We start from the raw sequence: 43,961 nt of genomic DNA, 5'->3' as shown, positions 1-43,961 counted from the left end.
ACCACCGGGCCCACCTGGCCGACGCCTGGGGGCCGCAGTTCGGCACGGCGAGCGAGACGGCCTGCGCCAACTGCCACCCGGCCTACGGCACGGGCGCCGCGACCCACGTGAGCCTCATCGTGGACTTTGCCAACGTGGACACCACGCCGAACCCGGTCTCGGCGCTCGGGACCACGGCCCCCGTCGCCGACCCGACCACGGCGAGCACCGACCGCTGCACCCACTGCCACTCCACGACCAACATCTCGGGGGTCGGTGTGGGGACGATCCTCGCGAAGGAGTACTGGGGCACCGGCGCCTACAAGCTCGACTGCCTCACCTGCCACAACCAGGGGTACGCGGCCTGGTCCAACGGCAACGCCACCGGCGTGCGCGCCCCGGCCAAGGACGCCAACTGGGCCACCCGGGGCCACGGGCTCGCCACGGCCTCCACCTACCCCTGGACCCCGAACCGCACCGGCGCCGGAGCGGCCTGCTCCGCGTGCCACAGCACCACGGCTGCCCACCTGTCGGGCGCCCTGTCCGATTCCGACCGCCTGGTCACGGCCGGCAACGCCCTGTGCCACTCGTGCCACGACGGAAGCGGCACGGGGGGCCGGGCGCAGACGCGCGTCTCGACCCACGGCAACCGCTCCACGACCATGTCCTACAGCGCCAAGCGCAGCGCCTTCGAGCTCAACTGCGTGGAGTGCCACGACGTGCACGGGTCCGCCAACGTCTACATGGTCAACGCGGTGAACTCCGACGGGCCCCTCGTTCCCGTGCGGTACTACGGTGGGGTGGAGAACCTGACCACCTTCCTTTTCGGGGGCACGGTGGTGCTCACGAACAACAACCCCGACGGCCCCGACTACGCCCTGGCGGGCGCGGGAGACACCTCGAAGATCTGCCAGACCTGCCACACCCAGACCGCCTTCTACCGGCGCACCCTGGGGGCCGGGACTCACCCCAACACCGACTGCATCACGTGCCACAAGCACGACTTCGACGACACCTACACGACCGCCAGCCAGGACGGCTTCATGCCCTCGGGCTGCAACGGCTGCCACGGGTACCCGCCGGTGCGGCCGGGCGAGGAGGGCGGCAATCCCGACTACCTGGCCGAGAACTACTCGGGCGGCGGCGGGTTCCACAAGGCCCATGTGGAGGCCTTGAAGGGCAAGCTCGCCAACTCCACCGACGCCCGGGAGATCTGCGGGCCCTGCCACGGGCAGGGGGCGGGGAGCACGAACCACGCGGAGTCCGGGCAGTCCACGGGCGCATGGCCCAGCTCGGCCCGAGACGTGGTCAACATCCGGGCCAAGGCGGCAGGGCAGAGCTCCTGGGGCTCCGGCACCTACGGCGGAGCGCTCGTGGACGCCACGGGCACGACCCCCGGAAACGTCGCCATGGACGCCACCAACAGCCGGTGCGTGGCGCTCGACTGCCACGGTCAGCCCGCGGCGGGGGAGAGCCTGAACTGGTTTTCGCCCATCACCGACGGCGCCGGGGACTCGGACGGCCTGGCGAAGAGCCAGGCCTGCAAGGGGTGCCACGACCAGACCCCGGCCCAGTGGCGAGTCTACAACGCGGCCGGCACCCTCCAGTACACCGGCAACGCCCGCAATGCCGCCGTGGCCTACTACGGCACCCTGAGCGGCTACTCCCGGGGCGGGCACGGGGACGCGAATATCCGGTCGGGCAGCACCGATCCGAGCTTCGTGGACTCGGCGCCGAGCCACGCCACGCCCATCGACTGCACCGCCTGCCACATCAACGCAGCGGCCCACTTCCCAGCGGCGGCGGGCGACCTGAACCGCCTCGGAGGGGTGGCCATCCAGACCAACACGGGGGGGCTGTGCAACGACTGTCACCCGTTTGCGGACTACCCCACCAACCACCACCCGAGCTTCTACGGCTCGACCCTGGGCAACCCGGCGAACCACAACATCGTCGCGGCCGCCGGCCAGGAGATCTACGCCGATCCCAGCACCTGGACCGACCAGGGCGGCGGGCACTACGAGCAGGACGGCTACCGGGCGCTGGACTGGACGACCAACGTGGACGGCTTCATCAATTGGTGGGGCGGCAACTACGGAAACGCGAACCAGGATCCGCCGCCCCGGCCGGTCTTCTACGGGGAGGCGACCAGCGCCCCGCCTAAGGCGAGCCTGCCGCTGGCGAGGTACGTCGGAAACCAGGTGAGCACCGACCAGGTGATGTGCACCACCTGCCACAACCCCCACGGGACCGACCTCTACACCCACGATCCCCTGGGGGGCCACCAGCAGGTGCCCGACAACAACATGCTGCGCCTGAGGGACGCCGACAACACGCTGTGCAACGCGTGCCATTGATGGGGAGTGCTTTACAACCCAATAGCCATGCGGCCGTAGCGTGCAACGGCCCCGAAGGAGATCTCACGTGAAGACGACGGTCCTGGTGGCTGCGATCCTGGCCTTGGGCGTCCCGGCGCTGGCTGCTCATCCGGGCAGCGGGGCCAAGTGCGAGACCTGCCACACGGTGGGCAAGGGCGACGCCAAGGCGCCCAAGGTGATGCCTCAACCTCCCGGGTTCTTCGCCCGGCTGACGGGGAAGAAGGCCATGGGGGGGCATCCGTCGGTGTCTTGTGCGGGAGAGGTGAGGCCCGACGGCTCCCTCTCGGGCTGTCATCGGCCCGAGGACGGCCGGAAGAGCCTTCTGGTGGTGGACATCGCGGACAAGCCGGTCAACGTGTTCTGCGCCCGCTGCCACGCCGACCAGACCCAGCCGGGGAATCACCACCCCTCGTACAAGGCCGACCGGGACGGCGACGGGGTGCCCGAGTCGATCATCCGGCCCGCCGCCGGGCAGGAGGTCTACACCGATTTCTCCCCCGCCGTCCGGGGAGAGCCCTGGGCGACCTACCCCGACTCCCTGGTGCTGACCGCGTTGCCCGATGGCGCAAAGAGGCTCGAGGTGGTGCTGCCGTTGACCACGGTGACCGAGCTCGATGCCGCGGGCCAACCCGTGGTCCACGAGCACGTCGTCACCTGCTCCACCTGCCACAACCCCCACTACGGGTACCTCGTGGAGGTGGGAAGCGAAGAGCAGCTCAACCAGGAGCAGGTCGCCCGCCCCACGGGCGACGCCCTGCTGCGCCTGCGCGACCACACCAATGCCCTGTGCGAGGCGTGCCACTGAGTTGCCCATGACCTTCGGTCACCTCGAGGGATGAAACGGTAGGGCGGGCGGTTCCCGCGTAGCGGGGTTCGCCCGCCGGTTTGGCGGGGCAAGCCCCGCCCTACGCCTCTCCCGGAGCTGTCAAGGTCAGCCGAGTTTCTTTATGGCGCGGTGGAGCTCGCCTCACGCAAAGGCGCAAAGCTCGCAAAGAAGGAACGTACGGGAAGAACGTAAGAGTAGGCAGAGCAAAGAGGGGCCGCCTCGTACTTGGCAGCGTCAGAAGAGAGGCGGGAGTCCCGCCTGTTTTCAGAGCTCGTTTGCTGTGATGCGGTCGAGGGTGTTGTGCCGTTTGACCGGCAGGGTTCGGATTCCGTCGGTGTAGACGGAGTGCTTGCCGCCTTCGCGGAGCAGACGGAACCCGTTGGCTTCCAGGTAGCGAACCAGCTCACGCCGTTTGACGGACATCGTCCACTTCAGTGGGGATTTGCTCGAGCAAGGCGCCCGCCGGGGGCAGTTCCTTGTCGAGTTGGCGGTAGGCAAGGACCATCTGCCGAAGCGCGTCCCTCAAGAGCTCGCGGCATTCCTCAAGGTTCCTGCCTTCCGTAATGACCTCCGGCCACTCGACCACCTGTCCGAGGTAGCCGGAGGGGATTTTCGTGTATCTGCCCGTGTAGGTGTGGAGCATGGCTGGTGTCTCCGGCGTCTCTCCCCGGGGAAGTGAAGGGGCTGTCGGGCACTATAGCATCTCGCCTCCCACCCGTCATTTCCCTTGGCGACCCTTGTCGGCGACCCAATCCAGAAGGCCCTTCTGTGTTGAACCGAGAGGGGGCACCGCCGTATCATGGGCGCCCTTCCTGGAAGAGTTCTTCGGGGGCCGAGCGATACCGGAGACCGCCTCATGACCGTGGCGCCCTCGTTGGGTACCCGAAGACGCTGGTTCCGGACGTGGCTCGTTCTCGTGTCCTGCGCTGTTTTCGGCTCCCTCTCCCTAGGCTCCGCCACCCTCGCTTCCACCGAGCGCTGGGAGCCCTACCCGCCGGGGGTAGGGGGGCCCTGGGGCGGGTGGGCGCGGGCACTGGTTTCCCCCGCAGATCCCGCCGAGCTTTCGGACCCCCTGTGGAGCACACTCTACGCGGCCACCGGGGGCGGCGTGTACGCCAGCGCCGACGGCGGGCTCACCTGGGAGCGCCGCAACGAAGGGCTCCAGTCCCTCGACGTGACCGACATCTGCGCCAGCCCGGCAGTTCCCGGGCGGCTGATCGCCTCCACCGCCACCCGGGGTGTCCACCTCTCGAACGACGGCGGCGCAACCTGGAGCCGGGTACCCGCGAGCGCCACCCTCTCGCAGGAGAGGTTTGGGCGGGTAGCGGTGAGCCCCGACGATCCCCAGCACCTCTTCGCGGCGACCTTCAACACGAGCACCGACATCCTCCTCGAATCGCGCGACGGCGGCGCCACCTGGACCCGGGTTGGGGGGGCCGACGCGTCCTATGCCGTGTCGCGCCTGCGTTTTACGCGGGATGGGGCCTTTCTCTACTTTTCGAATCGGAGCGGACGGATCTTTCGGTACAACTTCGTGGGCAATCCCGCGGCACTCCCCGCTTTTCCCGGCAGCCCCAGCGCCGAGATCGTCGACTTCGCTCTGCCGGGAGGGGACGGCTCGGTAATCGCTGCAGCCCAGGGCGGAGTGGGGCTGTGGGTGAGCCAGGACGGAGGCTCCACCTGGACGGAGCGCCACTTCGCTGGAACCGGAAACCCCGAGTTCTACGAGGTGGACGCGGTGGGCTGGGATCCCCTGGACCCCTCGCGTCTGCTCTACCGCCTGAACGACCCTCTGGCAGGTGCCGCTACTGCGCTCTACGAGCTTCCCCTTGCGGGCACGCGCACCGCGCTGCCTCTGCCGGAGCTCGGCATGGAGCTTCAGGGGATCTTCGTCTCGCCCGCCGCCGAGTGGCTCCTGGAGGCCAAGGCCGGGCTCTTCCGGCGCACGGGCCGCGCCGGCGGCTTCGCCCACTCCTCCAGAGGGCTCGCGGCGTACACGGCCCGCGACGTGGCCTTCGCTCCGGGCTCGGCGGGGCTTGCCGTCGCGGGCGGGGCGTTCGGTTCGGGTAACGGCGGCGCCTACCGCTGGGAGCCCCAGACAGCCCAGTGGCTGCGGTTTGCGGCCAGGCCAGGGGACCCCCCAGGCAGTATGTTCCCCGCCGCGTCGACGCTCCTGGTGCGCTACCAAGGGGCGGACCTCTGGCTCGGCGTGGACGGGTGGGGCCTCTACCGCACCCGCGACGGGGGACTGAGCTGGGAAGACCGCAACTTCGGCCTGGGCACCCAGGCCAAGCGGGGCATCACGGGCCTGGAGTTCTCGCCCGAGAACCCGCAGCGGGCCATCGCCGGCACCCAAGCCGGCGTCTACGCCACCTCCGATGCCGGAGCCACCTGGACGGCGGCCCCGGAGGTCCCGCCGACCATCGGCTGGGCCGTGGCGCGGGACGACGGCAGCCCCCCGGGGGTCGTCGTGGCGGGCAAACAGGGGAATGATGGCCTGGTGCTGCGGAGCTTCGACCAAGGCCAGACGTGGAATTTCGCCGTGGATCCGGCGCAGGGGGGTGGCTGGCTTGCCCCGCTGCCGATCCCCTGTCCCGACGCGTTGCCCGTCGATACGGCGCGTTTTGCACAGTGGGTGAAGCCTCCCGGCCAATGGTTTTCGGCGGACGAGGCTCTGGCTCGCATCGAGCTGGAGGTTCCTCTCTCGCTGGCGGCTCCGGCAAGCGGGACCGTCGGTGCGTGGCGGAAGGCGCCCGGTGACATCTTCTTGGCGGGCGAGACGCTCGTGGAAATGCAGACGGTGGACGGCCTCGTTCCAGTTCCTTCCCCGAACCCCGGTATCCTCTTGGAAATATATCTTCCTGCCGGCAGTTTCGGGATTGCGGGAGAGATGCTGGGATCGTTCAAGGAATTGTTTGAAATTCAACTTCATGGTTCTCAATCAGCCACCGTCCGCCAGTGGTTCGTTTCTGTTGGGTCTGTTTTTGGCGTGGGAGATCTGTTGGCAAGGCTTGAGTTGAACTCGTCTGCGGGTACGTTCATCGATATCGTCGCGGATCAAGTCGGCAGATTGCGCTATCGTGCCCCCGTTGGCACTTCGGTGAGTCCAGGGAGTGCTGTCGGGCTCTTCGCTGAGCTCGTGGATGTCGCCGCACCTGAGGCCGGCCGAATGCTGGTCACGCACAGGGATGTTGGCAGCGTCGTCAACACGGGTGATCTGCTGGGCCGGTACACCACGTTCAACGCCTTCCAAGGGGTGCAACTGCGACAGCTGGCGGCGTCTTCGGCCGTGGGGGGCCGCCTCCTGGCGGGTGCCCAGCAGTGGTTTGGGCTCTTCGAGACCTGGGACGGTGGAGGCTCCTGGACGCCGCTAGGTGGCGATGAAAGCGGACTGCCCGGTTTAGGCTCGGTCGACGCCGCGGCCATCGGCGACCAGGCCGGGGATCCGTGGATGGCTGCTGTGGTGAACCGCAGTGTGTACCTGAGCCTGGACGGGGGGGCTTCCTGGGCACAGCGGGACCAGGGGCTTGCCGTCCCGGGCAACGGCATGAGCCTCATCTACGCCCTGCGTTTCCAGCCGGGAGCGCCCCGGCTGGTGGCGGCGGTGGACGGGCGCGGCCTGTGGTACCTGGACCTGTTTCCCCGGGCCGAGCTGAGCGGGGTGCCCGCGAGCTTCACACCGAGCCGCACCGCGACCGTGTGGGTCGGCGGAGACGAGATCGAGGCCTACCGGTGGTCGCTCGACGGAAGCGCCTATTCCTCCGACGAGGCGCCCGTTTCGGAAGCGGTGACCCTGTCGGGCCTTGCGGACGGCGTCCACCGCCTCGCCGTGGTGGGCCGGAACGGGGCGGGGGCGTGGCAGCCCTTCGAGACGGCAACCCTGGCGGAGTGGCGGGTGGACACCGTCCCCCCCACGGGAAGCGTCACGATCGAGGCCGGGGCCGCCGTCACGGGGAGCGTTCTCGTCACGCTGAGCCTTGTCGCCGCCGACGGAACAGGAAGCGGCGTGACCCATCTCCGGGTCGCCAACGGGGCGACGCCCACGGGGGTCTGGGAGGTCTATCAGGCGACGCGGAGCTGGGTCCTCCCGCCGGGAGATGGGCCGAAGACTGTGTTTGCTCAGTTCCAGGACGCGGCGGGCAATGTTTCGGCGGTGGCGAGCGAGGACATCCTCCTGGACACGGTGCCGCCTACCGGGGCGGTGCAGATCAACGCGGGAGCGGTACTCACCTCGGCTACCGCCGTCACCCTCGGGCTCCTCGCCTCCGACGGCAGCGGGGGCAGCGGGGTGGTGCAGATGCGGGTGGCGAACGGCGCCTCTCCGGCGTCGGCGGCCTGGTCTCCCTACGCGTCCGGCCTCCCGTGGACCCTTCCGGCGGGCGACGGCGTGAAGGCCGTGTCTGCCCAGTTCCGCGACGCGGCCGGCAACGAGTCGGCCGTGGTGAGCGCGTCCATCGTCCTCGACGGCACCCCGCCTTCCGTGACGGCGTCTCCTGCCGGAGGTGCCTACACCGGGCCCCAGGCGGTGGTGCTCACGGCGAACGAGCCGGCCACGATCCACTACACCCTGGACGGGAGCGTGCCCACGACCTCTTCCCCCTCCGGGGCTTCGCCGGTGACGGTGACGGTGAGCCAGTCGGCCACGCTGCGCTACTTCGGCGTGGACGCGGCGGGCAACGCGGGGCTTGTGGCCAGCCAGGCCTACGAGATTCAAGCCGCACCGGGCGACACCACGCCCCCCGTGGTGACGGCGTCTCCGGCGGCGGGCACCTACACCGCGCCCCAGTCGGTGGTCCTGACCGCCGACGAGCCGGCCACCATCTACTACACTCTGGACGGCACTGCGCCGAGCCTCTCGTCCCCCTCGGGGCCCTCGCCGGTCACGGTGACGGTGAGCCAGTCGGCCACGCTGCGCTACTTCGGCGTGGACGCGGCGGGCAACGCGGGGGACGTGGCCAGCCAGGCCTACGTGATCCAAACGCTTCCGCCACCGGATGCGACCCCTCCCCAGGTGACCGTGGCGAACCCCGGCGGTCAGTACGCGGGCCAGGTTACCGTGACGCTCTCGGTGAACGAGGCGGCTTCGATCTACTACACCCTCGACGGCACCGAGCCGACTCCGCAGTCGACCCGCTACGTCGGACCGATCGTCATCGCGGAGAGCGCGGTCCTCAAGTATCTTGCGGTGGACACCGCGGGGAACGCGAGCCCCGTAACCACCCAGACCTATACGATCACTCCGGCCGGCGGGGGCGGCGGTGGCGGTGGCGGGGGCGGGGGCGGAGGGTGCTTTCTGAGCGCCCTGGGGAAGTGACGATGGGTCGTCTTTTCGGATTCGCGCTCCTGACGGTTTTCTCTGTGACGCAAGGTGCGCTGGCCGCCGGTCCCTACGGGGGGTCGGTGACGGCCCTGGTGCTGGCCGAGGATGGCTCGGCTCCCCGGTGGGCCGCCACCGAGCGGGGGCTCTTTCGCTTCGGGGACGGCCGCTGGCAGCGCGTTTCCGCCCTGGCCCAGCGCGAGCTTCGGGCGGCTGCCGAGACGGGGGGCGTGCTGCTCGTGGCCGAGCAGGGGCGAGGTCTCCTGCGCAGCGCCGACGAAGGCGCCTCCTGGCAGGACGTGGGGGGAGGGCTGCGGGGCCGGTACGGGCACCGGGGCGACGACGTGCGTGCCCTGGTCGCGCACCCCGGCGAGCCCGGGCGGGTCTACGCCGGGGCCGCGGGGCAGGGAGTGTTCGAGAGCCGCGACGGGGGGCAGACCTGGAGGCTTCTGCTGGCGGGTCTGGAGGAGGAGCTGCCCCCGGCGTTCCATCCCCTCTGTGTGCTCCCTCCTGCTCCCGGCCGGCCCCTCCTCATGGGGACCGACGGCCGGGGGCTCTTTGCGTGGGAGGGGGAACGGTGGCGGCCCCACGGCGAGAAGCTTCCGGAGGGGCTGCGGGTCCCGTCGCTGGCCGCCGCCCCCGGGGACCCGGGCCACGTGGTCATGGGGACGCGCGGCGCAGGGCTTCTGGAGAGCCGAGACGGCGGAGCCACGTGGGCGCCGCTGCGGCAGGGCGCCTACGGGGTGGCGGGGGCCGTCTCCATCGCAGGGGGAGGTACGGTGCTCGCCCACTTTCCCGAAGAAGGGCTGGTGACGGCCCGGGAAGGAAAGGCAGGCAGGCCCGAGGGTCTGGGGCAGGCGAGGGTGCTTGCCCTGGAGGCGCTTTCCGGGGGCGGCTGGCTCGCCGGGCTCGCCCACGACGGTGTGGTGGAGATCGGCCCCCAGGGTGAGGTGGGCGCGTCTCGCAGCCAGGGCCTCGACGCCACACGGGTACTGGCGCTGGCGCCCGGCGCGCCGCCCGGGGCCCCGGGGGAAGCCTCCGGGTCGGACGGTGCCCTCTGGGCGGGAGACACCAACGGCGTCTCCTTCACACCCGGGGACGGGGCGCCCTGGGAGGCGCGGGACGCGGGCCTCCTGGGCGCGCCGGTCAACGCGCTGGTCTGGCACGGGGGCCAGCTCTACCTGGGCTCGGGGGGACAGGGCGTGTTTCGCTGGCAGCCCCAGGCGGGGGCCTGGGAGCCGCGCTCGGGGGGGCTGGGCACGAGCAATACCATCTTCTCGCTGGAGCAGGACGCCGACGCCCCCCGGCTCTACGTGGGTACCGAGGGGGGGGTCTACGCCTCGGAGGACGGGGGGCAGACCTGGACGAAGCGAAACCGGGGACTGCCCAGCGCCAGCGTGTGGATGGTGGCCGCAAGTCCCGAGCGCGGGGGCGTGCTTTGGGCCGGGGGCGGGGGGCGTCTGTTTCGGTCGGAGGACGGCGGGGAATCCTGGAACCCCGCCGGTTCGGCCCGGTCGAACGCTCTCGCGGCGGGGCGGTATGGCCGGGAGGAAGGGCTCTGGGTCTTGGAGGACGACCGCATCGCGTTTCTCTCGGACGCCCAGGCGAGGACCGTGTTCACGGCCCCCTCCGGGGAGCGGATGGTGTGTCTGATGGACTCGGGGGGGGAGGGCACCGGAACCATATGGGCCGGCGGTTCCGGCGGGCTTTGGGCGCTGGGAGAGCCCGGCGGGGACGCCCGCAGGGTGTGGTCGGGTGCCGGCGTGCTCTCGCTCCTGCCGACGGCCGACGGCCGCCTGGCCGCAGGGACCGACGGCCGCGGGGTCGTGCGGTTTCGGGCTCGCTGAGGGTCGTTTCGGCGGTTTCGGCCCGGTCGTTAGAGAATCAGCAGCTCGAAACCCTCGCCCGAAGCGGTGCCGGCGAGGGTTTCCGGGAAGGTCTCCTCGGCGGGCTGGGGCTTTCCGATGGCGTAGCCCTGGGCGAAGTCGATGCCGTAGCTCCCCAGGAGCTCCAGGATGGTCTCGTTCTCCACATACTCCGCGACGATCTTCTTGCCGAAGCCCCGGGCCACCTCGCCCATGGCCCGCACCAGGATCTGGTCGTCGCGGTTCTCGTGGAGCCGCCGGATGAAGGAACCGTCGATCTTCACGTAGTCCACCGGCAGCTCCTTCAGGTACCCGAGGGAGGAGAAGCCCACCCCGAAGTCGTCCAGCGCCAGGCTGCATCCGAGTTTGCGGATCTCCTCCATCAGCGCCCTGGCGGCGGCGAAGTCCGCCACCGTGGCGGTCTCCGTCACCTCCAGCACGACCCGGTCGGGGGCGACTGCATGGTCTTCCAGGGTCTGGCGCAGGTTGTGGACGAACTCCGGGTTCCCGAAGGCGTAGGCCGACACGTTGATGTGCATGCGGGTTTCGGGGAGCGAAGGCGTGAGGCGGCCCAACTGGGCCACCACCTTCTCGATCACCGCGTTGTCCACCGCGTGGATGAGCCCCGTGCGCTCACACGCCGGGATGAACTTCCCGGGGGGGATGGGCGTGCCGTCGGCTTCCAGCATTCGCAGGAGCGCCTCGTAGTGCGTGACCTCTCCGCTCTCCACGTGCAGGATGGGCTGGTAGTACATCACCAGCCGGTCCTGGGCCAGGGCCTGCTCGACGCGGTTCTTCCAGTACACGTTGTCGTGCATCAGGCGGCGGGCCTGGGTCTTGGACGAGTATAGGTGCCAGCGGCCGCGCCCGGCCTCCTTGGCCTGGTTCATGGCCAGGTCGGCGGCCGCCAGGACCTCGGCGGCCTCTGCGCCTTCCTGGGGAAAGAGGGTGATCCCGATACTTGCCCCGATGCGGTGCCGGCCCCCGTCGACGGGAAAGGCGATGCCCTCGATCTCGGCCGAGATCTTCTTCGCGAGCTCGACCGCCCCTGCTTCGCTGGTCTCGGGGACGAGGATGGCAAACTCGTCGCTGCTCAGCCGCGCCAGGGTGTCGACGCTGCGCACCACCCGCGCCAGGGCATGCCCCACCACGTTGAGGAGCAGATCGCCCGCCTGGTGCCCGGCGGTGTCGTTGACGTACTTGAACTGGTCCAGGTCTACCACCAGCACGGCGCCGGTGCGGCGGTAGCGTTGGGAGACGGCCAGGGCCCGAGCCACCTCCTCGGCGAATCGTTTCCGGTTGCACAGGCCCGTGAGGGGGTCGTGGTCGGCGAGCCACGCCAAGCGCGTCTCGGCGCTCTTTCGGGCCGTCACGTCGACCCCCACCGAGAGAATCTGGGGCTCTTGCCCGCCGTGCCGCAGCAGCCGCGAGTGGATCCAGGTGATGTGCCGGACCGAGCCGTCGCGGCATCGGAGCTCGGTTTCGTGCTGGAACTTGGGGGGCCTGCCGTCTGCCACCGCCGCGATCCGGCCCTTGAGGTCCGGAAGGTCGTCGGTTAGGTCCGCGACGGCGTCGAAGGAAACGCTCTCGCCCCGGGCCGGGTCCCCGAGCAGCGCCCGGCCGAAGGGATTGACCATGGTGATGCGGCCCTCGCGGGTTTGGGTGAGAACCAGCACCTGGGCCGTTTCCAGGAGGCTCGTGACGAAGTCCCGCTCCGCGGAGAGCGCCTGCATCTGGCTTTGCAGGGCCACTCCGTGGGTGCGGAGCTCCTCTTCGAGGGTTTCCAGGCGGCCCGCCAGGGTCACGGTGGTGTCGTCGAGCACCTCGATCTCGTCGCGCACCCGGGCGGGGCGGCGGCCGCTCCCCAGGATCTCCCTCAGTTGGGAGAAGCGGCGCTCCGCGAGCAGGGGAAGGTTCTCGGCGGTGCGCCGCAGCCGGGCCATGGGAGGGCCCAGCAGCGCGAGCAGCAGCCCCTCTCCCAGCACCAGCACCGCCAGGCCCACGTGGAACTGGGTGCGGGCCGCGGCGAGAATCTCCGCCAAGGGACGGGAGACGTTGGTGATGACGGCCAGGTGGGCCTTCTCCCCGGTGGGGAAGCCCTCCAGGGGGAGGAGCAGGACCTCGTAGGTCTGGGATTCGTGCTCGACGCGCACCCCCGCGGCCAGCGCCTCGAGGGAGGGGTGGCGCTCGCTCGCGCGGCGCAAGACCTCCCAAGTCTTGGGCTCCCCGCTGAGAGCCGCCACCCGGACCCGCCAGGGTTCCAGGATGCGGCCCCTTCGGTCCCCAACCCCGCCCCACGAAGCCCCCGCCAAGACTCCCACGTCGGCATCGGAGACCTTGCGAAAGCTCAAGACCATGTCGGCCAGGGACGCACCCAGCACCACGACCCCGCGATTGCGCCCCTGGTCGAGCAAGGGCACCGCGGCGTACTGCATGCAGTCGTCCCGGCACTCCACCCCGGACCGGGGCTGCTCTCGGGAGTTGGCGTCGAGCACCCAGGCCGGCACCGGTGCGGGAAGGGAGTCCGGCAGGCCCGACCTTCCCCATGCCCCCAGGAGCCGCGCCCCCGAGTCGTAGATGCGGGCGACCTCCAACCCCATGTTGATCTGCAAGAGGGGCCAGTGCTCGTCGAAGGCCGTGCGCACCAGCGCCGGATCCTCGGAGCGCAGCGAGAGCCCCATCCCCGCCAGGGTAGGAACCAGGGCGCCCACCTGCCGCAGCCGCTGGAGCGATTCGGCGAGCAGCCCCGCCACCTCCGTCTGGTACCGGGCGTGGGCCAGGCGCCGCTCGCGCTCGAACTGGGCCAACTGGTCCCGGTACCCCCTGACCGTGAACCACGAGGCGAGCCCCCCCAGGATGAGACTGGTGAGGACGATGGCCTTCCACTTGAGGCTCAGGAAGGGGCGGCGACTCGGGAGGCGCAAAGGGGGCCGGGGCCTTTCTCTCAGAAGTGGAACGACACGAGGGCCGAGAAGAGATTCCAGTAGCGCTCCAGGTCCGCCGTGTCCCGGTTGTCGAGCCGCGGCAGCCACGCGGTGCCGTCCACCAGGTGGTACTCGACCCGGGCCATCCAGTGGGGCGTGATGTCCCAGCGCAGCCCCACCGTAAGGTCCTTCGCAAAGCGGGTGTGGGCCGGCACCGTCCCCCGGGTCTGGGCTTCGAAGTCCTTCCCATCCCGGTCCGACCGGTCGCTGTACAACACGTCATACCGCGCCATCGCCTCCCAGCCCTGTGCGAAGCGGTACGCCGCCTGGAGGTAGTAGCTTTCGCCGGTGACCCGGGTGGTGCTTTGGCCGAAACCACTGCTTTGGAACTGGCGAAGCGCGTATTCGCCGGTCAGGCTCAATCGCTCGGCGTTGTACTGGGCCGATAGGATATATGGGCGAAATCGGATGGATCCGTCAGGAATTAAATCCTGTGCGCCCCGTTCATAGTCGACGTTTGCTTCAGCCAGTGAAAAGGCCAGACGCAGCCGACCTCCTTCCTTCTCGTACATGAGCCTGCCCAAATAGGAGATGTCGCTTTCCAGGTGCCCTGGGGCTGCCATCCCAAGGAGCGCGATCTCGTTCTCGTCGCCACGCAAGCGCAGCCAACCTGCCCCTGCCTGGACGAAGAAGTCACCGAAATCAGTCCGGCGTTCGCCGTAGACGTGGGCACTGTCGGCCGATAGCAGGACGTCCCTGACCCTGTCGAAATAGATCGACTGTGGTAGCAGGATGCTGGGGCGAGTGATGGGAACATCCCTCGTCTCGTTGTAGAGACCGAAGGGAGTGGGGACCCGACCCACCCGAATGCCCCACAGATCGGACTTGGTTGTGACAGGGCTCAGGTCCAGGAAGCCGTGGTCCAGCCTCGGCTGGCCGTTGTCCCCGTCTCCCGCCCAACGGGACAGCCCTTGGGCGGAAACCTGAAACCACGGACTCGTCCTCCATGATGCGTTTATACCGATCTCGCGAAAATCGAAGCTTCCACCGTCGCGCGTCTCGCTCTGACCAAAGAAGTCGTTTCCCGTCGTAAGAACGTATGCCTGAGACAGGAATCCGTGAATTTGAAAGGTGCCCGGGATTCCCTGCAATTCGATGGCACGCGATGTGGCTGGACCGAACAGCAGGGCCAACCCAATCATGGGTGAGAGGAAGGCAGAAACTCTCCCTCGCCGCCTATTGGACATCGAGTACGCGTACCGTTTCATCGATCCACTCATTCGAGAGGTAGCCGATCCCTCCCGGAGTTGCTGCAACCCTGGCTCTCATTTCCAGCTCGGATTGCAGAGAAATTGGCGCCTGCCCTGTTCCTGAATAGACGAGTCGATCCCAGGCCTGCCGAAGTTGATGGGGAAATATGTTGAGTTTCATCTTGCTGAACGAGTCATGAACCTTTGACCGGTCATCCAATACAAAGACCACAATTGGCGTGCCGTCCCCCCAAGTTCTCAGTCGCATCCCGAAAATCGCCCGCAATACGTTGCGCGAAATCGTGGTTTCCGCCACCGTGGGATGGACTACAACCTCTTGCGCGAAACTGGCGGACGCTAGGCAGAGGATTCCCGCTACCGCCATTGCCAGCAAGGTACTTCGGTTCCACCGAGGGGAGCGGCGCGCGGCGTCCGGCCTCCGAAGCTGGAGGATTGCTTCCGGGACGATGCGGGTCCAACCAGCTTTCGGCACGGTACCGCAGACTGCCTTCATGCCATGTTCTCGCCGACGGGAAGCGACGCTGCCGGGAATCCGGTGCTACGGCTCGCGTGGGGTCGGGCAAGCCTGCCAGGAAGCCTCAGCAGTCCATGGAGTTGGGGGGCAACCCTACTCTTCGCCCGCAACGCCCCATGACTTTAGAGCCATTGTGGCTCGGGGGCACGGCCGCGCAAGGGATGTGGGAGGTCATGGGAGGGGGGAGGGGATAGGGCGGGTGTCCGGATATGCCGGCCCGTTCCGGTGCGGGAACGGATTGGGCGTAACCGGTCGAGCGCGGATCCGTTCCGGTTCCTCTGTAGGAGCCAGCTCCTGCTGGCGATTTCGGCCGAAGGCCGACCGTTCCCCCTGCCGTTAGCGCGGCAAGTCGCCTGCGGGAGCAGGCTCCTACACTCGCTTCTCGTTGTCCTTCGGATAGAGAGCGGCCGGCCGGTTACGTCCGAACGGATCTTGGCGCACCCCGCTACCTTTGTCCGGCCGCGACCGCGACTCGGGGTTCGTCGGGCGTCGACCAGTGGTTTCCTTCCGGGGCGCAGCGGCCGGCGTCCGTCAGAAGGTTCCAAACCTCGCGCCGCTCCCGGTAGGCGCGGCTCATCACGTCTGCCACCACCCCGAGGTGAGCCTGTCGGACTCCATGATACTCGATGGGTGGGGCGATGGGTTCGAAGTGCAGAGAGAACCGCCGAAGTAAGCGGTTGAGCAAGGGTTCCATGATGGCATAGAGGTGGGTCACGCCGTGAGCGGAGGACAGACGCATTACCGCAGCGAGCAGTCCCAGCACAGGGAACGGGAAAGCTGGACTCCGGTGGGGAGATACCTTCCCGTCGGCGTTCTTGAGGAGCCTTGGTACGATCAGGCGGGAAATCTCTGCCGTGTCGCCGCGTGGGAGCAGGGCGGGATTCACTTTGGCGGGGTCGAAGCGTCCTCCCGAAACCGATTCGATGGGGAACGGTTGAGACGGATCATCGATGGGTGCCAGGATCAGGCGGACACACCCTGCCGCCTGTCCCGTGCTCCGGTGACGAATGAGGCAGTGGGCGGAACGTGCGTCGTATGTATCGACCTCCCTCCCATCGGGATAGCGCCAGGGTTCGTACCCCGGCACCTGCATGTCCTCGCAAATGGTTCGGTACCGAAGTCGAAACACCTCGTCCAGCAGTTCGGGCGTGTTGGCGAAGACGAGCTCGAAGTGGTCGTTGAAGGCGTTCAGGAGATCGCTCAACCCCTTCGCTCCCACTGCAACCGCCGGGTCCCCTCCGCATCCCGGGTCTGTGTTTTTTTTGGCCCATGGCATGAAACTACAGGTTCCCGGGAAAAGGCAAGGAGCAATTGTGCGGGGGCAGGGGAACCCCCCATTTCCCCCTTGAGATGAATCGTTCTTTGGCCGATTCTTACCCCATGTCTGTGAAACAGGGCTCAAGCTGCGGGCGCGAGCCTCCCGGGCTTGGGTGAGGGGTCGGACGGAGGAGACCGATGGGGATGGTCCGTTGGCCGGGTGGGGCCGTGCTCCTGTGCGCGCTGTTGGGCGCAGCCGCATGCCGGCAGGGGGGAGGCGATCTGCCGGTAATCCGGCTGGGCCACGCCCTTCACGACCACCACGCCCCCCTGTATGTGGCCGCCCGCAATGCCGCCTACTTTCGCGAGCACGGCGGCGTGTACCTGCGGGAGGTGGTCGACCGCGCCGAGTACGAGCTGGTGGCCCAGGGGCGCGCGGTGGCGCGCGTTCGGGTCGGTTCGAGCACCGGAGGTCAGGAGCTCGTCCGGCGCCTGGCGGAGGACCAGTTCGACGTGGCCTTCGGCGGTTTCCCCGCTCTGGTGGAGGCCATCGACCGCGGCGCCCCCCTGCGGATCATCGCGCCGGTGATGGCCGGTGGGGCGGCCCTGGTGGTGCACCCGGGGCTCGCCGTGGAGAGCTGGGGGGAGTTCGTCGCGCTGGCTCGCGGCCGCGGCTCGCCGGTGCGGATCGGCTACACGGCGGCGGTGTCGGTGCAGGGCCTCGTGTTCGGGGAGGGGCTTCAGGCGGAAGGCCTTCGGTACGCGGACCAGCTCGATGACACCGATGCCCAGGTCGTCCTGCTCAACCTCCACGGGCCCGGCAATCTCATTCCGGCGCTGGAAAACGGTCTGGTGGACGGCTTCGTGGCCATGCAGCCCTACGTGGCCATGGCCGAGGAGCAGGGCAAAGGCAGGCTCGTGACCTTCCTCGAGGGAACACCCTTCGAGCAGGCGGGGCCCTATCCCTGCTGTGCCGTTGCGGCGCGCTCCGGGGTGCTCCAGGCCCAGGGGCCCGCGGTGGAGCATCTCTTGGCACTGCTGCTGCGCGCTACCCGGTACCTGGCCGAAGAGCCCGAGGAAGCAGCCCCCGTGGTGGCGCAGTGGCTCGACGGATCGGCCGCCGTGGAGCAGCGCTCGCTGTCCACGATCCACTTCACCACGGAGCTGGACGCCGCCTGGGACCAGGGCGCCCAGGCCTGGGTGCGGGCCATGACGGCCCGGGGGCTCCTGGGGGGGCGGGTGGGCCAAGCCTATCGGCGCGGGGAGCTCGAAGCCACCCTGTACGACCTGCACGTGTTTCGCCGCGCCCGGAGCCGACTCTAGCCCATGCGCCTTCCGCTCTCCCGAAAGGTCTTCATCGTCTTCTCCAGTCTAATGGCGGTCACGGCCGTGCTGGGGCTGGTGGTGTACGAAGGGCTTCGGGACCTGCGCCGGGCGGCGGAGGAGGTGCAGTGGCTCCAGGATTTCCAGCTCCAGGTGGAGAAGCTCGGAGCCTTCAACCGCGGCCTGGGCCCGCACGGTTCGGAGGAGAGCGGGAGCCGGTTCCGCGAGGAGTTCGCACAGGCCCTGCACCTGGCGGAGCGTGTGGGGCGCCTCAGCCGAGATCTGCCCGAGGAGCTGCGGGCGGGGCTCGAGAGCGTGCCCACCTACCTGGGCTACTATCGGGCAGCCTATGAAGAGCTCTTCGTCCGATACGCGGAGGACGGGAGGAGAGAGGCCGAGAGCCGAGCCTTGGTGGCGAAGCTCCACGCGGATCTGGATGCCCGGGTAGACGACGACACGCTGCGGGCGCTGGGGCTGCTCCTGCGGGCACAGATTCTAGCGGACAAGGTGTATCACGGCCGCGATCTCGCTGCGATCGGAGAGCTTCGCCGGCTGGCGCAGGGCTTGGACGGCCAGGGGCTCGCCCCCGATTTCGGCGCCGGTCTGCGATCCCTGGTGCAGGGCGCCGAGGCGGCCCACCTGAACTACCTGGGTATCCTGGATCGGGAAGGGTTTCTCCGGGATACCGGGGCGCGCTTCACGCAGGTGGCGGCGGCCACCATCCAGGCGATCTCCCGGGAGAGCCAGGCGCACCAGGCGCGACTGCGAGGCACCATCCTGGGGTTGGTGCTCCTGGCCGTGATCCTCACCTTCGGCCTGTGGCACCGGGTCACCCGATACCTGGGGCGCTTTCTGGCGGACATCCGCTACGCCATCGGCTCGATTCGGGCGGGCCAGTACGACTACGGGCTGGAACGGGTGCCCGAGGACGAGTTCGGGGACCTGGCCGTCTTCCTGCGGGATCTCTCCGGCAATCTCCGAGAGACCCTCACCCGGCTCATCGCGTCCGAGGAAAAATACAAGCGGCTGGTGGAGAGCCTGGCCGAGTGGGTCTGGGAGACCGATCCCGACGGGCGGTTCACCTATTCGAGCCCCGTGGTGGAAACGATGCTCGGCTGGAGGCCCGCCGAGATCCTGGGACAGGGCTTCCTGGAGCTCTTGCCCCCCCACGAGGCGGCCCGTGTGGCGCGCCCCTACGCCGAGGCGCTGGGTGCGAGGCGCCCGGCGAACAGCGTCGAAGCGGTGCTTGCCCACCGGGACGGCCGGCCGGTGGCGATCGAGTCGGGATGGCAGCCGGTCTACGGAGCACAGGGCGAGTTTCTCGGTCTGCGGGGGGTGAGCCGGGACGTGACGGAGCGGCGCCACGCCGAGGAGGAGAAGGGGAGGCTGCGGGAGCAGCTCATCCAGGCCCAGAAGATGGAAGCCATCGGCACCCTCTCGGGAGGGGTGGCCCACGACTTCAACAACCTGCTCCAGTCCATCTCGGGCTACACGGAGATGCTCCTCCTGGGCAAGGCCGAGGAACACCCGGACTACGCAAGGCTCAAGAAGATCGAGCTCGCGGCAGACCGGGCGGCCGACCTGACCCGGCAGCTCCTGGCGTTCAGCCGGCGTCTGGAGAGCCGCCCGCGGCACGTGGACCTCAACCAGGAGGTGCGGCACTCGGTGGAGCTCCTGGAGCGTGCGCTGCCCAGGATGATCGAGATCCGCACCTCCCTCGAGCCGGAGCTGCGGCCGGTGTGGGCCGACCCCGGCCAGATGGAGCAGGTGCTCGTCAATCTGGGGGTGAACGCAAGGGACGCCATGCCGGCGGGCGGCAGCATCCGCATCGAGACGCGCAACCTGGTGCTGGCGCCTGACGCGGCTTCCGCCGCGGGCCTGGCGCCCGGCGCTTACGTGGAGCTGTGCTTCGCCGACAACGGCTGCGGGATGGACGCCGCCACCCTGGAGCACATCTACGAGCCCTTCTTCACGACGAAGGAGGTGGGAAAGGGCACCGGGCTCGGCCTGGCCATGGTGTACGGCATCGTGAAGGCCCACGGGGGGGCACTGGCCTGCGAGAGTGCGCCGGGGCAGGGCTCGAAGTTTCGCATCTGCCTGCCCGCCCACGACGGGGCCGGACCGGTGCCCGAACCGCCCGCGCCCCCGCCCCCGGTGCGACGCGGTTCGGAGACCCTGCTTCTGGTCGACGACGAGGAGCTGCTGCGCAGCCTGGGCCACGACCTGCTGGCGGGAGCCGGCTACACCGTGCTCACCGCGGACAGCGGAGAAGCCGCCTTGGAGGAGTTGCGCGCCCGGGGGGCGAGTATCGACCTGGTGATCCTCGACCTCAACATGCCCGGAATGGGGGGTACCGAGTGCCTGCGCCAGCTGCGGGCTCTGGGGTTTGGCGGGCCGGTGCTCATCGCGAGCGGGGTCTCTCCCATGGGGGCGGAGCGGACGGCGCTTCAGGAAGCCGTCCAGGGCTTTCTGCGCAAGCCCTTCCGGCTGAGCAGCCTCCTGGAAGCCGTGCAGGGGGCGCTGCACCGGGCGTGAGGGCCTCGGACCGTCCGTTCGGCCGGAGGCCAAGTCGTGGGAGCCCGGCTCCGATGTGCACGCAGGGTCGCGCTCCTGCGCAGCGGCATTTGGTGGCGGGGTGCGTAGGGGCGCACGGCGTGCGCCCGCGCGGGGGTGGCGCTCGTCCCTCGAGGCGCACAGCGGTGCGCCGCTCCGGGTGACACAGCCGTGTTGCGGACTCTCCGCCGTGACACGAACCCACACGGGTCAAACAGAACCGGTGCGCGGTTGGGTCGGAGAGGTGCGACGAGAGGCGGTCCAGGGCTCTCGGATCCTGCCCCAGGACGGGGGGCGTGCTGGCTCCTGGCCGAGGGGGATCAGTCCTCCCCCGGTCCCCCTCCTTCGCCGCCCCGCCCCGGGCGGTCGCCGGGGCGACTGCCCAGATGGGCTGCCACCCAGACGAGCACGGCGAACGCGAGGAGCATCACGACGTCCCTGGACATGGCCGGGCCTCCCTGCCTGTGGATCAGGACACGGGATTACACATCGGCACCAGAGCGGGAATTCCTGAGTTGCCCAAGACCTGCGGTTGCCCGGAGGGAAGAAGCGCCCACCGGTCGCGTCGGGCCGACCCAGGGGGCTTACCCCGGGAGCCAGGTTGCCCGGGCCCCTTGCCGAGGGTACGTTGTCGGGGACTGGGCGGCCGGGGGGAGTGAGCTGAGGCGCAAGGAGGGGCAGATGGCGTGGAGTGAGTACCGCAAGATCCTCGTTGCGGTGGACGGTTCCCGGGGCGCGCGGGAAGCCGCCCGGCGCGGCGCCTCCCTGGCGAAGCTCTGCGGGGCGCAGGTGCTCTTGGTCCACTGCCGCAAGGGCGTGCCCGAGTACCTGGGGGAGCCCTACTACCAGAGGATGCTCGACCGCCTGCTCGCCCAGGTGGAGGAGCTGATGGAGCCCTACCGGGTCATCTTTCGGGAAGCGGGGGTCTCCTTCGAAGAGCGGGTGCTGGAGGGAGACCCCGCCAGGGCGGTGTGCGAGGCCGCGCGGGTGGAGGAGTGCGACCTCATCGCCATGGGGACCCGGGGCCTCTCGGACTTCGAAGGGCTCTTCCTGGGGAGCGTCGTCCACAAGGTGCTCGTGTGCGCACCGTGCCCCGTGCTGGCGGTGCGCTGATGGGCCCCGGAGCGATGGCGAGGGTTCGGGCAGCGGTGCTGGCGGCGGCCTGCGCGGTCTTCGGCGGCTGCCACGCCCGGCACCCCGGGCCGGACCTGCCGGTGGTTCCCCGGGTGGACCTGGAGCGGTACATCGGCGTCTGGCACGAGATCGCCCGCTACCCCCACCGCTTCCAGGAGGGCTGTTCCGCGAGCACCGCCACCTACGCGCTGCGGGACGACGGCCGGATCGACGTGCTCAACGCCTGCCGGGAGGGCGGACCGGAGGGCGCGCTCCGCACCGCCACCGGCGTCGCCAAGGTCGTGGACCCGGCCACCAACGCCAAGCTCAAGGTGAGCTTCTTCCGGCCCTTCTGGGGGGACTACTGGATCATCGGCCTGGGCTCGGACTACGAGTACGCCGTGGTCGGACACCCCTCCAGGCGGTATCTCTGGATCCTCAGCCGCACTCCCCAGATGGACGAGGCGACCTACCGGGAGATTCTGGCCCGCCTGGAGACGCTCGGGTATGACACGACCCGCCTGATTCGGGAGCACGGACCTCCTCGGTAACCCCGCCGCGTTCGGAAACCCCGAAGAAGGCTAGGACTCCTCGCTCAGCAGCGCCTGAATCGCCTTCTCCATTTCCTGGGCGATGCGCCGGTCGTAGCCGAGGAACTTCTGGCGGATGCGGCCCTGGCGGTCCACCAGGAAGGCGGTGGGGATGGTGGAGATGCCGCCGTAGGCTCGGCGCACGTCGTCCTCCACCGGGAGGATCGGGTAGTTGACGGTGTTTCGTTCCAGAAACGAGGCGACTTCCTGGGGGTCCTTGTCCATGTTCATCCCCAGGATCAAGAAGCCGTCTGCGCGGTAGGCGTTCTGCATCTCCACCAGGTGGGGGAGGGCGGCCCGGCAGGGGGGGCACCAGGTGGCCCAGAAGTCCAGGAGCACCACCTGGCCGAGGTGCTCCGACAGGCGCACGACCCGGCCGTCGATGGAGGTGGCGGCGAAGTCCGGAGCTGCCTGGGGGGGCGCCGTGTTCTTCTCCTCCGAGCAGCCGCAGACTGCAAGGAACAGGAAGGCCAGGAGGGGCGCGAGGGTGCCGCGCAGGCTCGGTTTCATCGGACGGACCTCGCTGGGGGCGAGAAACGCAAGCGCTTCTCAGGAGCCGTAAGGTACGGCGGATCCTTCTCCGAGGAGCTGGATGATCGTCTTCTCCAGACTCCCGGCCAAGTCGTGGCTGAAACCCAGTTGCCTCTTCCGGATGCGTCCCGTGCGGTCGATGAGCACCGCGTACGGAACGGTGGCGATGCCCCCGTATGCTTGACGGGTGACGTCGTCCAGGAACACCACGGGAAAGTTGATCGTCTCGCGCCTGAGGTAGTCGGCCACGTCGTCGGGGTTCTTGTCCAGACTCAGCCCGAGTACGGCAAGGCCCTTCGACCTGTACGTGTCTTGCAGCTTCACGTTGTGGGCCATGCTGACGCGGCACGGCGGGCACCAGGTGGCCCAGAAGTCCAGGAGCACCACCTGCCCGCGATAGTCCGAGAGCCGGATCCGGGTGCCTTCGACCGTGGCCAGGGCGAAATCGGGCGCTTCCCGGGGATCGGGCTTCCGGGTGCTGCCCTCGTCGGCGCAGCCGATGGCGAAAGCGGTCAGGAGGAGGGCAACGGCCCCCAGGCCGACCGCCCGTAGGAAGACCTTCATGGCGTGTTTCTGAGCTCCATCTCTCGCCCCGATGAGCACTGCGGCTGCGCCGCAGCGCTCGATGCAAACGCGGCAAGGGCCGCAAAATAGATCAGCGGGTGCGCTGCCGGAAAGCTCCGGGCGCGCCGCTCATTCCTCCGCGAAGCCGACCGGCCCCGGGGTTCACCGTCAGGAGAAAGCTCCCCGGGGCGCCCCGCAGCCGGCCGCCCCGCTCTTGGTGCGGGCGGCCACGGTCGCAAAGAGCTTCTCCATCGAGGCTCCGCACACGGGGCACCCCGGGGGCTGGGCTGCTTCGGAAGAGCGGGCGAGCACCTCGCGGCGCTCGCCGCAGGCGGAGCACCTGTACTCGTACAGAGGCATCACGCCACCTTCTTGAGCAGTTCCTCGAGCTTCTGCCGGGGAACGGCGCCGACCACCTCATCGACCACCTGGCCGCCCCGGAAAAGCTTGATGTTGGGAATCCCCCGCACGCCGTACTTGGCGGGCGTCTGGGGATTCTCGTCCACGTTCATCTTGGCCACCACCACCTTGCCGTCGTAGGCGCCGGCCAACTCTTCCACCACGGGGGTCATCATGCGGCAGGGGCCGCACCACGCCGCCCAGAAGTCCACCAGCACGGGCTGGGAAGCCTTGAGCACCTTCTCATCGAAGTCCGCATCGGTGATCGTGAGGACCTTTTCGGACGCCATGGGATTCTCCTCTCGTGGGGGAAAAGGGGGCCGGATTCCGGGACCCGGGTGCCGCCGACCGGCGGCTCAGCAACTGCCTCACCCGCCGCCCCGGGCGAAGAAAACTACCGCGGCGACGAGAACGGCGATCCAGAGCAATGCCTCCATGCTACTCCTCCGAGGAAGCGCGGCAACGCTCGCGCAGGAACCGGTGCAGATCGATGTGTACCTCCCGGGGCAGGTCGTCCTGCTCGGCGCACCCGCGGTAGAGCACCACCGTCTTCTCCAGGGTGTTGAGGAATGCCACGCAGGGGTCGCACCCCGCCATGTGCCGGCGGATCTCCTCGCACAGGCTCGGATCGAGCTCTGCGTCGATGTACGCAGAGAGGTTGTCCAGGATCTCTTTGCAGCTCAGCGAACCGGTCATGCGGCTGTCGTCCCCCCCCCCGGCACGTCCTCTTCGAAGTAGGGCCCGAGAAGTTCTCGCAAGAAGATCCGTGCCCGGTGCAGCCGGGTCTTCACCGCGCCTTCCGAGATTCCGAGAATCTCTGCGGTCTCGCGCGTGTCCAGGTCCTGGATGTCGCGCAGGACCACCACGGCGCGGTACGTGGGCGGAAGCGCCTGGATGGCCCGATCCAGCACGCGTCGAACCTCCTTGCGCAGTACGGCTTCCCGGGGGTTGATGGCCCAGTCCGAGATGGTGCGCCCCTTGAGCTCTTCGTGGCTGGGCACGGCAATCTCGTCGAGCCCCACGCTCTCCGGCTGCTTCTTGCGCAGCCGCATCAGGGCGTGATTGGTGGCGATGCGGTACACCCAGGTGGTGAACGCTGAATCTCCCTTGAAGGAACCGAGGTGGCGGTAGGCGCTCAGATACGTCTCCTGCAACAGGTCCCGGGCGTCGTCCGGGTTGCCCATGAGGCGCAGAAGGTGCCCGTACACCTTCCCCTCCGATACGTTCACCAGTGCCTCGAACGCGCGGAAGTCCCCCTCGCGGGCCTGCCCCACCAATTGCGCTTCGTTCATCCGACGGCTCTGATGCTCTCCGGGGGAGAGACGTAACAGGCTTTCCGTTATGCTGCGGGAGTCGCAGCATAATGAAGGGGCCACAGGCGTGCAAGGAAAAGCGCCGGCGACTCCGGGTTGGGAGGATTTCTGGGGTTCCCGGGCACTATATGTTGTGGTATCCTCCCGGCCATCCTACCAAATCTAGTTGTTCCCACCGTCTAAGGGCTCGATATCTCTTGCGAAAAGGAGACCGGCATGGGTGAGGTCATGGATTTCGGTCGGCGGGCGGCCACCCCGGCGAGCGACGCCACGGACAAGGTGCTCTTCGTCCGCACCTCCGACATGGATATCCTGGGCTGGGATCGCCAGCGGATCGTCGATGCGCTCATGCGCGAGACGCTGCTCGACGAGGGCACGGCCCAGGAGGTCGCCCTGGCCGTCGAGGGCGTGATCCAGCGCTCGAAGATCGAGGTCCTCACCGCTCCCCTCATCCGCGAGCTGGTGGACGCCAAGCTCATCGAGTTCGGGCTGGAGAGCGCCCGCCGCATGCACACCCGGCTCGGCATGCCGCTCTTCGACGTGGAGGAGCTCCTCGTCCAGCCCAACAAGGAAAACGCCAACGTCCCCCACGGGCCCGAGGCGACGAACCTCACCCTGGCGGAGAACATCAAGAAAGAGTACGCGCTCTTGGCGGTCTTCAGCCAGGACGTGGCCGACGCCCACATGCGCGGCGACGTGCACCTGCACGACCTGGGCTTCATCGACCGGCCCTACTGCTCGGGGCAGAGCCTGGAGTTTCTGAAGAAGTTCGGGTTGAACCTCCCCAACAGCCTGGCCAACGCCCGCCCGGCGAAGCACGCCGAGGTGCTCCTGGCCCACATGGTGAAGTTCTCCGCCGCCCTCCAGTCGAACTTCGCGGGGGCCATCGGGTGGGACGCGGTGAATCTCTTCTTCGCGCCCTACCTGGTGGAGATGAGCGACCGCGACGTGAAGCAGCTCGCCCAGATGCTCATCTACGAGTATTCCCAGCAGGCGGTGGCCCGGGGCGGCCAGGCCATCTTCAGCGACATCAACCTGTACTGGGAGGTGCCCAAGCACTTCGAGGACGTGCCCGCCATCGGCCCCGGAGGCGAGTTCACCGGCAAGACCTACGGAGAGTATGAGAAGGAGGCCCAGCGCTTCGTCAAGTTCCTCTTCGAGGTCTACCTGGAGGGCGACGCCTCCGGGCGGCCCTTCTTCTTCCCCAAGCCCCTCGTGCACATCACCGAGAAGTTCTTCAAGACGGAGGGGCATCGGGAGTTTTTGCGCCAGATTTGTGAGGTCTCGGCCGAGAAGGGCAACACCTACTTCGTCTTCGACCGGGGGGAGACCGCGAAGATCTCCGAGTGCTGCCGGCTCTCCTTCAAGCTCGAAAAGTCCGATCTCGACGACGCCAAGCAGCCCTGGAAGATGCGCTACTCGGCCCTCCAGAACGTGACCCTGAACCTGCCCCGCCTGGGCTACCGGGCGGGGGGCGAAGACGCCCGCCTCTTCGGCCACATCACCGAGGCCATCGAGCTCGCGTGCCGGGCGCACCTGCAGAAGAAGGCCTTCATCGAGAAGCTCCTGAGCCAGGGCGACCGCGGCCCCCTGGGACTCCTGTGCATGAACCGCGACGGCCAGCCCTACCTGCGCATGCACCGGGTGAGCTACCTGGTGGGCATGGTGGGATTGAACGAGCTCGTGAAGATCCACTGCGGCCAGGAGCTCCACGAGAGCGACGCGGCCTTCAAGCTCGGCCTCAAGGTGATCGCCCACATGAAGCTCGTGACCGAGAAGCTGAGCAAGCACCACGGCATGCACTTCGTGCTGGAGCAGACCCCGGCCGAATCCACCGCGTACCGCTTTGCCAAGCTCGACCTCAAGTACTACTCCCCCCAGGCGGGCCGCACCGTGCGCGGCGACGTCTCCCGGGGCGAGGTCTACTACACCAACTCCACCCAGCTCCACGTGGGCAGCCCACAGAACGCCGTGGAGCGGGTCAACGCCGAGGGACTCTTCCACCCCCTCATCGAGGCCGGGGCCATCACCCACGTCTGGCTCGGCGAGGAGAAGCCCTCCCCCGAGAGCCTGGCGAACTTCGTGGAGAAGGTCTTCCGCCACACCCACAACGACCAGATCGCCTTCAGCCCCGAGTTCACCACCTGCCAGGCCTGCGGCCGCACCTCCCGCGGCCTCGATGCGGAGTGCCCCCGGTGCGGCAGCGACGAGGTCGAGGGCATCACCCGCATCACCGGCTACTTCACCAAGATCAGCTCCTGGAACAAGGGCAAGCTCGGCGAGCTCCACGACCGCATGCGCAACCGGGGCTTCTTCACCGCCTCGCCCGAGGCAAGAGCGGCAGGGGAGTGAAGGCGTCGGACGTGAGGCGTGAGAAGTGAAATGTGAAACGTGAAGGTTGTCCTCACTTCAACGTGCAACCCGCAACAAGCAACCTGAACCGATCCTGCTTTCCCAGGAGGCCTTCCCATGACCCTCTTCACCAAGGAAAACTGCGGCAAGTGCGACTACGTGAAGCAGCACGTGGACCTGCCCCGGCTCCACGTCGCCGTCGAGGTCCTGGGCCCCGACAACGCCGATGCCCTGGCGCATCTCGCCTGGCACGGCCTCGTCGATGTGGCCGAGCGGGCCCTGCCCATCCTCGTCCTCGACGACTCGAGCCACATCACCGGCGCCATCCCGATCAAGAACTACCTCTCGGGGTTGCAGGGGAACGCGTGAGGTGAGCGTGGGGGCGGGGGGATGAAGGACCGAGAGAGATCGACCGGCGGCCCGAGGAAGGCCGCCGGTTCTCGTAGGAGAGGCCGCCTGCGAGCCGCCGCAGTGCCCAGTCGGTCCGGCAACCCGATCCGGGCCGACGGCCGGCCACGGGAAGCCGGCCGCCGATCGGGCCCGGCGACTCCCACGGGTGCAGCGTCCGAGGCTTGACGCGCGCGGAGAGTCGCAGATCAGCCCCCGGTTTGAGGGAGCCGCGGCCAATGCGGCGGGGCGCAGGCTTGCGCCAGCCGCAGTGCGACGGCGAGGTCGTCGGGGCGGTTGAGGTTGAGGAAGGAGCGCAGGTCGGGGTCTGTCCGCCGGAGCTCGGTCTCGGGGACCTCGCGGGTGTGCACCGCCGGGAAGACGTCCAGGATGCAGAGGTTTCCCGCGGCGATTGCCTTCTGGAAGACGGGCAGGCAGCTCGCGCGATAGAGGGCGCAGAGGGGTTCGTACCCTGCGGCAGTCCGCGGGACGACGGCATCGGCACCGGCGCGCCGGGCGAAGAGCTCCAAGAGCAGCCCGGGTTCCAGGAAGGGCGTGTCGCAGGCCACGCACAGGACCCAGGCCTCGGCCCCCAGCCGCTCCGCCGCGTACGCGAGGGCGGTGGCCACGCCGCCCATGGCGTTGGCTCCGGGGAAGCGGTCGGCAACCGTTGGGGTGCCGCAGTGGTCCAGGCGCGGCGGCCCGCCCACGGCGAACACGGTCTCGGCTGCCTGGCGCACCCGGTCGAGAACCCACTCGATGAGCGGGAAGCCTTCGAGCTCCAGAGCGGCCTTGTCGCGCCCCATGCGGGTGGCCCGGCCTCCCGCGAGGATGGCGGCAAACGGGATGTGGTCGGGATGGCCCAAGCGGCGCACGGGGATCGGTGTCACGCCCCGCCCAGGAACTGCGCCTCCAGGAAGTCGCACACCGGGCCCGGGTGGTCGAGGGGGAAGAGGGGCACCGGCAGGGGCAGGGGTTCATCGCTCACGACGCCGACCAGGCGGTGATCCAGGATCTGGCCGTCCCGGGTCGTGCACAGGAGCTCCGGGCTTCGCTCGGCTCGGTGGAGCTCGATCTTCGGGAGCCCTCCGGTCTTGTACCCCTCGGTGACCACCAGGTCCACGTCGGTCATGAAGCGGTAGATGATCTCGTCCAGCGTCATCTCGCCGCGGGCGTTGGGGTGCACCACGGCGAGCTTCTCGGCCGACGAGATGACCATGGGGGACGCCCCGGCCCGGGTCAGCCGCCAGGAGTCCTTGCCCTCGTGGTCGATCTCGAACCGGTGGGCGTCGTGCTTGATGGTCCCGATCCGGTACCCCCGGCGGGTGAGCTCGGCGATGGCCTTTTCGAGAAAGGTGGTCTTCCCGGTGCCCGATTTGGCGACGAAGGACACGGCGGGGGGACCGTAGCTTCGCAGCCGTGCCAGGTGCAGCCGGCTCTCGTCCAGGTCCGTGTGGGAGTGCACGTTGCGGAAGGTGAGCCCCGAAGGGTCGAGCGCGGTGAGGTCCTCGCCGTTGACGATCCGGGTGCGCACGTCGGAGATGAAGTCGAGCACCTTGAGGTTCCCCCGCCGGATGCGCTCCTCCATGGGGGCCACGCAGGCCTTGGAGTACACGGCGCACAGGGGCTCGAACCCTGCGCGGCTGCGGGGCACCACCACGTCCCACCCCTGGCGCTGGGCGTAGAGGTGCCGCACCACCCGGGGGTGGAGGAAGGGCATGTCGGCGCCCACCGCGAAGGCATAGCGGCTTCCCACGTGCTTGAGGCCGGTGGCGATGGCCCCCAGGAGCGCCGCCCCGGGGTACTCGTCGGCCACCGCCCTCAGCCCGGCGGAGGTGAAGGGCGCCGGGTCCTCGGCCACGACCACCACCTCGTCGAAGAACCCCTCCAGGATTCGGTGGGTCCGGTGGATGAGGCTCTCCCCCTGGAGCTCCCAGCTCCAGCGGTCGTCCCGGCCGTCGGCGATGAGCAGGGCGGTGCGGATGTCTCTCATGGGGTTTCTCCGGTCACCACGCCGAAGGGGTGGCGGCCACTGCCTTCGGGGCATGCAGCGGCACGGTTTCGCACACGTCCCGGCGGAACGGAACAGGCCGCTCTCCTCCGCAAGCGCCGTTGCCGTCGATCCTCAGTGATCCCGAGGGGCAGAAGGCCTCGCACACCCGGCACCCGCTGCACCGTTGCGGGTCCAGCTCGATGTGCCGATCCGGGCCTTCTCCCACCCGCGCCAGGGCTCCGGTGGGGCACATGGCCGCGCACCGCGGGCACGCGGTGCAGCGATCGTCTACGGTCAGAGTGAAGGAAAAGGCATCGGCCAGCCGGGCTGCAGCCCCGGGCTGGGCGTGCTCCAGGGCGAGGTGCAGCGCCGCGCGCCGGCGCGGAAGCTGTTTGGCCGATCGGCCGCAGGGGTCGGCCGGAGCGGCGGACTTCAGGAGGGCCGAGGCGCCGGCGGTGGTACCCCACCCCAGGGACCGGAAGAACGTGCGCCGGTCCAGGGATCGCTCTCGAAAGGACAGGTCGCGAGGGCTTCGGGCGATCCGCACCTCGCCCCCCGGGCGGAGCTCCGCGACCCGGGCGGCGCGCTCGGCAACCGTCTCCGTGGCCCCCTTCCGCGGACAGGCGGGGCACCGGGTGGCGTTGAGCTGCACGCCCTGGGGCACGAGCACCGCCAGCGCCGCCAGCTCCTCCTCGGTCAGGTAGCCGAGGCAGGGCACCCGGGCGTGGGCCTCCACCCCGTCTGCCCCGGTGCACCCCAGCACCGGAGAGGGCACGGAGGAGAGGCGGGCCGCCAACGCCTCGACGCCGGGCATCGCGCCGGCGAGGCCGTCCATCGGACAGGCGGAGACGCACAGGCCGCAGCCGGTGCACGCCCGGGGGTCCACCGCGGGCATCCGGCCCTCGAAGCCTAGGGCGCCGCTGGGGCAGATCTCGGCGCATCGGCCGCACGCGAAGGTGTGGCACCGAAGGCGCAGGCACCGGCTGGAATCGACGTCAGGGAGACGCATGGGGTCGAGGCCCGGTCGCGCCACCGCCTGCGCCTTCCCCCGCGGGAGCGGCGGAAAGGGCGGCCGCCAAGTCTCTGAGGCCCGCGCGAAGGCAGCGAGCCAGAGCCGTGTAGAAGTCGCTCTGGGACTCCGCCTCCACGCGGTCGCAGAAGGCAGGCGCCCAAGGGAGCAGGTGCTCCCGGAGGAAGGCTTCGGCGGCCGCGGATTCGTCCCCGGCGCCACCGGCCAGGAGGTAGGCGGCGAACTCCAGTTCGGCCGCCACGTGGTCCGGAACCTCGTGGAAGTCCGAGGCCAGGGTGAGGCCGGCCTCGCGGTAGGCGCGCTGCACGGCCAGGGTCGAGGGGCCCATGAGGACCTTGGGGCCGTCCCGGTAGACCGACCCGTAGGGCGGTGCGGCGACCTCGAAGGGGCCGAGGAAGAGGCGGGCGTGCTCCACCCGCAGGTCTTCGGGGCGGGTGTCCGCCAGGGAAGCCCCCAGGCGGCGGGCACACTCCGAGGCCTCGGGGGAGAAGCCCTCCAGGGAAGCCCCCAGGTTTTCGCATACCCTCTCCTCCCGCAGGAGGTCGGGGTCGGGCGGATAAAAGCACGCCGCGAGCAGGCGCAACGCGTCTGCGGCGGCTTGGAGGGAGCGTTTCGGGAGGGGGGCAGGAGTCACGAGGCACTCTCTCCGTTTCGTGGGGTCGGGAAGAGGCGCGAGGAGGGGCCGGGGCATCGAGCCGCCGGCCCCCCCTGGCCGATCAGACTTTGCGCCGGGTGTAGCTGCGGATGTAATAGACGTTGGGGCGGTAGCCCTTTTCGGTGCCGGACAGGAACTCCCCGTTGTTGTTCTTGAGCCGCATCGGCTTGTAGGTCTGGAGGAGCAGGTTCACGTTGCTGTCGGGGTCGTCCAGGTCGCCGAAGATCCGGGCGTTGGAGGGGCAGACCTCGGTGCACCAGGGCTTGAGGGCCTTCGCGACCCGATGCTCGCAGAAGATGCACTTTTCCACCACTCCCGCCCGGCGCACGCTCTCGTAGTCGGGGTGCCGGTAGCGGGTGCGGTAGGGCGGAACGTCCCGCCCCAGCCGGGCGATCTCGACGCCCGAAGCCGTGCACCCGGGGATGAGCTCGGTGGCGTCTCGGAAGGCGGGGTAGGTGGCCTTGCCCGACTCGTTGAAGCTGATGACGCTGTACTGGGCGTTGTCCTCGTCCACGTCCATGGCGCTGTAGGGGCAGGCGTCCTGGCAGGCCTGGCACCCGATGCAGCGCTCGTCGTTGTGCATGGTGATGCCGCCGGCGGTCTTGAACATGGCCTTGGGGGTCACCGGGCAGGCCTCCACGCAGGGGGCGTCGGTGCAGTGGTTGCACAGCACCGGCAGGTTGGTGACCGTGGCGTCGGGGAAGCGGCCCTCCCGCTGGATGAAGAAGTCGGCCCAGTTGAAGGTCTGGCCGTGGGCCTTGTCCTGGGTGTTGTTCTCGGTCTTGCAGCCGATGCCGCAGGCCCCGCAGCCGACGCACTTTTGCAGGTCGATGACCATCGCGTATGTGGGCATGGATCGTCTCCTCTACAGGAAGGTCAGACCTTCTCGATGCGCACGCCGGTGAAGCCGCCGTTGCGGGCCGTCGAGCCGCTTAGGCGGTCCAGGTCGTGGGGCATGAGCTCGTTGAAGTTGGAGCCGTTGGGTACGGCCTTGGCGTAGTCGCCCGCGGCCACGCGGCCGTAGGCCCAGTGGCCCTGACCGAAGCACTTGGCCACCGTGCCGGGGCGCACGCCCTCCCACAGGCGCACCCGGGCGGTGAGGCTCTTCACCACCGAGGTGACCTTGACCGTGTCGCCCTCCCGGAGGCCCAGCCTCTCGGCGTCCGCCGGGTTCATCTGGAGCACGTCCTGGTAGTTGACGTTGCCCGGGTCGACTTTCTTGAAGGCGTGGTACCAGGTGAGATTGGCGCTTCGCCCCTCCCGGTTGAGCCGCGACTTGTAGTCGATGAGGGCAAAGGGGTAGTCCTGCTCGCTCCCGTGCCGGAGCACCGGCTCGTAGTGGGGCACGAAGGCCAACTCACCCCGGGCCGTGTAGTTGCACACGGCGAGGATGTCGTCCACCGTTGTCTTGTGCTTCTCGGCGTGCTCGGTCAGCGCCTTCTTCAGGGTCTCGCTGTAGAGCTCGAACTTCTTCGTCTCGGTCGGGAAGTTCCCCCACTTCTTCTTGAAGGCGAAGGGCTCGGAGTTGTAGAGGCCCTTCTCCCGGAAGTCCTCCCAGCCGGCCAGCTTGTCGCCCTTGGGCGGCTTCTCGGGGTCGGGGGCCCACACGGCCTTGCTGCGCAGCTTCGTGGCGAACAGGGCGAGCTCCAGGGCATTGGCTGGGTTCTTGCCGGTCTCCGGGTCCTTGAACTCCTTGTGCAGCCAGTCGTAGAGGTTCGAAAACCCCCTGGCCTTGAGCTTCTCGCCCAGGAGCCAGACGACCTCGCACTCCGGGTCCTTCACGTCCCACATGCGCTCGATCGCCGGCTGGTGGATCGACATGTGGGCGTAGCCGTTGGCCTTGTTGCGCGAGATGCCCCACTGTTCCGAGTGGTGCAGGGCGGACGGGAGCACGATGTCGGCGAACTGGGTCATCTCCGACGCCATGGGCACGATGTGGACGAAGAAGGGCACCTGGGCCATGGCCTCGTCCCAGCGGTCGGCGCCGGTGCAGGAGAAGTTGAAGTTGTTGTAGTAGCCGATGTGCACCTTGATGTCGTAGGGGTCCTTGGCCAGGATGGCGGTGGCCACCTGGTTGGTCACCACGCCGCTGCCGGGCTTGCCGCTGGCCATGGCGGGGATGTCCTTGTACCCGCGCTGGTCGATCTTCTTTTGCTTGTTGCCGGTCTTGGCGACGTCGTCCAGGTAGTCGTCGAACTTGGGGTAGCTCGTGCTCGGCACGCTGGGCTGGGTGAAGACCCCGCCCTCGTTGTCTGTGGCGCCCAGCAGGCCGTTCAGGGCGTGCATCGCCAGGGCCGAGTAGGTACCCCGGGGTTGCATGTTCGGCCCGTACCAGATCGCCACCCGGGGGGCGAACTTCCCCATGCCCCGGGCTACCCGCAGGATCTGCTCCCGGGACACCCCGGTCACCTGGGCCGCCCACTCCGGCGTGCAGTCCTTGAGCGCCAGGTTCCACCACTTGACGAGGCCGTTGGTGTGGACCTCCCGGAAGGCCGCCTCGTCCACCGCCTGGCCCGCCTTGAAGCGGTTGGCTCCGTCGGCGAAGTCACCCACGAACTCCCTGTTCCACAACCCTTCGGCGAGCAACACGTGGGCGAAGGCGCACGCCAGGGCCCCGTCCTCGCCGGGCTTGACCGGGAGCCACTCGTGGGCCTTGGCCGCCGTGATGCTCATGCGGGGGTCGATGGCCACCACGGTGCCCCGCTCCAGGAGGCGGTGCATCTTGTGGATGGTGTTGGGGACCTGCCGGTTGGAGGAGAGGGGATCGCACGCCCACGTCACCAGGTAGTCGGTGTGCTCCAGGTCGTAGTCCAGGTAGCCCCAGAAGCCCTCGGTGTAGAACCGGCCCATCTTCTCCACCTCGGCGCAGATGGCGCTGTGGGAGATGTTGTTGGGCGAGCCGAGGATCTTCGGCACGCTGCCGTAGAGGATGGCGTTGTGGTCGGTGTAGCGGCCGCGGGTGACCATGAGCTTGTGGGTCTCGCCGCTCCGGCGCAGCTCCATGACCTTCTCGGCCACCGTGTCCATGGCCTCGTCCCAGGAGATGGGCACGAACTTGGGGTCGACGCCCCGCCCCTTCTTCGGGTTGGTGCGCTTCATCGGCACCTTGATCCGGTCCGGGTCGTAGATCTGCTGCAGGATCAGGTGGCCCCGAACGCAGCAGTACCCGTTGTTGGCCTTGCTCCGCTCGTTGCCGCGCACCTTCACCGCGCGGCCGTCCTGCACGAAGATCTGGATGGGGCACCAGGCCGTACACCCCTGGCAGGTGGACGCCACCCACTTCCCCGGGTCTTCCCCCATGGGACCCCGGTCCTCCGCCTTGGCGAAGGCGTTCAGGGCCGGAAGCCCCGCTGCCGCCGCCGCGGTCGCCGCCGCGCCCGCCTTCAGGAACTCACGTCTGCGGATCTCCATGGCCACCTCCCTGCTGGTGATGGGGTGCACAAATCGAGACGGCTGCCTGCCATGTTTCGCGAGGTCGCCGCCAGCCTACTCCTTGGTCCTTCGCTCGCAACAAGAAATCCATAAGCAAGAGCGGGGCCACCGAGGAAGGGGCTCGGGAAGGACAATTCGGTACGGGGAGTTCCCGAAAAGCGTTGCCCCATGGAAACGGTCGGGTCTGTGCGGCAAAGGGCGTGTGGGCGGGGTGTTGCTCAGAGCCAAGCGTTGCCTGCCGGCAACGGTCGGCCGGGTCAAGCCGGTGTGCTGGCTGGAGGGGCGTGACGGGGGTGGCGGACGGGCGGGCACGCTCGCTCGGCTTCGCCCCAAGCCTGCCGGGCTTCCCGGATTTCTGGGCTGAGGGCCGATCGTAGAAAGCCGGGCGTACGGTCTCCTTACGCCTGGGCCTTCTTCCAGAGGGTCTCTCGGGCGACCCCGAGGCGGCGGGCGGCGGCGGCCTTGTTGCCCCCCTCTTCTTCCACGACGGCGTCGATGAACTGGCGCTCGAAGCGCCCCACCGCCTCGCGAAGCAGGAGGCGGGTGGGCACGGCGGCGAAGAGCATGCCAGCGGCGGGCCGCTTGGCGCGGAGCTCGGCGGGGAGGTCCCGCGGGCGGATCTCGGCCCCGGGGTGGAGCACCTGGAGCCGCTCCACCAGGTTCTGGAGCTCCCGCACGTTACCGGGCCAGGGGTGGGCCAGCAGCGCCTCGACGGCCTCCGCCGAGAAGCGCACCGGATCGAGGCCGTGGCTCCGGCTGTACCGCCGCACGAAGTGCTCCAGGAGGAGCGGGATGTCGTCCGCCCTCTCCCGCAGCGGCGGCACCGAGATCGGCACCACGCTCAGGCGAAAGTAGAAGTCTTCCCGGAGGTCTCCGCTGCGCAGCAGCTCCTGGGGGTGCCGGTTCGTGGCCGCCACCAGGCGGAAGTCCACGGAAATCTCCTCCTCGCCGCCCAGCCGGCGGATGCGCCGGTCCTGGAGCGCCCGCAGGAGCTTGACCTGCATGGCGGAGGAGATCTCGCCCACCTCGTCGAGGAACAAGGTCCCCCCGGACGCCTGCTCCAGCACCCCCTTGCGGCGGCGCTCCGCGCCCGTGAAGGCCCCCTTCTCGTGGCCGAAGAGCTCCGACTCCATGAGGGTCTCGGGCACCGCGCCGCAGTTGACCTTGACCAGGGGACCCTCCTGCCGGGGGCTGTGCCGGTGGAGGAGCTCCGCCACGAGCTCCTTGCCCGTGCCGCTCTCCCCCTGGACGAGCACCGTGGCGTCGGTGGCGGCCACGGAACGGGCGGTCTCCAGGAGCCGCAGCACCTTGCGGCTGCGGCCCACGAACCCCTCTTCGGGCGCCCGGGCCCGCAGGGCCGCGAGCTCCTCTTCGGTGCGCCGGGCCCGGAAGAGCCGCTCGAGCTTCAAAAGGAGCATCTCGGTGGGGAAGGGTTTGGCCAGGTAGTCCGAAGCCCCTTCCCGCATGGCCTCCACCGCCGCCTCCACCGAGGCGTGGCCGGTCATGACCAGGGCAGAGCACCGGGGTTGCCTCTCCCGCAGGGCCCGAAACAGGCTCAGATCGTCGGCGTCGGGGAGCCGCACGTCCAGGAGCGCCGCGTCGTACTCCCGGCGGGAGGCTGTGGCGAGGGCCTCGGCGGCGGTCTCTGCGTGGGTAGTGTCGTAGGCGCTTCCCGCAAGGGCCTCCAGGAGCATGGCCGCGAAGAGGGGGTCGTCCTCCACCACCAGGATGCGGGGCCTCGAGGTCATGGGCGGCGCTCCTTTCCCTCGGGGTGCGCTGGAAGCCGGAGCACGAACCGTGCCCCGCCCCTGGGGGCGTCCTCCAGGGTGAGGCTCCCCCCGTGGACCTCGGCGATGCGTCGCGAGATGGCCAGCCCCATGCCGCTGCCCCGGCCGGGGGGCTTGGTGGTGAAAAACGGCTCAAAGATCCTCTCCCGGAGCTCGGGCGGGACGCCCGGTCCGTCGTCCTCTACTTCGAAGGAGACGCAGCCCACGTCTGCAGTCGCCGTGATCCGTACGGTGCCGCTCTCCCCGGCCGCGTCGGCAGCATTGAGGACAAGGTTCAGGAGCGCCTGCTGGACCTTGTGGCGGTCGGCCCGCACGGTGACGGCCGGGGGTGGACCCCGGACATCGAGGAGTACGGCCTTTCGCTTGAGGGCCATCTTGGCGAAGAGGGCGGCCTCCTGGAAGAGCTTCTCCAGGGGCTCGGGCTGGAGCCGCACCTCGCCGGAGCGGGAAAGGTCGAGGAGCTGAGCCACCACGGTGCGGATCCGCTCCATCCCCTGACGGGCCACCCGGAGGTAGCGCTCCCGGTCTTTCTCCGGCGCCCGCTCGGCGTGGAAGAGGGCTCCCTCCAGGGCCGCCAGGGGGTTGTTCACCTCGTGGGCCACCCCGGCCACGATCTGCCCGGCCGCCACCAGGCGCTCGTTCTCCAGCAGGTGTCGCGTCGCGCGTTCCCGTTCGGCCTCGCTGGCCCGGAGCCGCTCGAGCATCCCGCGAAAGCTGCGCTCCAGCTCGCCGATCTCGTCCCGGCGGAGTGCGGGGGCCGGGAGCTCCGGCAGGGCGCTTCCCACCGACTCCATGCGCCCCACCAGGGCCAGGAGCGGCCGGGCCAGGCCCCGGCCGAGGGCGTGGAAGACCAGCACCCCGCCCGCGAAGAACAACCCTGCGAACAGGGTGATGCGGGTCGCCAGTGCCCGAAGCTGCTCCTGGAGGGGGTGAAGCGAGATGCCGACGCGAAGGACGCCCCAGCGCTTGCCGTGGATCGCCAGGGGGTAGGCCAGGTCCCAGGCCTCCACGCCTCCCACCGCGGTCTCCTGGAGGAGGAACGCCTGGGCGGAGAGGGCCCGCTCGGTGAGGGGGTCGGCGTAGATCCGACCGTACTCGGCGAAGACGTTGTGGGCCAGTACCTTCCCGCTGGGGTCCAGCACCACGGCGTAGAGGGGTTCGAGAGCCTCCTGGGCCATGATCTCCGCTACGAAGTTGTCCAGCAGCCCTCCCTCCTCGATGACGCCGATCTCCTCGTAGAGGAGGGCGTTGATGATGGGGATGGCCATGGCGGAGACGAGGAGGCGGCCCTCCCGCTCGGTGTGCTCCCGCAGGAGAGCCCTCTCCCTGGCCCACGCGAAGCCCCCCCAGAGCAGGGCGGAGAGCACCACGAGCCCGGAGGCCAACACGGTGAACTTGGCCGTGATCCCGAACCGCGGGCTGCTCACCGGTGGCACCCCTCTCCACAGGTCTGGCCGATGGACTCCATCTCCCTAAAGATCTGGCCGTAGTCCTCGACCCGGGCCTCGGCAAAACCGTGGCGGAACTCCGGGTCCCACTCGGCGAGCTGCTCCCGGAGCGCCGGGTCGGAGGGGTCGATCCCCAGGAGCGCGTTTCGGACGGCTTCCCGCAGATCCGCCGGGGTCTCGGGACGGCATACGATGGGGACCGAGGGGACGGGGTCGGACTCGGCGAGAAACCGCAGGCCGTGCTCTTGGTACCGCTGGGCGATCACGTCCTTCACCGCCCCCGCGTCCACGTGGCCCTTGAGCACCGCCTTGGCCACCGAGTCGTGTTTCTCCAGGTTGACGTAACTGCCGAGGTCCGAGAGGGGAACGCCGCCGCGGAACAGCATCAGCCGCGGCTTGAGGTTGCCCGAGGTGGAGTGGACGTTGCCGAAGGCGAAGCTCCGTCCCTTGAGGTCCGAGAGCGCTTGGATGTCGCTGTCGCGCCGCACGACGATGATGCTCCGGTACCAGGGCTCCCCTCCGGCGTTTCGCGGTCGCACCAGGGGAACCGCCTGGAAGGAGAGGTAGGCCTCGGTGAAGGTCACGTCCCCCAGGGAGGCGAACTCCACCTCTCCCGACCGCAGCAGGGCGACCGCCTCTTCGTAAGTCTTGGCGAGCTTGAGCTCGAAGCGGTACGGGGTCACCTCGTTCAGGTAGTCCATGATGGGCTGGTAGGACTTGACCATGAGCAGGGGGTTGTACCGGGGGATCACGGTGAAGCGCACCACGGTCCCACCGCCGGGCGCCCGCTCGGCGGCTGCACCCGAGAGGGAGAGGGCGGGGAAGCCAAGCCCCATCGCCACTCCGAGCGCAGCGAGGACCCTTGCCCCACGGTGGGGTAGCTCTTTCATGTGCGTATCACCGCAAGGGGGCTCCGCCCCGGAGGGTGGACGGGCACGACCCGATCCCGAGACCCACGCCGCATGTGTCCCTCTCCAAACCCACTCCAGATCAGGTGTAACGATTCTCACGCTACGTCGCTCGCGCGGTCCAGGTCAAGGACCGGGCGAGGTGCCTGGGTCGCCCCCGAGGCGGGGGATCCTGCCGGAGAAGCGCGTCTCGGGGACAGCCCGAGGAATGCGCGTCGGCCAGTACCGTCTCCACCCTGCGCTCTGCTCGGTCACTGCCGCCCGGAGATCTCGCATTCCAGTACGGGGCATGAGCTGCCATGTTCTTGACGTGTTGGCTATGAGCGTGTTGGCCAAGTCACTACTTGCCTGCTGTACCTAACTGGAATCAATACCTTTTCTTTTGTGGATTCGATTCATATTGACAAGGACTTCCGCTTCGTAGACGCTTCTTGTGAAGTATCGGACAAGTCGGCCGTTCGCAACGATACATCAGGGGGTTGCCTTCCCCCCTCGTGCTTCCGGGAGCCCGCTGGGGCTCATCGTCGAGACGCCAACGGTCCCATGCTGCCCGCCGGTGGGGACCCGGCCGCGATCGGCGCTCCCGTCCGAGGCGGGTCCGGTTTCCCCATGACGTCCCCGACGCGGCCGGGGGAATCGACGGCCGCATCCCGTTTCCCCCGCGAGGGAGAGGAGAAAGAATCATGAACCAGGACAGGCGAAGGGTGCTCGGCATGGCAGGAGGGCTCGCGGCTGCCGGGGTCCTCGGCGCCGGCGCGCTGCGGCTGGCGGGGGCCCAGGACAAGGCCCCCACCAAGCGGCCGGAGATCAAGCTGGACAAGAAGGGCAAGGTGTACCACGAGCCCCTGCCCTACGTGGCCCTGGACCCGGAAGAAGCCCTGGAGCTTGCCTACACGAACAAGCTCCTGGGTGACTGCTTCTACGGCGTCTTCGCGACGATCGTGGAGATGCTCGCGGACAAGGTAGGCGGCCCCTACCTCACCTACCCCACCACCGTGACCCGGGTCGGCGCGGGCGGGATCGTCGGCTGGGGAGCGACCTGCGGCGCCCTTCAGGGGGCGGCCATGGCGATCTACCTGGTCTCGCCGAACGCAGCGCCGATCATCGACGAGGTGTTCAACCACTACCAGTACACGGCTCTCCCCGATGTCCCGATCAAGCGGGCGCAGATGGAGATCAAGCCCTCGAGGGCGGACTCCACCCTCTGCCACGTCTCGATCTCTCACTGGACCAAGGCGTCCGGGGCAAAGGCCTTTTCGAAGGAGCGAACCGAACGTTGCGCCCATATCGCCGCCTGCGTGACGAGGGAGACCGTGATCGCCCTCAACGCGCAACTCGCGGGCTCCTTCAAGGGTGAGTTCCCGACCCCGGAAGCAGTGACGGCGTGTCGGGCGTGCCACGACATGGGGGGGGAGATGGAAAACACCCGAGGCAAGATGAATTGCCTCACCTGCCACAGCGGACACGACGAGAAGAAGCCGAACATCTACGACGTTGCGCCCAAGAAGATCTAAGCTGCAGCGGGCTTCGGGGCGGCATTCGGATGCCGGATTCCGCCCCGGAGTCCCGGGCCGCCGCTGCCCTCGGTCCGTGGGCAACCACCCGAGCCGTCCATCTTTTCACGGCCGATCTCCCGCCCGATCTTTGACGGCAAGGTAGGCCTTGTACTCCTCGATGAGGAGGTGCTGGTATTCCCTCCGGACGACTTCGGAAGCGGGAATGTAGTTCTTGGCAGCCTTCAAGAGGTGCAGGATTTCATCGGCGGCGCTGTGGTTCGCAGGTCTTCCCAGACCATGCAGGGCCGCCATGATCTCGTTGAGACCGTTGACCGTTACTTTGGTTCCGTCCAAAAACCGCAAGCTACGCCGGCTAACTGCCGGTGGCGCGTCATCGCCTCAGGTCGTTCAGCCGATGGAGTGCAGCAGCGACGTGATGTTCATGGGATCCTTCCTCCGTTCGATTCCAGACCCAAGCCGGGTTCCGCATGCCATGGCAGTACCACGACCCGCGGATGGCTCTCGGCGACTTCCTTCAGGTACCGGGCCTCAGCTCGGCGGCGGGCCCGAAGCAGGGGATCGCGTAGTGTGAGGGGAGTCAGACTCTGGTTGACCACCCAAGCATAGGGCTCGATCCCGGCCCGGCGCAGGTCCGCCTCCAGGGCGGCGGCCTCGGGATCGACGTTGAGCGCCTCGATGCCCGAAGCGCCGGGAATTGCGCGGGGCGCGGAACCCAGTGGCGTGCCCAGCACATCTGGGCGGTTCGCACCGCGCGTGCCATGTCTTCCCGGCTCACGCCCAGCTTGAGGGCCTGGCCGCAGTGGTGCTTGAAGCACGGCTCGCAGTTGGACGCGATGGCGGCGCCGATGGCCACGAGCTCTTCCACGGCGCCGGAATAGAGCCCCGGCTCTTCCCCCGAGCTGCCCAGGATCAGGCGGTCCAACTGCTCGCAGGTGGGGTAGGAGCACCGGCTGACGATCTTCCCATCCACCAAGACCAAGGGCAGGCAGGCCTGGCCCTCCTCGGCGAGCGCCTTGCTCACCGCATAGCTTCGCGCAAACGCCCCGGGGTCCTGGGCCAGGTTGAACCGTTCGACGCGCACTCCCTGTTCTTGCAGGCGCTTGAGGTCGGCGGCGAAGCGGGCCAGCCCCGGGTCCACGCCGGGACCGCACACGCCGGTGGAACAGCACAGGGGGGGATCGAAGACCTGCAAGGTAGCCGGCATCTTGGGTACTCCTTTCGGGGGTCGGCTGGGACGGGGTGTCACGACAGGCAGTGGAACACCCCCTTGCACCACAGGCAGTCGCCGCAGGGCTCGGCGTTGAGGAAGCAGTCCTGCTCGAACTCCTCGGCCGTGACGTAGTCGCAGCACTTGGCCAGGTTGCAATCCGAGCAGAAGGGGTAGTCGTAGCGGGTCACGCCCTCCCGGAAGGCGCGGTAGGCGGGGTCTTTCCAGATGTCGAGGATGCCCCCTTCCTTCGTGTTTCCGAAGACCCGTGGGCGTACGAACTTCTCCCGCCCGTTGATGAGACACCGGTAGCCGTGCCAGAGGAAGTAGCAGGGGTGGACGTTCCCATCCCAGGATACGAACGCACCCCCCTCTTCCACGAACGCGCAGCGCCGGTCGCCGTGGGGAACCACCTCGGGCAGGCGCAGCTCCAGCCCTTCCTCCCGGGCAGCCGCCGCGGCTTCTCCGAAGACCTCCTCCACGTAGGAGATCCACGTCTCGTCTCGCTCGAGGATCTTCTGGACGTTGACGAACACGTCCCGGGCGTGGGCGTCGGCCTTCACGGCCTCGATGAAGGCGACGATGCGCTCTTCCTCCGGGGTCTTGGTGTACTTCCACAGGACCTCGAAGTAGCGCGCCAGGTCCACCCCTTCGGCCCGGGCGCGCTTGCGCCACGGCTCGAAGAACCCCACGGCCACGTCCGTGTTGGGATCGTAGGCGGCCTGCTCCACGAGGCGCTCGTCGTAGGGGAGAACCTGGGTGACCAGGGCAAAGGTCGCCCCCCGGCGGGCGGCCCACCGGACCACTTCGGGGAGCTCGGCCACGTTGTCGCGCACGGCCACGAACTCGATGCCCTTGGCGATCTGGCGGCCGGTGGCGGCCTCGGCCCGGCCAAGGGCCGCAAGGCCGCGGTCCACGGCCCCCACCTCGCCCCCTTCCCGGAGGCGTCGGAAAGTGGCCGGGGAGACCGCGTCCAGGGAGAGGCAGATCCGGTCGAGGCCCGCGTCGAGGAGGGAGAGCGCCCGGGCATCGTCGAGCAACAGCGCGTTGGACTGGAAGCCGATCCAGCCGGAGGCGGGCATGGCGCGGCGCGCGAGCCGGATGAAGCCTTCGAGCCCCGGGTGCAGGAGGGGCTCTCCGATGCCTGAGAGCACCAGGGCGTCCAATTGCGGAAAGGCGGGCTCCAGTGCCCGGAAGGTCCGAAGCGAGAGGTCGCCCTCCTCCATGCCGTGGTCGTGGGTCTGCTTCACGCACATGGCGCAGCGCAGGTTGCACCGGGTGGTCGTCTCGACGAAGAGCTTGGAGGGGTGGGGGAGGCGGGCCGGCTCGGCCTGAGCCGGTGCGGCCGCACTGGGCTGCCGTTCGAAGCGGGGAAGGGAAGGGGTGGCGTTCATGGCAACTCCGGAGGAGGAAGACCGCAGGGCGCGGCGCCCCCATGGAAACAGGTGCCGCGGACTCCGCGCCTTGACCCCGGTCAACCCCTCACCAGGAGCACCGGCGCCCGGGCCCGGCGCACCAGGCTGTAGGCCGTGCTCCCGAGGAGCATGCCGGGCAGCTCGCCCCAGCCCCGAGTCCCCATGACGACGAGGCTCACGTCCTCCTGGGCGGCCTGCTCCAGGAGGACCTTGCGGGGGTCTCCCTGGGCGATCTGCGATGCGACGCGCCTGCATCCCGCGCCCTGGAGGACCTCGGTCATGTCCCCGAGCCTGCGGGCGTCGTCCTCCGTGTAGCTCGCGGCGATCTCGGGCGCCAGGTGCTCCCAGGCCACCCGCTGGTTTACGTGGACCAGCGAGATCCGCCCGATGCGGCCGGCCAGCCCCTGGAGCACCTCGAAGGCCTTCCGTGCGGCCTCGGAGAAGTCCGTGGGGAAGAGCACGTGGTCGAGCGCCTTGGAGAAGCGAAGCGGGCAGTAGCGCCCGCCGTCCTCCGCCATGAGACTCATCCGCAGCACCAGCACCGGGCAGGGAGCGTACTCCACGATCCGCGCCGCAGTACCCCCTAAGAGCGAGCTCAGCACGGCGCCCCGGCCGTGGGAGGCGGTTACCACGAGGTCGGCTCCAGATTGGCGGGCCGCCTCCACTACCTCGTACCAGGCCACGCCCTTGGCGAGCCGGGTCTCCACCGCGTAGCCCTGTTCGCGCAGGGTCTGCGCCTGCGCTTCGAGCTCGGGGAGGTGGTCCTCGGCCAGGGCGTCGTCGAGGCCTACCGAGTGCCGCGTCTCCGCCACGTGGGCCAGGGTGACGCGCTGGGTGCCCAGGGCCTGGAGCTGGGTCGTGCACTCCAGCAGGGGGCCGGAGCCGGCCGAGAGGTCGGTGGCGATCAGGGAATGGAGAAACATGGGTTCTCCTTGCGGTGGGGGGGGCCGAAGTTCGCGGCCGAGGCCGCTCCTGCGGGGATTCCCGGGTGCTACGAGCGGACTTGGCCCCGAACCCCCGGAACGCGCCCCTACGCCCTTACGGGAATCCCCTCCGGCGTGAAGCTGGGTAGGTCGGGGCTTTCCCCCACCTCTCCACGGGGTGGAGGGGGAC

At 68.9% G+C, this 43,961-nt stretch carries 37 protein-coding genes; 11 read left to right on the top strand and 26 right to left on the bottom strand.

All coding sequences use genetic code 11. From position 1 onward, the window contains the following. A partial coding sequence (locus tag AB1578_03855; GenBank protein MEW6487036.1) for a hypothetical protein occupies positions 1-2,336 on the top strand: 2,336 nt, incomplete at its 5' end. Between the two features lie 67 nt (positions 2,337-2,403). Next, positions 2,404-3,162, top strand: coding sequence for a hypothetical protein (locus AB1578_03850; protein ID MEW6487035.1), 759 nt, complete (start codon positions 2,404-2,406; stop codon positions 3,160-3,162). Between the two features lie 285 nt (positions 3,163-3,447). On the opposite strand, the gene AB1578_03845 is transcribed toward AB1578_03850, so the two are convergent. Both AB1578_03845 and AB1578_03840 read right to left on the bottom strand, forming a co-directional pair. Next, positions 3,448-3,606, bottom strand: coding sequence for a type II toxin-antitoxin system HicA family toxin (locus AB1578_03845; protein ID MEW6487034.1), 159 nt, complete (start codon positions 3,604-3,606; stop codon positions 3,448-3,450). Beyond that, positions 3,587-3,826 (bottom strand): type II toxin-antitoxin system HicB family antitoxin, encoded by a 240-nt coding sequence (locus AB1578_03840; GenBank protein ID MEW6487033.1) that lies wholly within the window; start codon positions 3,824-3,826, stop codon positions 3,587-3,589. The genes AB1578_03845 and AB1578_03840 overlap by 20 nt, the downstream gene beginning before the upstream one ends. A gap of 213 nt (positions 3,827-4,039) precedes the next feature. On the opposite strand from AB1578_03840, the gene AB1578_03835 reads away from it, so the two are divergent. After that, entirely contained in the window at positions 4,040-8,497 is a 4,458-nt protein-coding gene (locus AB1578_03835; GenBank protein ID MEW6487032.1) for a chitobiase/beta-hexosaminidase C-terminal domain-containing protein, read from the top strand. Between the two features lie 2 nt (positions 8,498-8,499). Further along, positions 8,500-10,347 (top strand): hypothetical protein, encoded by a 1,848-nt coding sequence (locus AB1578_03830; protein ID MEW6487031.1) that lies wholly within the window; start codon positions 8,500-8,502, stop codon positions 10,345-10,347. Positions 10,348-10,376: 29 nt separating this feature from the next. On the opposite strand, the gene AB1578_03825 is transcribed toward AB1578_03830, so the two are convergent. The 4 genes from AB1578_03825 to AB1578_03810 all read right to left on the bottom strand — a co-directional run bounded on the left by AB1578_03825 (position 10,377) and on the right by AB1578_03810 (position 16,278). Beyond that, entirely contained in the window at positions 10,377-13,289 is a 2,913-nt protein-coding gene (locus tag AB1578_03825) for an EAL domain-containing protein (protein MEW6487030.1), read from the bottom strand. A gap of 20 nt (positions 13,290-13,309) precedes the next feature. Then, positions 13,310-14,491, bottom strand: coding sequence for a hypothetical protein (locus tag AB1578_03820; GenBank protein MEW6487029.1), 1,182 nt, complete (start codon positions 14,489-14,491; stop codon positions 13,310-13,312). A 34-nt stretch (positions 14,492-14,525) separates the two neighbouring features. Continuing rightward, positions 14,526-15,053, bottom strand: coding sequence for a hypothetical protein (locus AB1578_03815; protein ID MEW6487028.1), 528 nt, complete (start codon positions 15,051-15,053; stop codon positions 14,526-14,528). 466 nt (positions 15,054-15,519) lie between these two features. After that, entirely contained in the window at positions 15,520-16,278 is a 759-nt protein-coding gene (locus AB1578_03810; protein ID MEW6487027.1) for a PEP-CTERM/exosortase system-associated acyltransferase, read from the bottom strand. A 257-nt stretch (positions 16,279-16,535) separates the two neighbouring features. On the opposite strand from AB1578_03810, the gene AB1578_03805 reads away from it, so the two are divergent. Further along, a complete protein-coding gene (locus AB1578_03805; protein ID MEW6487026.1) occupies positions 16,536-17,654 on the top strand; it encodes an ABC transporter substrate-binding protein in 1,119 nt (372 codons plus the stop codon). A 3-nt stretch (positions 17,655-17,657) separates the two neighbouring features. Continuing rightward, positions 17,658-20,189 (top strand): response regulator, encoded by a 2,532-nt coding sequence (locus AB1578_03800; protein MEW6487025.1) that lies wholly within the window; start codon positions 17,658-17,660, stop codon positions 20,187-20,189. 338 nt (positions 20,190-20,527) lie between these two features. Here AB1578_03800 and AB1578_03795 read toward each other — a convergent pair whose 3' ends face one another. Further along, positions 20,528-20,653, bottom strand: coding sequence for a hypothetical protein (locus AB1578_03795; GenBank protein ID MEW6487024.1), 126 nt, complete (start codon positions 20,651-20,653; stop codon positions 20,528-20,530). A 235-nt stretch (positions 20,654-20,888) separates the two neighbouring features. Here AB1578_03795 and AB1578_03790 point away from each other — a divergent pair, with 235 nt between their 5' ends. Both AB1578_03790 and AB1578_03785 read left to right on the top strand, forming a co-directional pair. Next, positions 20,889-21,320: a universal stress protein gene (locus tag AB1578_03790; GenBank protein MEW6487023.1), complete on the top strand. Its 432-nt coding sequence runs from the start codon at positions 20,889-20,891 to the stop codon at positions 21,318-21,320. Continuing rightward, entirely contained in the window at positions 21,320-21,871 is a 552-nt protein-coding gene (locus AB1578_03785) for a lipocalin family protein (protein ID MEW6487022.1), read from the top strand. The genes AB1578_03790 and AB1578_03785 overlap by 1 nt, the downstream gene beginning before the upstream one ends. 30 nt (positions 21,872-21,901) lie before the next feature. On the opposite strand, the gene AB1578_03780 is transcribed toward AB1578_03785, so the two are convergent. The 6 genes from AB1578_03780 to AB1578_03755 form a co-directional block, all read right to left on the bottom strand. Beyond that, the gene (locus AB1578_03780; protein MEW6487021.1) at positions 21,902-22,420 is read right to left on the bottom strand and encodes a TlpA disulfide reductase family protein; all 519 of its coding nucleotides are present in this window, start codon (positions 22,418-22,420) and stop codon (positions 21,902-21,904) included. Between the two features lie 39 nt (positions 22,421-22,459). Beyond that, a complete protein-coding gene (locus tag AB1578_03775; GenBank protein MEW6487020.1) occupies positions 22,460-23,005 on the bottom strand; it encodes a TlpA disulfide reductase family protein in 546 nt (181 codons plus the stop codon). A gap of 168 nt (positions 23,006-23,173) precedes the next feature. After that, on the bottom strand, positions 23,174-23,365 hold the full coding sequence (locus AB1578_03770) for a zinc ribbon domain-containing protein (GenBank protein ID MEW6487019.1): 192 nt from the start codon (positions 23,363-23,365) through the stop codon (positions 23,174-23,176). Then, entirely contained in the window at positions 23,365-23,694 is a 330-nt protein-coding gene (gene trxA / locus AB1578_03765; protein MEW6487018.1) for a thioredoxin, read from the bottom strand. The genes AB1578_03770 and trxA overlap by 1 nt, the downstream gene beginning before the upstream one ends. 148 nt (positions 23,695-23,842) lie before the next feature. Then, a complete protein-coding gene (locus tag AB1578_03760; GenBank protein ID MEW6487017.1) occupies positions 23,843-24,100 on the bottom strand; it encodes a zf-HC2 domain-containing protein in 258 nt (85 codons plus the stop codon). Further along, positions 24,097-24,696, bottom strand: a complete 600-nt coding sequence (locus AB1578_03755; GenBank protein ID MEW6487016.1) for a sigma-70 family RNA polymerase sigma factor — start codon at positions 24,694-24,696, stop codon at positions 24,097-24,099. The genes AB1578_03760 and AB1578_03755 overlap by 4 nt, the downstream gene beginning before the upstream one ends. Positions 24,697-24,933: 237 nt before the next feature. Here AB1578_03755 and nrdD point away from each other — a divergent pair, with 237 nt between their 5' ends. After that, on the top strand, positions 24,934-27,069 hold the full coding sequence (gene nrdD / locus AB1578_03750; protein ID MEW6487015.1) for an anaerobic ribonucleoside-triphosphate reductase: 2,136 nt from the start codon (positions 24,934-24,936) through the stop codon (positions 27,067-27,069). A gap of 117 nt (positions 27,070-27,186) precedes the next feature. After that, positions 27,187-27,438, top strand: a complete 252-nt coding sequence (locus AB1578_03745) for a hypothetical protein (protein MEW6487014.1) — start codon at positions 27,187-27,189, stop codon at positions 27,436-27,438. Between the two features lie 227 nt (positions 27,439-27,665). Here the strand turns inward: AB1578_03745 and AB1578_03740 are convergent, their stop codons facing one another. From AB1578_03740 to phnD, 9 genes are all read right to left on the bottom strand, one after another. After that, entirely contained in the window at positions 27,666-28,346 is a 681-nt protein-coding gene (locus AB1578_03740) for a molybdenum cofactor guanylyltransferase (GenBank protein MEW6487013.1), read from the bottom strand. Next, the gene (mobB, locus tag AB1578_03735; protein MEW6487012.1) at positions 28,343-29,449 is read right to left on the bottom strand and encodes a molybdopterin-guanine dinucleotide biosynthesis protein B; all 1,107 of its coding nucleotides are present in this window, start codon (positions 29,447-29,449) and stop codon (positions 28,343-28,345) included. The genes AB1578_03740 and mobB overlap by 4 nt, the downstream gene beginning before the upstream one ends. A 13-nt stretch (positions 29,450-29,462) precedes the next feature. Next, on the bottom strand, positions 29,463-30,458 hold the full coding sequence (locus AB1578_03730; GenBank protein MEW6487011.1) for a 4Fe-4S dicluster domain-containing protein: 996 nt from the start codon (positions 30,456-30,458) through the stop codon (positions 29,463-29,465). Next, positions 30,445-31,113 carry a molecular chaperone TorD family protein gene (locus AB1578_03725; GenBank protein ID MEW6487010.1) on the bottom strand — a complete coding sequence of 223 codons (669 nt, stop codon included), beginning with the start codon at positions 31,111-31,113 and terminating at the stop codon, positions 30,445-30,447. Before AB1578_03725 ends, AB1578_03730 begins: the two co-directional genes overlap by 14 nt. Before the next feature lie 82 nt (positions 31,114-31,195). Continuing rightward, positions 31,196-31,987, bottom strand: a complete 792-nt coding sequence (locus tag AB1578_03720; GenBank protein ID MEW6487009.1) for a 4Fe-4S dicluster domain-containing protein — start codon at positions 31,985-31,987, stop codon at positions 31,196-31,198. 23 nt (positions 31,988-32,010) lie between these two features. Continuing rightward, positions 32,011-34,545 carry a molybdopterin-dependent oxidoreductase gene (locus AB1578_03715; GenBank protein MEW6487008.1) on the bottom strand — a complete coding sequence of 845 codons (2,535 nt, stop codon included), beginning with the start codon at positions 34,543-34,545 and terminating at the stop codon, positions 32,011-32,013. A gap of 419 nt (positions 34,546-34,964) precedes the next feature. Beyond that, positions 34,965-36,314 (bottom strand): sigma-54 dependent transcriptional regulator, encoded by a 1,350-nt coding sequence (locus AB1578_03710; protein ID MEW6487007.1) that lies wholly within the window; start codon positions 36,312-36,314, stop codon positions 34,965-34,967. Further along, positions 36,311-37,780, bottom strand: a complete 1,470-nt coding sequence (locus AB1578_03705; GenBank protein MEW6487006.1) for an ATP-binding protein — start codon at positions 37,778-37,780, stop codon at positions 36,311-36,313. Before AB1578_03705 ends, AB1578_03710 begins: the two co-directional genes overlap by 4 nt. After that, complete coding sequence (gene phnD, locus AB1578_03700; protein ID MEW6487005.1) at positions 37,777-38,691, bottom strand: phosphate/phosphite/phosphonate ABC transporter substrate-binding protein; 915 nt, start codon at positions 38,689-38,691, stop codon at positions 37,777-37,779. Before phnD ends, AB1578_03705 begins: the two co-directional genes overlap by 4 nt. A gap of 701 nt (positions 38,692-39,392) precedes the next feature. On the opposite strand from phnD, the gene AB1578_03695 reads away from it, so the two are divergent. Beyond that, positions 39,393-40,223, top strand: coding sequence for a C-GCAxxG-C-C family protein (locus AB1578_03695; GenBank protein MEW6487004.1), 831 nt, complete (start codon positions 39,393-39,395; stop codon positions 40,221-40,223). A 105-nt stretch (positions 40,224-40,328) separates the two neighbouring features. Here the strand turns inward: AB1578_03695 and AB1578_03690 are convergent, their stop codons facing one another. From AB1578_03690 to AB1578_03675, 4 genes are all read right to left on the bottom strand, one after another. Continuing rightward, positions 40,329-40,517, bottom strand: a complete 189-nt coding sequence (locus tag AB1578_03690) for a hypothetical protein (GenBank protein ID MEW6487003.1) — start codon at positions 40,515-40,517, stop codon at positions 40,329-40,331. Positions 40,518-40,803: 286 nt separating this feature from the next. Then, entirely contained in the window at positions 40,804-41,430 is a 627-nt protein-coding gene (gene arsD / locus AB1578_03685) for an arsenite efflux transporter metallochaperone ArsD (protein ID MEW6487002.1), read from the bottom strand. Positions 41,431-41,468: 38 nt separating this feature from the next. After that, positions 41,469-42,827 (bottom strand): radical SAM/SPASM family putative metalloenzyme maturase, encoded by a 1,359-nt coding sequence (locus AB1578_03680; protein ID MEW6487001.1) that lies wholly within the window; start codon positions 42,825-42,827, stop codon positions 41,469-41,471. 80 nt (positions 42,828-42,907) lie between these two features. Next, the gene (locus AB1578_03675; GenBank protein ID MEW6487000.1) at positions 42,908-43,771 is read right to left on the bottom strand and encodes a universal stress protein; all 864 of its coding nucleotides are present in this window, start codon (positions 43,769-43,771) and stop codon (positions 42,908-42,910) included. Positions 43,772-43,961 lie beyond the last annotated feature (190 nt).

This window comes from Thermodesulfobacteriota bacterium (assembly GCA_040756475.1).
Taxonomy (GTDB): Bacteria; Desulfobacterota; Deferrisomatia; order Deferrisomatales; family JACRMM01; genus JBFLZB01.
This window is presented reverse-complemented; position numbering and strand designations above follow the sequence as displayed.

Bases quoted from the DNA above. Each gene is read 5' to 3' on its own strand.
- AB1578_03845 (MEW6487034.1), bottom strand. From the start codon at position 3,606: ATGTCCGTCAAACGGCGTGAGCTGGTTCGCTACCTGGAAGCCAACGGG.
- AB1578_03840 (MEW6487033.1), bottom strand. From the start codon at position 3,826: ATGCTCCACACCTACACGGGCAGATACACGAAAATCCCCTCCGGCTAC.
- AB1578_03835 (MEW6487032.1), top strand. From the start codon at position 4,040: ATGACCGTGGCGCCCTCGTTGGGTACCCGAAGACGCTGGTTCCGGACG.
- AB1578_03830 (MEW6487031.1), top strand. From the start codon at position 8,500: ATGGGTCGTCTTTTCGGATTCGCGCTCCTGACGGTTTTCTCTGTGACG.
- AB1578_03820 (MEW6487029.1), bottom strand. From the start codon at position 14,491: ATGATTGGGTTGGCCCTGCTGTTCGGTCCAGCCACATCGCGTGCCATC.
- AB1578_03815 (MEW6487028.1), bottom strand. From the start codon at position 15,053: ATGAAGGCAGTCTGCGGTACCGTGCCGAAAGCTGGTTGGACCCGCATC.
- AB1578_03805 (MEW6487026.1), top strand. From the start codon at position 16,536: ATGGTCCGTTGGCCGGGTGGGGCCGTGCTCCTGTGCGCGCTGTTGGGC.
- AB1578_03800 (MEW6487025.1), top strand. From the start codon at position 17,658: ATGCGCCTTCCGCTCTCCCGAAAGGTCTTCATCGTCTTCTCCAGTCTA.
- AB1578_03795 (MEW6487024.1), bottom strand. From the start codon at position 20,653: ATGTCCAGGGACGTCGTGATGCTCCTCGCGTTCGCCGTGCTCGTCTGG.
- AB1578_03790 (MEW6487023.1), top strand. From the start codon at position 20,889: ATGGCGTGGAGTGAGTACCGCAAGATCCTCGTTGCGGTGGACGGTTCC.
- AB1578_03785 (MEW6487022.1), top strand. From the start codon at position 21,320: ATGGGCCCCGGAGCGATGGCGAGGGTTCGGGCAGCGGTGCTGGCGGCG.
- AB1578_03780 (MEW6487021.1), bottom strand. From the start codon at position 22,420: ATGAAACCGAGCCTGCGCGGCACCCTCGCGCCCCTCCTGGCCTTCCTG.
- AB1578_03775 (MEW6487020.1), bottom strand. From the start codon at position 23,005: ATGAAGGTCTTCCTACGGGCGGTCGGCCTGGGGGCCGTTGCCCTCCTC.
- AB1578_03770 (MEW6487019.1), bottom strand. From the start codon at position 23,365: ATGCCTCTGTACGAGTACAGGTGCTCCGCCTGCGGCGAGCGCCGCGAG.
- trxA (MEW6487018.1), bottom strand. From the start codon at position 23,694: ATGGCGTCCGAAAAGGTCCTCACGATCACCGATGCGGACTTCGATGAG.
- AB1578_03760 (MEW6487017.1), bottom strand. From the start codon at position 24,100: ATGACCGGTTCGCTGAGCTGCAAAGAGATCCTGGACAACCTCTCTGCG.
- AB1578_03755 (MEW6487016.1), bottom strand. From the start codon at position 24,696: ATGAACGAAGCGCAATTGGTGGGGCAGGCCCGCGAGGGGGACTTCCGC.
- nrdD (MEW6487015.1), top strand. From the start codon at position 24,934: ATGGGTGAGGTCATGGATTTCGGTCGGCGGGCGGCCACCCCGGCGAGC.
- AB1578_03745 (MEW6487014.1), top strand. From the start codon at position 27,187: ATGACCCTCTTCACCAAGGAAAACTGCGGCAAGTGCGACTACGTGAAG.
- mobB (MEW6487012.1), bottom strand. From the start codon at position 29,449: ATGAGAGACATCCGCACCGCCCTGCTCATCGCCGACGGCCGGGACGAC.
- AB1578_03730 (MEW6487011.1), bottom strand. From the start codon at position 30,458: ATGCGTCTCCCTGACGTCGATTCCAGCCGGTGCCTGCGCCTTCGGTGC.
- AB1578_03720 (MEW6487009.1), bottom strand. From the start codon at position 31,987: ATGCCCACATACGCGATGGTCATCGACCTGCAAAAGTGCGTCGGCTGC.
- AB1578_03715 (MEW6487008.1), bottom strand. From the start codon at position 34,545: ATGGAGATCCGCAGACGTGAGTTCCTGAAGGCGGGCGCGGCGGCGACC.
- AB1578_03710 (MEW6487007.1), bottom strand. From the start codon at position 36,314: ATGACCTCGAGGCCCCGCATCCTGGTGGTGGAGGACGACCCCCTCTTC.
- phnD (MEW6487005.1), bottom strand. From the start codon at position 38,691: ATGAAAGAGCTACCCCACCGTGGGGCAAGGGTCCTCGCTGCGCTCGGA.
- AB1578_03695 (MEW6487004.1), top strand. From the start codon at position 39,393: ATGAACCAGGACAGGCGAAGGGTGCTCGGCATGGCAGGAGGGCTCGCG.
- AB1578_03690 (MEW6487003.1), bottom strand. From the start codon at position 40,517: ATGGCGGCCCTGCATGGTCTGGGAAGACCTGCGAACCACAGCGCCGCC.
- arsD (MEW6487002.1), bottom strand. From the start codon at position 41,430: ATGCCGGCTACCTTGCAGGTCTTCGATCCCCCCCTGTGCTGTTCCACC.
- AB1578_03680 (MEW6487001.1), bottom strand. From the start codon at position 42,827: ATGAACGCCACCCCTTCCCTTCCCCGCTTCGAACGGCAGCCCAGTGCG.
- AB1578_03675 (MEW6487000.1), bottom strand. From the start codon at position 43,771: ATGTTTCTCCATTCCCTGATCGCCACCGACCTCTCGGCCGGCTCCGGC.